This is a genomic window from Methylobacterium sp. GC_Met_3 (genome assembly GCF_026540775.1).
Taxonomy (GTDB): Bacteria; Pseudomonadota; Alphaproteobacteria; order Rhizobiales; family Beijerinckiaceae; genus Methylobacterium.
Genome location: NZ_JALNUL010000002.1, coordinates 337,335 through 393,642, shown reverse-complemented (window position 1 = coordinate 393,642; position 56,308 = coordinate 337,335). Strand labels below are relative to the sequence as shown.

53 protein-coding genes (1 of these 53 running past the window's edge) are annotated in these 56,308 nt (G+C 67.6%); 29 read left to right on the top strand and 24 right to left on the bottom strand.

Features of this window, described 5'->3' with window-relative positions:
• Positions 1 to 394 precede the first annotated feature (394 nt).
• Together OXS27_RS05200 and OXS27_RS05195 are read left to right on the top strand one after the other, a co-directional pair.
• Entirely contained in the window at positions 395 to 4,126 is a 3,732-nt protein-coding gene (locus tag OXS27_RS05200) for a vitamin B12-dependent ribonucleotide reductase (RefSeq protein WP_267354724.1), read from the top strand.
• Positions 4,127 to 4,291: 165 nt separating this feature from the next.
• Positions 4,292 to 5,494, top strand: coding sequence for an L-dopachrome tautomerase-related protein (locus OXS27_RS05195; RefSeq protein WP_267354722.1), 1,203 nt, complete (start codon positions 4,292 to 4,294; stop codon positions 5,492 to 5,494).
• Positions 5,495 to 5,504: 10 nt separating this feature from the next.
• Here the strand turns inward: OXS27_RS05195 and OXS27_RS05190 are convergent, their stop codons facing one another.
• Both OXS27_RS05190 and OXS27_RS05185 read right to left on the bottom strand, forming a co-directional pair.
• The gene (locus OXS27_RS05190; protein WP_267354720.1) at positions 5,505 to 7,073 is read right to left on the bottom strand and encodes an alpha/beta hydrolase domain-containing protein; all 1,569 of its coding nucleotides are present in this window, start codon (positions 7,071 to 7,073) and stop codon (positions 5,505 to 5,507) included.
• Positions 7,074 to 7,243: 170 nt separating this feature from the next.
• On the bottom strand, positions 7,244 to 7,939 hold the full coding sequence (locus tag OXS27_RS05185; protein WP_243921349.1) for a VIT family protein: 696 nt from the start codon (positions 7,937 to 7,939) through the stop codon (positions 7,244 to 7,246).
• A 778-nt stretch (positions 7,940 to 8,717) separates the two neighbouring features.
• Between OXS27_RS05185 and OXS27_RS05180 the strand changes: the two genes are divergently transcribed.
• The 8 genes from OXS27_RS05180 (at position 8,718) to OXS27_RS05145 (ending at position 17,026) form a co-directional block, all read left to right on the top strand.
• Positions 8,718 to 8,900: a hypothetical protein gene (locus OXS27_RS05180; RefSeq protein ID WP_267354718.1), complete on the top strand. Its 183-nt coding sequence runs from the start codon at positions 8,718 to 8,720 to the stop codon at positions 8,898 to 8,900.
• A gap of 11 nt (positions 8,901 to 8,911) precedes the next feature.
• A complete protein-coding gene (locus OXS27_RS05175; protein WP_020091582.1) occupies positions 8,912 to 9,001 on the top strand; it encodes a K(+)-transporting ATPase subunit F in 90 nt (29 codons plus the stop codon).
• Between the two features lie 23 nt (positions 9,002 to 9,024).
• Positions 9,025 to 10,740: a potassium-transporting ATPase subunit KdpA gene (gene kdpA, locus OXS27_RS05170; protein WP_267354708.1), complete on the top strand. Its 1,716-nt coding sequence runs from the start codon at positions 9,025 to 9,027 to the stop codon at positions 10,738 to 10,740.
• Between the two features lies 1 nt (position 10,741).
• Positions 10,742 to 10,933 carry a hypothetical protein gene (locus tag OXS27_RS05165; protein WP_243920978.1) on the top strand — a complete coding sequence of 64 codons (192 nt, stop codon included), beginning with the start codon at positions 10,742 to 10,744 and terminating at the stop codon, positions 10,931 to 10,933.
• Positions 10,934 to 10,990: 57 nt separating this feature from the next.
• Positions 10,991 to 13,096 (top strand): potassium-transporting ATPase subunit KdpB, encoded by a 2,106-nt coding sequence (gene kdpB / locus OXS27_RS05160; protein WP_267354706.1) that lies wholly within the window; start codon positions 10,991 to 10,993, stop codon positions 13,094 to 13,096.
• 22 nt (positions 13,097 to 13,118) lie between these two features.
• A complete protein-coding gene (locus OXS27_RS05155) occupies positions 13,119 to 13,724 on the top strand; it encodes a K(+)-transporting ATPase subunit C (RefSeq protein ID WP_267354704.1) in 606 nt (201 codons plus the stop codon).
• Between the two features lie 19 nt (positions 13,725 to 13,743).
• Positions 13,744 to 16,461: a sensor histidine kinase KdpD gene (locus tag OXS27_RS05150; protein WP_267354702.1), complete on the top strand. Its 2,718-nt coding sequence runs from the start codon at positions 13,744 to 13,746 to the stop codon at positions 16,459 to 16,461.
• A 103-nt stretch (positions 16,462 to 16,564) separates the two neighbouring features.
• Positions 16,565 to 17,026, top strand: coding sequence for a PTS sugar transporter subunit IIA (locus OXS27_RS05145; protein WP_267354701.1), 462 nt, complete (start codon positions 16,565 to 16,567; stop codon positions 17,024 to 17,026).
• A gap of 18 nt (positions 17,027 to 17,044) precedes the next feature.
• Here the strand turns inward: OXS27_RS05145 and OXS27_RS05140 are convergent, their stop codons facing one another.
• Genes OXS27_RS05140 through OXS27_RS05130 form a run of 3 tightly spaced genes read right to left on the bottom strand, consistent with a single transcriptional unit; the run spans position 17,045 to position 21,944 of the window.
• The gene (locus OXS27_RS05140) at positions 17,045 to 18,382 is read right to left on the bottom strand and encodes an NCS2 family permease (RefSeq protein WP_267354699.1); all 1,338 of its coding nucleotides are present in this window, start codon (positions 18,380 to 18,382) and stop codon (positions 17,045 to 17,047) included.
• Positions 18,379 to 21,123: a molybdopterin cofactor-binding domain-containing protein gene (locus tag OXS27_RS05135; protein WP_267354697.1), complete on the bottom strand. Its 2,745-nt coding sequence runs from the start codon at positions 21,121 to 21,123 to the stop codon at positions 18,379 to 18,381. Before OXS27_RS05135 ends, OXS27_RS05140 begins: the two co-directional genes overlap by 4 nt.
• Positions 21,114 to 21,944 (bottom strand): FAD binding domain-containing protein, encoded by an 831-nt coding sequence (locus OXS27_RS05130; protein WP_267354695.1) that lies wholly within the window; start codon positions 21,942 to 21,944, stop codon positions 21,114 to 21,116. Before OXS27_RS05130 ends, OXS27_RS05135 begins: the two co-directional genes overlap by 10 nt.
• A 150-nt stretch (positions 21,945 to 22,094) precedes the next feature.
• Between OXS27_RS05130 and pucL the strand changes: the two genes are divergently transcribed.
• Positions 22,095 to 22,937 carry a factor-independent urate hydroxylase gene (gene pucL, locus OXS27_RS05125; protein ID WP_267354693.1) on the top strand — a complete coding sequence of 281 codons (843 nt, stop codon included), beginning with the start codon at positions 22,095 to 22,097 and terminating at the stop codon, positions 22,935 to 22,937.
• A gap of 150 nt (positions 22,938 to 23,087) precedes the next feature.
• Here the strand turns inward: pucL and OXS27_RS05120 are convergent, their stop codons facing one another.
• Positions 23,088 to 23,807, bottom strand: coding sequence for an HWE histidine kinase domain-containing protein (locus OXS27_RS05120; protein WP_267354691.1), 720 nt, complete (start codon positions 23,805 to 23,807; stop codon positions 23,088 to 23,090).
• A 433-nt stretch (positions 23,808 to 24,240) separates the two neighbouring features.
• Between OXS27_RS05120 and OXS27_RS05115 the strand changes: the two genes are divergently transcribed.
• The 3 genes from OXS27_RS05115 (at position 24,241) to OXS27_RS05105 (ending at position 28,869) form a co-directional block, all read left to right on the top strand.
• On the top strand, positions 24,241 to 25,416 hold the full coding sequence (locus OXS27_RS05115; RefSeq protein ID WP_267354689.1) for a glycosyltransferase: 1,176 nt from the start codon (positions 24,241 to 24,243) through the stop codon (positions 25,414 to 25,416).
• A gap of 721 nt (positions 25,417 to 26,137) precedes the next feature.
• The gene (locus OXS27_RS05110) at positions 26,138 to 27,847 is read left to right on the top strand and encodes a methyl-accepting chemotaxis protein (protein ID WP_267354687.1); all 1,710 of its coding nucleotides are present in this window, start codon (positions 26,138 to 26,140) and stop codon (positions 27,845 to 27,847) included.
• 35 nt (positions 27,848 to 27,882) lie between these two features.
• Positions 27,883 to 28,869, top strand: coding sequence for a substrate-binding domain-containing protein (locus OXS27_RS05105; RefSeq protein WP_267354685.1), 987 nt, complete (start codon positions 27,883 to 27,885; stop codon positions 28,867 to 28,869).
• Between the two features lie 129 nt (positions 28,870 to 28,998).
• Here the strand turns inward: OXS27_RS05105 and gmd are convergent, their stop codons facing one another.
• The 7 genes from gmd to mdcA form a co-directional block, all read right to left on the bottom strand.
• Positions 28,999 to 29,982 carry a GDP-mannose 4,6-dehydratase gene (gene gmd / locus OXS27_RS05100; protein WP_267354683.1) on the bottom strand — a complete coding sequence of 328 codons (984 nt, stop codon included), beginning with the start codon at positions 29,980 to 29,982 and terminating at the stop codon, positions 28,999 to 29,001.
• Positions 29,983 to 30,206: 224 nt separating this feature from the next.
• Positions 30,207 to 31,133, bottom strand: a complete 927-nt coding sequence (locus OXS27_RS05095; RefSeq protein WP_267354681.1) for an acyltransferase domain-containing protein — start codon at positions 31,131 to 31,133, stop codon at positions 30,207 to 30,209.
• A complete protein-coding gene (mdcG, locus tag OXS27_RS05090) occupies positions 31,130 to 31,789 on the bottom strand; it encodes a malonate decarboxylase holo-[acyl-carrier-protein] synthase (RefSeq protein WP_267354679.1) in 660 nt (219 codons plus the stop codon). Before mdcG ends, OXS27_RS05095 begins: the two co-directional genes overlap by 4 nt.
• 8 nt (positions 31,790 to 31,797) lie before the next feature.
• Positions 31,798 to 32,514 (bottom strand): biotin-independent malonate decarboxylase subunit gamma, encoded by a 717-nt coding sequence (mdcE, locus tag OXS27_RS05085; protein ID WP_267354677.1) that lies wholly within the window; start codon positions 32,512 to 32,514, stop codon positions 31,798 to 31,800.
• Entirely contained in the window at positions 32,501 to 33,430 is a 930-nt protein-coding gene (locus tag OXS27_RS05080) for a biotin-independent malonate decarboxylase subunit beta (protein ID WP_267354675.1), read from the bottom strand. The genes mdcE and OXS27_RS05080 overlap by 14 nt, the downstream gene beginning before the upstream one ends.
• 2 nt (positions 33,431 to 33,432) lie before the next feature.
• Positions 33,433 to 33,741, bottom strand: a complete 309-nt coding sequence (gene mdcC, locus OXS27_RS05075) for a malonate decarboxylase acyl carrier protein (protein ID WP_267354673.1) — start codon at positions 33,739 to 33,741, stop codon at positions 33,433 to 33,435.
• Between the two features lie 146 nt (positions 33,742 to 33,887).
• The gene (gene mdcA / locus OXS27_RS05070) at positions 33,888 to 35,534 is read right to left on the bottom strand and encodes a malonate decarboxylase subunit alpha (RefSeq protein WP_243921015.1); all 1,647 of its coding nucleotides are present in this window, start codon (positions 35,532 to 35,534) and stop codon (positions 33,888 to 33,890) included.
• A gap of 227 nt (positions 35,535 to 35,761) precedes the next feature.
• Between mdcA and madL the strand changes: the two genes are divergently transcribed.
• From madL to OXS27_RS05055, 3 genes are all read left to right on the top strand, one after another.
• Positions 35,762 to 36,214 carry a malonate transporter subunit MadL gene (gene madL, locus OXS27_RS05065; protein WP_243921017.1) on the top strand — a complete coding sequence of 151 codons (453 nt, stop codon included), beginning with the start codon at positions 35,762 to 35,764 and terminating at the stop codon, positions 36,212 to 36,214.
• 17 nt (positions 36,215 to 36,231) lie between these two features.
• Entirely contained in the window at positions 36,232 to 36,996 is a 765-nt protein-coding gene (gene madM, locus OXS27_RS05060) for a malonate transporter subunit MadM (protein ID WP_243921351.1), read from the top strand.
• 113 nt (positions 36,997 to 37,109) lie between these two features.
• A complete protein-coding gene (locus OXS27_RS05055) occupies positions 37,110 to 37,778 on the top strand; it encodes a GntR family transcriptional regulator (RefSeq protein ID WP_243921019.1) in 669 nt (222 codons plus the stop codon).
• 96 nt (positions 37,779 to 37,874) lie between these two features.
• Here OXS27_RS05055 and OXS27_RS05050 read toward each other — a convergent pair whose 3' ends face one another.
• Positions 37,875 to 38,261, bottom strand: a complete 387-nt coding sequence (locus OXS27_RS05050) for a cell division protein ZapA (protein WP_243921021.1) — start codon at positions 38,259 to 38,261, stop codon at positions 37,875 to 37,877.
• A 29-nt stretch (positions 38,262 to 38,290) separates the two neighbouring features.
• Complete coding sequence (locus OXS27_RS05045) at positions 38,291 to 38,575, bottom strand: DUF4164 family protein (protein ID WP_243921023.1); 285 nt, start codon at positions 38,573 to 38,575, stop codon at positions 38,291 to 38,293.
• A gap of 456 nt (positions 38,576 to 39,031) precedes the next feature.
• Here OXS27_RS05045 and gap point away from each other — a divergent pair, with 456 nt between their 5' ends.
• The 7 genes from gap (at position 39,032) to OXS27_RS05010 (ending at position 45,039) form a co-directional block, all read left to right on the top strand.
• On the top strand, positions 39,032 to 40,036 hold the full coding sequence (gene gap, locus OXS27_RS05040; RefSeq protein WP_243921025.1) for a type I glyceraldehyde-3-phosphate dehydrogenase: 1,005 nt from the start codon (positions 39,032 to 39,034) through the stop codon (positions 40,034 to 40,036).
• A 90-nt stretch (positions 40,037 to 40,126) separates the two neighbouring features.
• Complete coding sequence (locus OXS27_RS05035) at positions 40,127 to 40,600, top strand: hypothetical protein (RefSeq protein WP_243921027.1); 474 nt, start codon at positions 40,127 to 40,129, stop codon at positions 40,598 to 40,600.
• Positions 40,601 to 40,623: 23 nt separating this feature from the next.
• On the top strand, positions 40,624 to 41,826 hold the full coding sequence (locus OXS27_RS05030; RefSeq protein WP_267354669.1) for a phosphoglycerate kinase: 1,203 nt from the start codon (positions 40,624 to 40,626) through the stop codon (positions 41,824 to 41,826).
• Positions 41,827 to 41,916: 90 nt separating this feature from the next.
• Positions 41,917 to 42,126: a hypothetical protein gene (locus OXS27_RS05025; RefSeq protein WP_267354667.1), complete on the top strand. Its 210-nt coding sequence runs from the start codon at positions 41,917 to 41,919 to the stop codon at positions 42,124 to 42,126.
• A 135-nt stretch (positions 42,127 to 42,261) separates the two neighbouring features.
• Complete coding sequence (gene fba / locus OXS27_RS05020) at positions 42,262 to 43,332, top strand: class II fructose-bisphosphate aldolase (protein ID WP_243921033.1); 1,071 nt, start codon at positions 42,262 to 42,264, stop codon at positions 43,330 to 43,332.
• A 19-nt stretch (positions 43,333 to 43,351) separates the two neighbouring features.
• Complete coding sequence (locus tag OXS27_RS05015) at positions 43,352 to 43,999, top strand: thiamine phosphate synthase (RefSeq protein ID WP_267354664.1); 648 nt, start codon at positions 43,352 to 43,354, stop codon at positions 43,997 to 43,999.
• A complete protein-coding gene (locus tag OXS27_RS05010; RefSeq protein WP_267354662.1) occupies positions 43,996 to 45,039 on the top strand; it encodes a tetratricopeptide repeat protein in 1,044 nt (347 codons plus the stop codon). The genes OXS27_RS05015 and OXS27_RS05010 overlap by 4 nt, the downstream gene beginning before the upstream one ends.
• A 4-nt stretch (positions 45,040 to 45,043) precedes the next feature.
• Here OXS27_RS05010 and OXS27_RS05005 read toward each other — a convergent pair whose 3' ends face one another.
• The 3 genes from OXS27_RS05005 to OXS27_RS04995 are packed head-to-tail and all read right to left on the bottom strand — an operon-like array spanning position 45,044 to position 46,333.
• Entirely contained in the window at positions 45,044 to 45,484 is a 441-nt protein-coding gene (locus tag OXS27_RS05005; protein ID WP_243921039.1) for a cupin domain-containing protein, read from the bottom strand.
• Positions 45,481 to 45,894, bottom strand: coding sequence for a carboxymuconolactone decarboxylase family protein (locus OXS27_RS05000; RefSeq protein WP_267354660.1), 414 nt, complete (start codon positions 45,892 to 45,894; stop codon positions 45,481 to 45,483). Before OXS27_RS05000 ends, OXS27_RS05005 begins: the two co-directional genes overlap by 4 nt.
• A 13-nt stretch (positions 45,895 to 45,907) precedes the next feature.
• Positions 45,908 to 46,333 carry a DUF779 domain-containing protein gene (locus OXS27_RS04995; RefSeq protein ID WP_267354658.1) on the bottom strand — a complete coding sequence of 142 codons (426 nt, stop codon included), beginning with the start codon at positions 46,331 to 46,333 and terminating at the stop codon, positions 45,908 to 45,910.
• 164 nt (positions 46,334 to 46,497) lie between these two features.
• On the opposite strand from OXS27_RS04995, the gene OXS27_RS04990 reads away from it, so the two are divergent.
• Both OXS27_RS04990 and OXS27_RS04985 read left to right on the top strand, forming a co-directional pair.
• Positions 46,498 to 46,794, top strand: a complete 297-nt coding sequence (locus OXS27_RS04990) for a hypothetical protein (protein WP_267354656.1) — start codon at positions 46,498 to 46,500, stop codon at positions 46,792 to 46,794.
• A complete protein-coding gene (locus OXS27_RS04985) occupies positions 46,791 to 47,120 on the top strand; it encodes a hypothetical protein (protein WP_267354654.1) in 330 nt (109 codons plus the stop codon). The genes OXS27_RS04990 and OXS27_RS04985 overlap by 4 nt, the downstream gene beginning before the upstream one ends.
• A gap of 73 nt (positions 47,121 to 47,193) precedes the next feature.
• Here the strand turns inward: OXS27_RS04985 and adh are convergent, their stop codons facing one another.
• The 5 genes from adh to OXS27_RS32555 form a co-directional block, all read right to left on the bottom strand.
• The gene (gene adh, locus OXS27_RS04980) at positions 47,194 to 48,717 is read right to left on the bottom strand and encodes an aldehyde dehydrogenase (protein WP_267354653.1); all 1,524 of its coding nucleotides are present in this window, start codon (positions 48,715 to 48,717) and stop codon (positions 47,194 to 47,196) included.
• A 336-nt stretch (positions 48,718 to 49,053) separates the two neighbouring features.
• Positions 49,054 to 49,401: a DUF3325 domain-containing protein gene (locus OXS27_RS04975; RefSeq protein ID WP_267354652.1), complete on the bottom strand. Its 348-nt coding sequence runs from the start codon at positions 49,399 to 49,401 to the stop codon at positions 49,054 to 49,056.
• Positions 49,398 to 50,918, bottom strand: a complete 1,521-nt coding sequence (locus OXS27_RS04970; RefSeq protein WP_267354650.1) for a PepSY-associated TM helix domain-containing protein — start codon at positions 50,916 to 50,918, stop codon at positions 49,398 to 49,400. The genes OXS27_RS04975 and OXS27_RS04970 overlap by 4 nt, the downstream gene beginning before the upstream one ends.
• The gene (locus OXS27_RS04965; protein WP_267354648.1) at positions 50,915 to 51,241 is read right to left on the bottom strand and encodes an iron transporter; all 327 of its coding nucleotides are present in this window, start codon (positions 51,239 to 51,241) and stop codon (positions 50,915 to 50,917) included. The genes OXS27_RS04970 and OXS27_RS04965 overlap by 4 nt, the downstream gene beginning before the upstream one ends.
• A 559-nt stretch (positions 51,242 to 51,800) precedes the next feature.
• Positions 51,801 to 52,616 (bottom strand): cold shock domain-containing protein, encoded by an 816-nt coding sequence (locus tag OXS27_RS32555; RefSeq protein ID WP_276593385.1) that lies wholly within the window; start codon positions 52,614 to 52,616, stop codon positions 51,801 to 51,803.
• 312 nt (positions 52,617 to 52,928) lie between these two features.
• Between OXS27_RS32555 and OXS27_RS04950 the strand changes: the two genes are divergently transcribed.
• The 3 genes from OXS27_RS04950 to OXS27_RS04940 all read left to right on the top strand — a co-directional run bounded on the left by OXS27_RS04950 (position 52,929) and on the right by OXS27_RS04940 (position 55,346).
• Positions 52,929 to 53,402 (top strand): response regulator, encoded by a 474-nt coding sequence (locus OXS27_RS04950; protein ID WP_243921057.1) that lies wholly within the window; start codon positions 52,929 to 52,931, stop codon positions 53,400 to 53,402.
• Between the two features lie 110 nt (positions 53,403 to 53,512).
• The gene (locus OXS27_RS04945) at positions 53,513 to 54,595 is read left to right on the top strand and encodes a Ppx/GppA phosphatase family protein (RefSeq protein WP_243921059.1); all 1,083 of its coding nucleotides are present in this window, start codon (positions 53,513 to 53,515) and stop codon (positions 54,593 to 54,595) included.
• A gap of 25 nt (positions 54,596 to 54,620) precedes the next feature.
• Entirely contained in the window at positions 54,621 to 55,346 is a 726-nt protein-coding gene (locus OXS27_RS04940) for an RlmE family RNA methyltransferase (protein WP_267354646.1), read from the top strand.
• A 300-nt stretch (positions 55,347 to 55,646) separates the two neighbouring features.
• On the opposite strand, the gene OXS27_RS04935 is transcribed toward OXS27_RS04940, so the two are convergent.
• A protein-coding gene (locus OXS27_RS04935; protein WP_267354644.1) for a DUF4167 domain-containing protein crosses the window boundary here: on the bottom strand, positions 55,647 to 56,308 show its 3' portion. 484 nt of this gene lie beyond the right edge of the window; the window shows 662 of its 1,146 coding nt (coding positions 485-1,146); its start codon lies beyond the right edge, outside the window; its stop codon occupies positions 55,647 to 55,649.

Below are 56,308 nucleotides of genomic sequence, written 5' to 3'. Positions count from 1 at the left end.
GTCAATGGACGGTTTGCGCAGGAGCCCTGAAATCACAGGCCCGTGACGCTGTGAATCCAAAATATTCCCGAACCGAATCTCGGAAGCTGGAACGACACTTACGCAGGCCCCAAACGATATCCACAGGATTCTCCGAGCCGGCACAACATCTAGCGTGGAACTGTGCCGCAGGACACCACTTGTTGACGTGAGAGCCGAGGAAGCGGTATTCTCGCTGTATCGGTCGCGCACCGGTGTAGCGTGTGCAGCAGGGGCGGCCGTTCCAAGATTTCGTATGCGTGGCCGGGGTCCGCTCAACCTATGGGCGTGGCCGGCTGCGCATCCCACTATCGGGAATAGACCCCGCTTCGTGCGGGGCCGGGGCCTTCGTGTCCCGTCGGGAGAGGTGTGTTTCATGCGGTTCGAGCGTCGCTACACAACGGCCGGACAATCGCCCTATGCCAGCATCACGTTTCGCAAGGCGCTGAGCGAGATCCGCAACCCGGACGGCTCGGTGGTCTTCCGCCTCGACGGCATCGACGTGCCGGAGAGCTGGAGCCAGGTGGCGAGCGACGTGCTCGCGCAGAAGTACTTCCGCAAGGCGGGTGTGCCGGCGCGGCTGCGCAAGGTCGAGGAGAATGCGGTCCCGTCGCTCCTGTGGCGTTCGGTGCCGGACGATGCGGCCCTCGCCGAGCTGCCGGAGGACGAGCGCTTCGTATCTGAATCCTCCGCCACGCAGGTGTTCGACCGGCTCGCCGGTTGCTGGACCTACTGGGGCTGGAAGGGCGGCTACTTCTCGTCGGAGGACGATGCCTCCGCGTTCATGGACGAGCTGCGCTTCATGTTCGCCCGCCAGATGGTGGCGCCGAACTCGCCGCAATGGTTCAACACCGGCCTGCACTGGGCCTACGGCATCGATGGCCCGAGCCAGGGCCACTATTACTGCGACCCGCAGACCGGCGTGCTGACCAAGTCGGCCTCGGCCTACGAGCATCCGCAGCCGCATGCCTGCTTCATCCAGTCGGTCCAGGACGACCTCGTCAACGAGGGCGGCATCATGGACCTGTGGGTGCGTGAGGCGCGCCTGTTCAAGTACGGCTCCGGCACCGGCTCCAACTTCTCGATGCTGCGCGGCGAGAACGAGAAACTCGGCGGCGGCGGCAAGTCGTCCGGCCTGATGAGCTTCCTGAAGATCGGCGACCGGGCGGCCGGCGCGATCAAGTCGGGCGGCACCACGCGGCGCGCCGCCAAGATGGTCATCGTCGACATCGATCACCCCGATATCGAGTCCTTCATCGACTGGAAGGTCAAGGAGGAGCAGAAGGTCGCCGCCCTGGTGACCGGCTCGAAGGTGGTCGCCAAGCACCTGAACCTGGTGATGAAGGCTTGCACGCAGTGCGAGGCCGAAGGCGACGCCTGCTTCGATCCGGAGCGCAACCCGGCCCTCAAGCGTGAGATCAAGGCCGCCCGCCGGGCCTCGGTGCCGGATTCCTACATCAAGCGCGTCGTGCAATTCGCCCGGCAGGGCTTCACCAAGATCGACTTCCCCGTCTACGACACCGATTGGGATTCCGAGGCCTACCTCACGGTCGCCGGCCAGAACTCCAACAACTCGGTCTCGCTGACCGACGACTTCCTGCGCGCCGTCGAGGCGGATGCCGACTGGACCCTCCAGGCACGCACCACCGGGAAGGCCACCAAGACGCTGCCGGCGCGTGAGCTGTGGGAGAAGATCGGCGAGGCCGCCTGGGCTTCGGCGGATCCGGGCCTGCACTTCAACACCACGATGAACGACTGGCACACCTGCCCGGCGGGCGGGCGGATCCGGGCCTCGAACCCGTGCTCCGAGTACATGTTCCTCGACGACACCGCCTGCAATCTCGCCTCGGCGAACCTGCTGACGATGTATGATCGCGAGACCAAGCGCTTCGATGTCGATGCGTTCGAGCACCTCAACCGCCTCTGGACGGTGGTGCTCGAGATCTCGGTGATGATGGCGCAGTTCCCGTCGAAGGAGATCGCGGAACTCTCCTATCGGTACCGGACGCTCGGCCTCGGCTACGCGAATATCGGCGGCCTGCTAATGACCATGGGCCTGCCCTACGATTCGGACGCGGGCCGGGCACTGGCCGGCGCGCTCACCGCGATCATGACCGGCGTCGCCTACGCCACCTCGGCCGAGATGGCGGCGGAACTCGGGACCTTCGCGGCCTATGACGAGAATGCCGACGCGATGCTGCGGGTCATCCGCAACCATCGCCGGGCAGCCTACGGCGAAAACGAGGGCTACGAGTTCCTGAACGTCGCCCCGGTCGGGCTCGACCACGCCAACATCCCACAGGCGGATCTCGGCGACCGTGCCCGCGCCGCCTGGGACCGGGCGCTGAAGCTCGGCGAGGAGCACGGCTTCCGCAACGCACAGGCCACCGTGATCGCGCCGACCGGCACGATCGGCCTCGTGATGGATTGCGACACCACCGGCATCGAGCCCGACTTCGCCCTGGTGAAGTTCAAGAAGCTGGCCGGCGGCGGCTACTTCAAGATCATCAACCAGGCCGCGCCGGATGCCCTGCGGGCTTTGGGCTACCGCGAATCCGAGATCGCCGAGATCGAGGCCTACGCGGTCGGTCACGGCTCGATGGGTCAGGCGCCGGGCATCAACCCGACGACTCTGCGCGCCAAGGGTTTTTCGGACGAGAAGATCACGGCTGTTGAGAAGGGCCTGAAGTCGGCCTTCGACATCAAGTTCGTGTTCAACCGCTGGACGCTGGGCGACGATTTCCTCATCCAGACCCTGAAGGTCCACGCGGAAAAGCTGTCGGACCCGACCTTCGAGCTGCTCCCCTTCCTCGGTTTCTCGAAGAAGGAGATCGAGGCCGCCAACACCCATATCTGCGGGGCGATGACGCTGGAGGGCGCGCCCTTCCTCAAGCTCGAGCACTACCCGGTGTTCGACTGCGCCAATCCGTGTGGCCGGATCGGCAAGCGCTACCTTTCGGTGGAGAGCCACATCCGCATGATGGCGGCGGCGCAGCCCTTCATCTCGGGGGCGATCTCCAAGACCATCAACATGCCGAACGATGCCACGGTCGAGGATTGCAAGGCGGCCTATCTGCTGTCCTGGCGCCTCGCGCTCAAGGCGAACGCCCTCTACCGCGACGGCTCCAAGCTGTCGCAGCCGCTGAACTCGGCCCTCATTGCGGATGAGGACGACGAGGCCGATGACGCGCTCGAGGCCCTGATCCAGGCGCCGGCCGCCGCCAAGGCCGCCGCGGTGGCGGAAAAGATCGTCGAGCGGGTGATCGAGCGCGTGGAGCGGATCCGCTCCCGCGAGAAGCTGCCGACCCGCCGGAAAGGCTACACCCAGAAAGCGGTGGTGGGCGGCCACAAGGTCTACCTGCGCACCGGCGAGTACGACGACGGCCGCCTCGGCGAGATCTTCATCGACATGCACAAGGAGGGCGCGACCTTCCGGAGCCTGATGAACAACTTCGCCATCGCGATCTCGCTCGGTCTCCAGTACGGCGTGCCGCTGGAGGAGTACGTGGAGGCCTTCACCTTCACGAGGTTCGAGCCGGCGGGCTTCGTGCAGGGCAACGACGCGATCAAGAACGCGACCTCGCTCCTCGACTACGTGTTCCGCGAGCTGGCGGTCTCGTATCTCGGCCGCGCCGACCTCGCCCATGTCAGCCCCGCCGAGATCGGCGGAACGGTGATCGGCGGCGGCGAGAGCGGCGATACGACCCGCGAGGGTCCCAAGCCCGCCGCAGCCTCCTCGGTCGTCTCCCGCGGCCTGCTCCGCGGCTCGGCCGACCGTCTGACCCTGATCCAGGGCGGCCCGGGCGGTGGAAGCCTGGGTGTCGGTGCCCCGAACGCCGGCCAGACCGCTCCGGCCGGCGGGATCGTCCACGCGATCCGCGGCAGCACGGCGCTGAAGGCCGAGCCGGCTGTCGCCGGTCAGGCCGAGACAATCGCCGACACCCTCCCCTTCGCCAAGTCGGAGCGGACCGTCGCCGATCGCCGCGCCGAGGCGAAGATGAAGGGTTATGTCGGAGAGGCCTGCCCGGAATGCGCGAACTTCACGCTGGTCCGGAACGGCACCTGCCTGAAGTGTGACACCTGCGGCGGCACCACCGGCTGCTCGTAGTCGCCGCGCCTGTCTCGTCAGAACCATCGACGCGGTGTCGCTCCGGCGACGCCGCGTCGAACCGTTTCTGAAGGCGATCGTCAGCGATGGTGTGTCGCCCCGGGATGCGTGGGACCCCGACCTGCCCTGACGCGTTGGCCCGAGGACACCCTCGGAGCGTACGCCATGAAGTTTCCCGCCGGACCTCGACCTGGCTTCGCCCTCGCGTTGCTCTCCAGCGCGGCGCTGATGGCTGCACCCGCCACGGCCCAGGAGCAGCCCACCGGATCAGGGACGCTGACCCAGGTCGCGAGCTTCGACCATCAGGTCACCGGCATCACCGTGAGCAAGGGCGGGCGCATCTTCGTCAATTTCCCCCGGTGGAGCGAGGATGCCCCCGTCTCGGTCGCCGAGCTGAAGGACGGCAAGCCCGTGCCCTTCCCGGACGCGGAATGGAATGGCTGGCGCAACGCGAAGTCCGACACCGTGGACCCCAAGACGCATTTCGTCTGTGTCCAGAGCGTCGTGGCCGACCAGCAGGATCGGCTCTGGGTGGTCGATGCGGCTGCCCCCGCGATGGCGCACGTCATCAAGGACGGCCCCAAGCTCGTCGGGATCGACCTGAAGACCAATCAGGTGGTGAAGACCATCCCGTTCGACGCCAGCACCGTTCTGCAGGCCTCCTACATCAACGATGTGCGCATCGCGCCGGACGGGAAGACCGCCTACCTGACCGATTCGGGCGCGGAGGGCGCGCTGATCGTCGTCGATCTCGACAGCGGCTCGGCCAAGCGCGTGCTGTCCGGCCACGCCTCGACCATGCCGGACAAGAGCGTCACCGTTCAGTACGACGGCAAGCCGCTGCGCCGACCCGACGGACGCGGCGTGAACTTCTCGGCGGACGGCATCGCCCTCTCGCCCGACGGCAAGACGCTGTATTGGCAGGCGATCAAGGGCAAGACGCTCTACAGCCTGCCGACGGATGCGCTCACCGGCTGGGCCACCGCGTCCTTCGTGCCCGAGATGCTGAGCGACCGGACGCTCAGCGGAAAGATCGTCACGGTCGGCGAGAACGGCCCGGCCGACGGCCTGCTGATCGCCCGCAAGGACGGCCGGATGTACGTGACCTCACCGCAGGACAATGCCGTGAAGGTCCGCGACCTCTCGCAGAATGGGTCGAGCCTCACCACCCTGGTCCAGGATTCGCGGCTCCGCTGGCCCGATACGTTCAGCGAGGGGCCGGACGGCACGATCTACGTGACGACCTCGCACATCCAGGATTCGGCCGACTACAAGCCCGGCGCGCCGATCAGCCTGCCGACCGAACTTTGGGCGATCAAGTCCGGCGCGGGTGAAGCGACGGGCTCGACCGGAGGCGCGGCGCGCTGAGGCGCCGCGCTCATCGGGGTGGTGCCGTCTCCGCGGGGCTGCCGAACAGCGGGGTCTCGGCGGCGGCGTTGACGATCACCGCGACATCGCCGGGCAGCAGGAAGCCCTCGGCTTGCGCGGCGCGGGCGGCGACGCCGACGCGGGTCACGTAGTCCTGCTGGGACCTGTACCGCTCGGCCAGTGGCGGCAGGCCGGTATCGTTCGCGTCGCGCGTGGGGGCGAAGGGCTGGTAGGCGCCCACCAGTGAGCACGTGAACGTGGTGAGCGGCGCGTTCTGGCCTCCATAGACACCCAGCGGCACCGCTATGTCCGGCATCCGCACGCCGCCGATCGGGTTTCCGTCGGCATCACGCTGCGGCACCTGCACGACCGCGTCCGGCAACGCCTTCGGGGCTTGAAGGACGGTCGGATCCTCCGGCGCGGGCTGGAGCGGCATCAGCCGGGTCGCAGGCGGCGGTGCGTTCCGCGCCACCCATCCGTCCAGCCGCTGAAGGGTCGCCCGGGCCACGGGGGCCCAGTCGAGCCGGCCGGGCGGACGCGTGCAGCGATCCGCCTTCAGGACGGTGACGTGCGACGCTCCGGCGACATCGTACATCCGCACGTTGGCGGGCAGCGGCAGATCGGCGGTGCCGTGCGCCCCGGTCCGGCCGAGCGACGCGCGCAGCGAGGCGTAATCGACCGTGGAGTTGAGCAGCATCATCTTGGGCGGCACTTCCCCGCGCGCCTCGACGGTTTGGACGATCTCGCCGATCGTGAGCGGCCCGTCGTTGACGCCCGGATAGTCCGGATCGGCGAAGTTCGGGGTCTTGTCGCCGCTCGAATGCGGCCCGGTGCCGGATTGGAGGATCGGCAGCAAGCCCGCGCCGGAGACGAAGACGTGCATCCCGTCGAACACGCGCCGGCCCCGCGCGACGTTGAAGCCGTGCAGCAGGAACGTCTTGAGGAACCGCCCATCCTGCGACTTGCCGGTGCCGATCGTCCGGTTGATCGCGCCGGCGAGGGGGTTGCGCGTTCCCGTCGAATCGGCCGCCGCATGGGCGAGGAAATCCGCGGTGTCGCGCACGATCGCGAAGCCGACGCCCTCCACGAAACGCCGCTTACCCTCCGGATCGGTAAAGACCGGCAGATCCGCGCCTCGGCCGAGTTCCCAGAAGACCTCCGCGACGGCGTAGCCGCGATCCTCCAGGAAGCCGGTGCCGGGTTCGAGGTTGCCGGACTGCATCGGGAGGGTACGCGGGCTGTTGTAGAGCGCGTTGGCGTAGGCGTTCCCGCGGTTCGGCACGTCGACCAGCAGCGCGCCATTGCCGGCGGCGAGATCGGCCGGGATGAACAGGATGACGCGCGCCGCGTAGGCGACTTTGCCCCCCTTGGTGCGCTCCGCCTTGTCAAGGTCGGGAATGCCGTCGGCGTCGGGCACGAGTTCGCCATGCACCGTTCCATCGAGCCGGACGTATTCCCCGGCCGCGAACGCGCCGTAGGCTTGCCGGTCGGTGATTTCCAGCCGCGTCACCTCGGCTTGCGCGGCGCTACCCCATAACGCGACGGCGAGCAGCGCGACGGCACCCAGACAGCGTTCCATGGCGATCCCTGTGCCGGTCCGGCCTCCTCCGAGCCGGATCCGCCCCGGACCATCGCCGTGGCCGGAAGCCGGTGCAAGCGGAGGGTGAAGCCGCACCATCACTTCTGGGTGCACATGCGGTTGCCTGTCTCCCCGGGAGTCGGGGCTACGGGTATGGCCTGCCTGCCGCGTCAGACGGCCTTGCCGACAAGGCTGCCGATCCCGGCCGTCACCGCCATGGCGAGCGCGCCCCAGAAGGTCACGCGCGCCGTGGCCCGGACCAGCGGCGCGCCGCCGGCGCGGGCGCCGAGGGCGCCGAGCACGGCCAGGAACAGCAGCGAGGCCGCCGAGACCGTGAAAACCGCGATCCGGCCGGGCGACACAGCCGCCACGAACAGCGGCATGGCCGCACCCGCCGAGAACGTCGCCGCCGAGGTCAGGGCCGCCTGGACCGGGCGCGCCGCGGTGAGGTCCGAGATGCCGAGTTCATCGCGGGCATGGGCGCCGAGCGCGTCCTTCGCCATCAGTTGATCCGCGACCTGGTGCGCCAGCGTCACGTCGAGGCCCCGGTCGACGTAGATCCGGGCGAGTTCCTCCCGTTCCGCCGCCGGATCGTCCGCGAGCTCGCCGCGCTCCCGGTCGAGGTCGGCCCGCTCGGTATCGGACTGCGAACTCACCGATACGTACTCGCCCGCCGCCATCGACATCGCGCCGGCCACGAGCCCGGCGCAGCCCGCAACCAGCACCTCGCCCGAACCGGCGGCAGAAGCCGCGACGCCGACGATCAGGCTGGCCGTCGAGACGAGTCCGTCATTGGCGCCGAGGACGGCGGCGCGCAGCCAGCCAATCCGGTTGATCAGGTGCCGCTCGGTATGGACGGGGCGCATCATGGTCACGGGGTCGGCGAGAGCGGGACGCGGACCAAATCCGAATCGTCCCGACCCCGCGGCAGGATACGGCTCCCCTTCGCGCTCAGGAACCAGAGGCCAGCGGTTTCGTCGCCCGGTCGCCGGGGTCTCACGAGACCGCGCGCGAGGAGGGACCGGACGGTCCGCATTTCCCAGGGCTTGGGCGACGGCAGGGCACCGTCACGGTCCAACCGGCGCAGCATCAACTGCTGTCCCGGAGTGAGGGCGCGCCAGGCCGGAGACGATTCGAAATCGGACATCGCAGATTGGAACTAATCCAATGTATGATGTCATGGCAAGGTGATCGATGAGGTGGCTCGCTGGGAATTGATATCGTGCTGCCATGGCCGGTGAGAGCGCTCTCCGCCGAAGTGGACACCGATTCGGCGCACGAGGGCGCGTCACAACAAGGACTGAAAGCCACGCGCGATCGCTACGCACACGGCACTCGACAGTGCCCGGTTGCATCCAACCCTCCACCTTATCTGAGGTGCCCGCGTCAGCGGGCCTCGAAGGAGGGCTCAGGGGATCGCAGCGCCTTCTGGAGGGCTCCTTCGAGGCCTCCGCTGCGCTCCGCCACCTCAGGATGAGGGGGAGGGTGGGATGACCGATCGGCCGATTTCGGTCTGTGTCGTGTACCGTGCGCTACGCGGTCGGGCACCGATCTAGATGATCTTCGACGGCACCGCGTGACGCCCATCCCGCGCCAGCCAAAACCGAAAATCCTTATGCGATCCTGAGATGGACGCACCCGGTCGTGGCTCGAACCCTAACGCGGTTTCCGGGCACTCTCCAGGACGGCCAAGGCCGGCCGCGGAGCCTCCGCGGCCGGTCCGCCGGACCGGACCCGACCACCATGCTCGACATCGTCTTCATCGCCGGCGGTCTCGCTTTCTTCGCGGCCTCCGCCGGCTACGCCGCCCTCTGCGACCGGCTCTGAGGGAGGCCGCCATGACCCTCGACCTCGCCCTCGGCGCCTGCGTGACCGCCGGCCTCCTCGTCTACCTCACCTACGCCCTCGTCCGCCCCGAGCGGTTCTGAGCGGCCCCGCAGGACCCTTTCCCATGACTCTCAACGGCTGGATCCAGATCGCGCTGTACTGCGCGGTCGTTCTGGCGCTCGTGAAGCCCCTCGGGTCGTACATGACCCGCGTCTTCACCGGCGAGCGCACCTTCCTTTCGCCCGTGCTCGGCCCTGTCGAGCGCGGGCTCTACCGCGTGTCCGGCATCGATGCCCGCCAAGAGCAGCACTGGCTCGCCTATATGGGCGCGGTCATCCTGTTCCACGTGCTGGGTTTCGCGGTGCTCTACGCGATGCTGCGGCTGCAGGCGGTCCTGCCGCTCAACCCGGCCGATCAGGCCGCGGTCGCACCGGACCTCGCGTTCAACACGTCGACCAGCTTCATCACCAACACCAACTGGCAATCCTACGGCGGCGAGACCACGCTCTCGTACCTGTCGCAGATGCTGGGGCTGACGCACCAGAACTTCCTGTCGGCGGCGACCGGCATGGCGGTGGCGGTGGCGCTGATCCGTGGTTTCGCGCGCGCCTCCACGGGCACGATCGGCTCGTTCTGGGTCGATGTGACCCGCGCGACCCTCTACGTGCTGCTGCCGATCTGCGTCCCCTACACGCTGTTCCTGGTCTGGCAGGGCATGCCGCAGACGCTCTCGCCCTACGTGGACGCGACGACCCTGGAGGGCGCCAAGCAGACGATCGCGCTGGGCCCGGTGGCGAGCCAGGTGGCGATCAAGATGCTCGGCACCAACGGCGGCGGGTTCTTCAACGCCAACGCCGCGCACCCGTTCGAGAATCCGACCGCCCTGTCGAACTTCGTCCAGATGGTCTCGATCTTCGTGATCGGCGCCGCGCTCACCAACGTGTTCGGCCGCATGGTCGGCGACGAGCGCCAGGGCTGGGCGATCCTCGGTGCCATGGGCCTGCTCTTCGTGGCCGGCGTCGCCGTCACCTACTGGGCCGAGGCCAACGGCGGCTCCGTGCTCAACAGCTTCGGGCTGACCGGCGGCAACATGGAGGGCAAGGAGACCCGCTTCGGCATCGCGGCCTCCGCGTTGTTCGCGGTGATTACCACGGCGGCGTCCTGTGGCGCGGTCAACGCCATGCACGACTCGTTCACGGCGCTCGGCGGCCTGGTCCCGCTGCTCAACATGCAGCTCGGCGAGATCATCATCGGTGGCGTCGGTGCCGGCCTCTACGGAATGCTGATCTTCGTCATCGTGGCGATCTTCGTGGCGGGCCTGATGGTCGGCCGCACCCCCGAATACCTCGGCAAGAAGATCGAGGCGAAGGAGGTGAAGATGGCCATGCTCGGCATCCTCTGCCTGCCGCTGATGATGCTGGGCTTCACGGCGCTCGCCACCGTCATCCCGGCGGGTCTCGCCGGTCCGGCCAATGCCGGCCCGCACGGCTTCACCGAGATCCTCTACGCCTACACCTCGGCGGCGGCCAATAACGGCTCGGCCTTCGGCGGGCTGACGGCCAACACGCTGTTCTACAACAGCACGCTGGCCATCGGCATGCTGGTCGGCCGGTTCTTCGTGAAGATCCCGGTGCTGGCCATCGCGGGCTCGCTCGCCGCCAAGAAGCGGGTACCGGCCTCGGCGGGGACGCTCCCGACCCATGGCGGTCAGTTCGTCGGGCTGCTCGTCGGCGTGATCCTGATCATCGGCGGCTTGACCTTCTTCCCGTCCCTGGCGCTCGGCCCCGTGGTCGAGCACCTCGCCGGGTCGGCCGGCCAGACCTTCGCGGCGGGGGGCTGAGATGCCGCGCGCCCTGCCCTCGCGGCGCATGCCGCGCCACCGGCTCATGCTGCATCGGCCACCGCCCCGGCGGAGCCAATCCCAGCCGGTGCGGACCTCGGACCTCGTGCTGGCGCTCCTCGGCGTCGTGCTGCTCGGCGGCTTCGCCCTGCTGGCGGCCTACGCCCTGACCAGCGGCCTGCTGGCCCCCTGACCCCGACAGCGCCCGGCGCTTCGCGCCGGGCCTCCCGCCTCCCTCCGGACACCCCCCATGTCGCGTCAGACATCCTCCCTGTTCAGCGCCGCCCTGATCGGGCCGGCCCTCCTCGGCTCCGTCCGAAAACTCGATCCCCGGGCCATGATCCGAAACCCGGTCATGTTCGTGGTCGAGGTCGTGGCCGCCCTCACCACCGTGCTGTTCGTCTGCGATCTCGCCACCGGCGGCAGCGATCTCTCCTTCTCCGGCCAGATCATCCTGTGGCTGTGGTTCACCCTGATCTTCGCCAACTTCGCCGAGGCGCTGGCCGAGGGCCGCGGCAAGGCCCAGGCCGACAGCCTGCGGCGCACCCGCACCGAGATGACGGCCAAGCGCCTCACCGGCAGCGACCTCAAGACCCTCGGCCGGGCCTACGAGATGGTGCCTGGCACGAGCCTCAAGGTCGGCGACGTGGTGCTGGTCGAGGCCGGCGACCTGATCCCCTCCGATGGCGAGGTCATCCAGGGCGTGGCCTCCGTCAACGAGGCCGCCATCACGGGCGAATCCGCCCCGGTGATCCGCGAATCCGGCGGCGACCGCTCGGCGGTGACCGGTGGCACGCAGGTTCTCTCCGATGAGATCAGGGTCCGCATCACCGCGGCCGCGGGCTCGACCTTCGTCGATCGCATGATCGCGTTGGTCGAGGGCGCCGCACGGCAGAAGACCCCGAACGAGATCGCCCTCAACATCCTGCTCGCCGGGCTGACCCTCGTCTTCGTCTTCGCAGTGGCCTCGATCCCGAGTTTTGCGAGTTACGCCGGTGGTTCGATTCCGGTGATCGTGCTGGTCGCCCTGTTCGTCACGCTGATCCCGACCACGATCGGCGCCCTGCTCTCGGCGATCGGCATCGCCGGCATGGACCGGCTGGTGCGGTTCAACGTGCTCGCCATGTCGGGCCGCGCCGTCGAGGCTGCGGGCGACGTCGACACCCTGCTGCTGGATAAGACCGGCACCATCACGCTGGGCAACCGTCAGGCCACCGAGTTCCGCCCGGTCCGGGGCGTCTCTGAGCAGGACTTGGCCGACGCGGCGCAGCTCGCATCGCTCGCCGACGAGACGCCGGAGGGCCGCTCCATCGTGGTGCTCGCCAAGCAAAAATACGGCCTCCGCGCCCGCGACATGGCCGGGCTCAATGCCACCTTCGTGCCGTTCACCGCGCAGTCGCGCATGTCGGGCGTCGATCTGGACGGCGCCTCCATCCGCAAGGGCGCGGTCGATGCGGTGATCGCCTCGCTCTCCGGCCAGCCGGTTCCGAGCCGCGGCTCCAATGCGGCGCTGGCCTTCCAGAGCGCGGCCGAGAGCCAGGCGGCAATCGAGATCCGGGCCATCGCCGAGACGATCGCCAAGGCCGGTGGCACGCCGCTCGCGGTGGCCCGCGACGGGCAGCTGCTCGGCGTGGTCTACCTGAAGGATATCGTGAAGGGCGGCATCCGCGAGCGCTTCGCGGAGCTGCGCCGCATGGGCATCCGCACGGTGATGATCACCGGCGACAACCCGATGACCGCGGCGGCGATCGCCGCCGAGGCCGGCGTCGACGATTTCCTCGCCCAGGCCACCCCGGAGGACAAGCTCGCGCTGATCCGCAAGGAACAGGCGGACGGCAAGCTCGTCGCCATGTGCGGCGACGGCACCAACGACGCCCCGGCCTTGGCCCAGGCCGATGTCGGCGTCGCCATGAACACCGGCACGGTGGCGGCCCGCGAGGCCGGCAACATGGTCGACCTCGACAGCGACCCGACCAAGCTCATCGAGATCGTCGGCATCGGCAAGCAGCTGCTGATGACCCGCGGTGCGCTGACGACCTTCTCCATCGCCAACGACGTCGCGAAGTACTTCGCGATCATTCCGGCGATGTTCCTCGGGCTCTATCCGCAGCTTCAGGCGCTCAACGTGATGCATCTCGCCTCGCCGCAAAGCGCAATCCTGTCGGCGATCATCTTCAATGCGCTGATCATCGTGGCGCTGATTCCGCTCGCCTTGCGCGGCGTGACCTATCGCGCCGTCGGTGCGGCCGCGCTGCTGCGCCGGAACCTGCTGATTTACGGGCTCGGCGGCGTCCTCGTGCCCTTCGTCGCCATCAAGGTCATCGACCTCGCCGTCTCGGCCCTCCACCTCGCTTGAACCGGTCCCCCGGAGACCCACCATGCTCAGACAGCTTCGCCCCGCCCTGGTCCTGCTCACCGCGCTCACGGTGATCACCGGCCTCGCCTATCCCCTCGCCATGACCGGTCTCGCGGGGGCGATCTTCCCCGCCAAGGCCGCCGGCAGCCTGATCGAGCGCAGCGGCACGACCGTCGGGTCCAGCCTGATCGGGCAGAATTTCACCCGCGGCGGCTACTTCCACGGCCGCCCCTCGGCCACCACCGCAACCGATCCCGCCGACGCCTCCAAGACGGTGCCGGCGCCCTACAACGCCGCCAATTCCTCGGGCTCGAATCTTGGGCCCACCAGCGCGGCTCTGGCCGAGCGGGTGAAGGGCGACCTCGAGACGCTGAAGGCCGAGAACGCCGCCGCGCCGGTGCCGGTCGATCTGGTTACGACCAGCGGCTCTGGCCTCGACCCGGACATCTCGCCGGAGGCCGCCTACTTCCAGGTGCCGCGCGTCGCCAAGGACCGCAAGATCGCCGAGGATAAGCTGCGCGATCTGGTGGCATCCCATGTCGAGGGCCGCACGCTCGGCCTGCTCGGCGAGCCGCGCGTGAATGTCCTCGCCCTGAACCTCGCCCTGGACGGTCTCGCCCACCCGTAAGGCGCACTATAGAGGAATCATGCCCGCGCCCGGCCGCGATCCGAACCGCCCCTCCCCCGACGCGCTCCTCGAAGCGGCGCGCCGGGAAGAGCGGACCTGCGGCCGGCTCAAGGTCTTCCTCGGCGCCGCTCCCGGCGTCGGCAAGACCTACGAGATGCTGACCATCGGGCGCGCCCGCCTGAAATCCGGGACCGATGTGGTGATCGGCGTGGTCGAGACCCACGGCCGCGCCGAGACCGAGGCCCTGGTCGACGGCCTCGAGACGATCCCCCGCCGGCCCGTGCCGTATCACGGCGCGGTCCTGAAAGAGATGGATCTCGACGCGCTGCTCGCCCGCCGGCCGGCGCTCGCGCTGGTGGACGAACTCGCCCACACCAACGCGCCGGGCTCGCGCCACCCGAAGCGCTATCAGGACGTCGAGGAACTGCTCGATGCGGGCATCGACGTCCTGACGACGCTCAACATTCAGCATGTCGAGAGCCTCAACGACGTGGTGGCCTCGATCACCCGCATTCGCGTGCGCGAGACCGTGCCGGACGGCGTCCTCGACCGGGCCGACGACATCGAGGTGGTCGATCTCAACCCCGACGACCTGATCCAGCGCCTGAAGGACGGCAAGGTCTACGTTCCGACCAACGCCGAGCGCGCCCTCAAGCACTACTTCTCTCGCGGCAACCTGACGGCCCTGCGGGAACTGGCACTGCGGCGCACCGCCGACCGGGTCGACGACGAATTGCTGGGCCACATGCGGGCCAACGCCATCGCGGGCCCCTGGGCGGCCGGCGAGCGCGTGCTGGTCTGCGTGAATGAGGATCCCAGTTCATCGGGCCTCGTCCGCTACGCCAAGCGCCTCGCCGACCGACTGCACGCCCCCTGGACGGCACTCGTGATCGAAGGCGCCCGGGCGGCCTCCCTCCGAGAGGCGGAACGTGACCGGATCGCCCAGGCTCTCCGGCTGGCCGACCGGCTCGGGGGCGACGCCGTCACCCTGCCGGGCGGCCGGCGCATCGCCGACGACGTGCTCGACTACGCCCGCTCGGCCAACGTCAACCACATCATCGTCGGCAAGGCGAGCCGATCCTGGCTGTTCGAGCTCATCAACGGCTCGGTGGTCCATGACCTCGTGCGCCTGAGCGGCAACATCAGCGTCCACGTCGTTCGGGGCGAGTCCGTCCCGGACGAGCGGCAGCCCCGCCGGGCGATCACGGTCGCGCCCTCGGGCTCCGGCTTCGACATCAGGCCCTACGGCATCGCCATCGCGGCCATCGCGGCCGGTCTTGGGGCGGCCATCCTGGCGCAGCCCTATGCGGGCATCGAGAACGCCGACCTGTTCCTGCTCACCGCCGTCGTGGCGGTGGCGGTGCGCTGGGGTCTCGGTCCGGCGCTGGCCGCAGTCGTGGCGGCCTCACTATCCTACAACTTCTTCTTCCTGCCGCCGGTCTACACCCTGACGATCGCCGATCCGACCAACGTCGCGGCCTTCCTGCTCTTCACCCTGGTGGCGGTGCTGGTCTCGAAACTCGCGGCCCGCGCCCGGCGGGTCGCGGTGGTAAGCCAGGGCCGCGCGCGGGCGACGGAGCGGCTGTTCGGCTTCTCGCGAAAGCTCGCCGCCTGCGGGACGCTGGACGATGTCCTCTGGGCGACCTGCGCCCAGGTGGCGGCGATGCTGAAGGTCCGCGTCGTGCTGCTCCTGCCCGACGGCAAGGCCGTCACCGTCCGGGCCGGCTACCCGCCGGAGGACATGCTGGAGGCAGCCGACGTGGCGGCGGCCCAATGGGCATTCGACAACGACAGGCCGGCCGGCCGGGGTGCCGACACGCTGCCGGGCGCCAAGCGCCTGTTCCTGCCGATGCGCACGGGACGCGGCACGATCGGTGTGATCGGTCTGGACGCGGACGGGACCGGGCCGATCCTGACGCCGGAGGCCCGCCGCCTCCTCGACGCCCTGGTCGATATGGGGGCGCTCGCCATCGAGCGGGTCCGCCTCGTGGAGGATCTCGACCGGGCCGAGCGCGCCGCCGAGACGGACCGTCTGCGACAGGCGCTGCTTACCTCGATCAGTCACGATCTGCGCACGCCGCTGGCCTCGGTGCTGGGGGCGGCCAGCACGCTGCGCGACCTTGACGCCGCCCTGGCGCCGGACGCGAAGTCGGAGCTGCTCGGCACCATCATTGAGGAAGCGGAACGATTGAACCGCTTCATCGCCAACCTGCTCGACATGACCCGTCTGGAGGCCGGCGCGGTGGCGCCGAATTTTTCGGCGCAGGATGTCGGGGAGACCGTCGATACCGCGCTGCGGCGGACCCAGAAGGTCCTCGCGGAGCACCACGTCGTGGTCGACGTCGCCCCCGATCTGCCGACCCTGGCGCTCGATCCGGTCCTGTTCGAACAGGTTCTCGTCAACCTCCTCGACAACGCCGCCAAATACGCGCCGGAGGGCTCGACCGTGACGGTCCGGGCGGTGCGCGAAGGGACGACGGTGCATCTCACCGTCCTGGACGAGGGGGATGGCCTGCCAGAGGCCGATACCGAGCGGGTGTTCGACAAGTTCTACCGGGCTCGCAAGGGCGACCGGGTCCGGGCCGGAACCGGGCTGGGCCTGGCCATCGCCCGCGGCTTCGTCGAGGCGATGGGCGGCACGGTCACGGCTCTGAATCGCCGCGACCGGAACGGGGCCTGCTTCAGCATCATCCTGCCGATACCGACGCGGGTCGCCTCCAAAGGCATCGCGGCGTAAGCCTGCCGACGGACCTGCGGCTTGGCCGAGAGGGGCCGACCTTGCGGCTACGGGCTGACGAACAGGATTTCACGATGTCCCTCACCATACGAACTGCGCGGCCATGACCGTCGACGAGATCCTGGCACCCGCCGACGCACTGATTGGTCTGCGCAGCGCCGGCAAGATCCCACTCCTCGACGATCTGGCCCGACGGGCAGCCGGCACGCTCGGGATCGATGTGACGGCAATCCTCCCAGCCCTGCTTCGGCGCGAGGATCTCGGGTCCACGGGGATCGGGGATGGCATCGCGCTGCCCCATTCCCGGCTGGACGCCGTCCAGCGCCCCTACGGGATGCTCGCCCAGCTGCGCGAGCCGATCGACTTCGACGCCGTGGATGACCGGCCGGTCGATCTCGTCTTCCTGCTGCTTCTTCCCTCGGGTGCGGAAGGCGAGAACCTGAACGCCCTCGCCTGCGTGGCGCGCCGCTTGCGGGACCCCGAGACCGCCGCTGCGCTGCGTCGCGCCCGGGATGCACGGAGCCTGCATGCCGCAGCGAGCGGCCGGAGCCTTACGGAGGCGTGATGCGACGCCCTGGGCTGATCAGTGCGCCCCGCCCACCGCAACGAACTTGAACAGGAAGATCGCGGCGATCACCCAGACCACCGGCTTCACCTCGCGCGCCCGGCCGGCGAACAGCTTGAGCACCGCGTAGGTGATGAAGCCGCAGGAAACCCCAGTGGCGATCGAATAGGTGAACGGCATGAGCAGCGCCGTCACGCAGGCCGGGATCACCTCGGTACGATCGTCCCAGTCGAGGTCGGCGAGTTCGCGCAGCATCAGGCAGGCGACATAGAACAGCGCCGGCGCGGTCGCGTAGAGCGGCACCGCGGCCGCCAGCGGAGCAAAGAACAGGCAGGCCAGGAACAGGACCGCCACCGTCACGGCCGTCAAGCCTGTGCGGCCGCCCTCCTCCACTCCGGAGGCGCTTTCGAGATAGGCGGTTGTGCTCGACGTGCCGAGCAGCGAGCCCGCGAAGACCGATACGGAATCGGCCATCAGCGCGCGGTCGAGGCGGCGCATCCGGCCCTCGGTCAGCAGTCCGGCCCTGTTGGCGACCCCCATCAGCGTGCCGGTGGCGTCGAACAGTTCGACCAGAAACAGGACCAGGATCACGTTGAGCAGGCCACCCGACAGGGCGCCCGGAACATCGAGGGCGAACAGCGTCGGGGTGATCGACGGTGGCAGGGAGACGATACCCTGGAAGCCGTTCCCGGCAACGGCGAAGCTTAGGGCCGTGACCGTGAGGATGCTGGAGAGCAGAGCCGCCCGCACCTTCCGAGCCGAGAGGACGGCGACCATCAGGAACCCGATCACGGCCAGGACCGTCCCGGGTCGATGCAAATCGCCGAGGGTGACGAAGGTGGCTGGGCTTGCCGCGACGATGCCGGCATTCTTCAAGGCGATGATCGCCAGGAACAGGCCGATCCCCGCCGTGATGGCGATCCGCATCGAGCGCGGGATCCCGTCGACAATGATCGCGCGCAGCCCGGTCAGCGTGACGATCAGGAAGCACAAGCCGGATATGAACCCGGCCCCGAGGGCGGCTGGCCAGGCGAAGCCGAGGCCCTGCACCACCACGTAGGTGAAATAGGCGTTGAGCCCCATCCCGGGCGCGAGGGCGATCGGATAATTGGCGTAGAGCCCCATGATCAGCGAACCGAGCGCTGCCACGAGGCAGGTCGCCACGAACACGGCGCCGCGGGGCATGCCGGCATCCGCCAGGATGCTGGGGTTGACGAACACGATGTAGGCCATCGTCAGGAACGTGGTCAGGCCCGCCAGCAACTCGGTGCGGACACTGGTGCCGTGCTCGGCGAGCTGAAATGTTCGCTCCAGAAAACCGCCCGACGACGCGGGAGAGATGGCATCCCGCTTCATGCCGAGGCGCCATCCGCAGTCAGGCTGGCCGCGACGGCCCGGTAGATCCGGTCGGGCGCGAACGGTGTCGCCGTAAGTCGCGCTCCGGTGGCGTCTCGGATCGCGTTGCCGAGCGCCGCCGCGACAGGGTTGAAAGGCGATTCGCTCATGGATTTCGCGCCAAGCGGGCCGACGCTGTCGTGAGTCTCGGCGAACAGGACTTGCGTATCCGGGACATCGGCGCAGGCGGGGATGTGGTAGTCGCGAAACGCCTGCGTGATCACCCGCCCCCCGCCGTCGATGCGGACATCCTCGTAGAGTGCCGCGCCGATCGCTTGCGCGACGCCGCCTTCCACTTGGCCGCGGCACTGCATCGGATTGATGACGCGCCCTGCATCGGCGGCGTGAATGCTGCGCAGGATGCGCACCTCCCCGGTCTCCGGCCGGACCGCCACCCGGAAGGCCTGGACGTTGAACGACACCGAGCGCGGGCTGCCGTCGGCGTGCCCGTCCGCCTCCAGCGGTCCGAGTGCGGCAAGAGCGAGCGGACCGCCCGGTGTCGCGACCGTATCGCCGGCGAGCCGACAAGCCTCGACGGCCGCGCCGGATATCTCGGCCGCCCGGGCGCGGATCCGCTCCGCCAGGGCCTCGGCGGCGCGCAGGACCGCCAGACCGCCAACGACGGTGCCGGTGCTGCCATAAGCACCGGTGTCGTGGCCAACCGTATCCGTGTCGGCTCCGAGGACCCGGACGCAGCCGGGATCGGCGCACAACGCGGAGGCTGCGATCTGACGGTGCACCGTGCTGGTGCCGTTGCCGAACTCTGCGGTGCCGACCCGGACGGTGTAGGTACCGTCCGCCTCCAGGCTCACCCGTGCGTCGGCGAAGTGGCCTCGGGGCGGGATCGTGTCGATCATCGCCATCGCCATGCCGGTGCCGTTGCGCCAGCCCGGTTCCGGCTCCGGTCCTGGATCGGCTTGCATGGCCGCTTCCACCAGATCCAGGCACTGGTCGAGCCCGTAGCTGCCGAACACCACGTCGTGCGGCTCCAGGCTGTTCGACACCATCGGGTCGCCCGGCCTGATGGCGTTCCGGCGACGCAGCTCGAACGGATCGATGCCGAGGCGCCGGGCGATCTCGTCCAAAGCGGATTCGAGGGCGAAGATCGTCTGGCTCAGGCCGTAACCCCGGAAGGCGCCGGACGGGACCGTGTGGGTGTAGACGGCGCGCCCGGCGACCCGCTTGTTCGGGCAGGCGTAGGCCGCCAGCACCTCGTTGCAGCCGTGGTGGATCACCCCGCCTGCATGGTTGCCGTAAGCGCCGGTATCGGAGAGGACGTCGAGGTCGATGGCCGTGAGCGTCCCGTCCCGCCGGGCGCCGACCGTTACTGTGACCCGCATCGGGTGACGGGTCGTGGTCGCAATGAACTGCTCCTGCCGGGTCAGCTCCCAGCGTACCGGGCGGCCGGTCCGCAGCACCGCGAGGGCGACGAGATCCTCGGTCAGCATCTCCTGCTTGCCGCCGAAGCCGCCGCCGACCCGCCCGCAGACGACGCGCACCGCATCCCGTTCGAGGCCGAACAGGTCGCACAGGGCATCCCGGGTCAGGAACGGCACCTGGCTGCTGGTGCGCAGCGTCAGGCGGCCGTCTGGGTCGTGCCAGCCGACGCAGCCATGGGTCTCCAGCGCCGCGTGCTGGAGCCGCTGGGACAGGAAGGTGTCCGCGTAGATGATATCGGCTTCAGCGAGTCCCGCCGCGACGTCGCCGACCTCGCCGTGGACTTCTGCGGCCAGGTTCGGGTGGGGCCCAAGGGGCGGCGCATCGTTGCCGGGTTCTTCGCCGGGATTGTGGACCCGCGGTGCATCGGATGTGAGCGCCAAGGCTGGATCGAGCAGAGCGGACCGGATCGCGTAGGTGACGCGCAGGGCCCGGCATCCGGCCTCGGCAGCCGCCTCATTCTCCGCGATCACGGCGGCGACGCGTTGGCCGACGAACCGCAGGATCGGATCGAGCACGCGAGTATCGGCGGCGTCGTCCCTGGGGTCCTGGTGGCGGCCGGTTGAGAAGCGGCCGGGCGGTGCGTCCGCATGGGTGAGGATTGCAACGACGCCGGGGATCGCGTGCGCGGCCGCCGCGTCGATCGTCACGACCCGGGCATGGGCATGCGGCGAGCGCAGCACCTTGAGGTGGAGAGCGTCACCGGGCGGCATGTCGAGGGTGAAGCGCTCCCGCCCGCAGACCACCGGCAGCGCGGCCGGGGCCGGGAGGCTCTGCCCGACCGGATCGTCGCCGTTGTATCCTTGAGCCGCATGGCCAATCCCCGCGATGGCGTCGCGGATCGCGCGATAGCCGGTGCAGCGGCACAGATTGCCCTTGAGCGCGGTGTCGAGATCCCACCGCTGGCCCTGGTCGAGGGCGGAAGCGGTCATGATCATGCCGGCGGTGCAGAAGCCGCATTGAAAGCCCTGCGCGAACAGGAAGGCCGCCTGCATCGGGTGGATCGTGTCGGGTAAGCCGTCATCCGCGCGGCAGGAGCCGGCGAGCCCCTCGATGGTGGTCACGGCCCGGCCCTCGGCGCGGAAGGCCGGGATCAGGCAGCTATGGACCGGTTCGCCGTCCAGGTGGACCGTGCAGGCGCCGCAATCGCCCGCGTCGCAGCCATTCTTGACGCCGAACCATCCGGCCTCGCGCAGGTAGGTGCGCAGGCACTGGCCCGGCCGCGGCGCGCCTTCGTACCGGCTCCCGTTGATCGTCAGATGCATCGGCCGCCCTCCTGCAACGCGTCGCGGATTTCCCGGGCGAGGAGACCGGTGACGTGGCGCCGCCAGTCGGGCCGGCCGTGGACGTCGTCGTAGTAGAGCGTGTCGGGGATCGCGGCGGCGAGGGCCCGGGCCAGAGTCACATCGTCGGGCGAAGCGTCGAAGGCGAGGCGGACCGGCCGGCGGATTGCAGCCGTCACGGTGAGCGTCAGGGCGCCGTCCGCGTGTCGTGTGCCGATCAACAGGGCACCCGATCGACCGGCCGGACTGAGGCTGATGCGCCGGAACGCCGTCCGCCGAACCAGCGCCTCCGCCGGGACGTGCAGGCTGCGCAGGATCTCACCGGCTCGCAGGGCGTTCCGCTGGGGACCGAGCACAAAATCCGCTGCGGGCAGGTCTCGCTCGGCGCCATCGGTCGACCAGATCGCGCAGCGCGCCTCCAGCGCCACGGCCAGCGCGATCATCGGCCCGGCCGGAAGAGCGAGACAGAGATTGCCGCCCACGGTCGCGGTGTTCAAGATCTTGAACGAGCCGAGGAGCGCGCGGCAGCACTGGCCGATCAGCGGCGCTGCGCTCCAGTGAGATGGAAGTGCGAGCCGGTCGAGCTGCGCGAAGGTGCAGGTCGCCGCGAGGATCAGGCCGTCCGGTCCGATCGCGTGCGCGGGCCAGCCGAGACCCGCGAGGTCGACAAGGCGCCGCGTTTCCGGCTGCGGTTCGGAGAACAGCCACGTTCCACCCGCCAGACAGGCATCCCCCGCCTGCCACGGCGGCAGTTCGGATCGGCTGCGCGGCCTGAGGACGGTCTCGATGGTGTTGAGATCCATGCAGCACGCCGTCCGGGCAGGAAGAGCATCGGGCCACGCACTATGCGTGCCGGTTCGCCGGCCCGGTCAAGTCACGGCCTAGACCCTGCTTGGATCGCACCGTGTCGCGCCTTAATACTCGACAGCCACCCCGATCGTCTGGAGTCCACGATGCCGCTGATGGCCGCGCGCTACGGAAAGGAACGCGTCCGGGTGATGCGCCTCGCCCGCGACGGCGCGCACCACGTCCCGCGCGAACTGACGCTCTCGGTGATGCTGACCGGGGCCTTCGACGCCGCCTGGACCGACGGGGACAACAGGGCGAGCATCGCCACCGACAGTGTGAAGAACATCGTCAACGTGACGGCGGCCCAGAACCCCACGCTCGACGCGGAGGCGTTCGTTGCCGCATTGGCGCGGGTGTTGATCGAAAGCTATCCACAAGTCGCCTCGGTATCGATCGAGGCCGAGGAGACCCGGTGGCTGCGCCACGCCGTCGATGGCGCGCCGCATGATCACACCTTCACCCGCGACGGCAACGGCTTCGGCTACGTGGGGCTGGTCACCGATCGCACCGGATCGACGCTCCGCTCGGGCCTGCGCGATTTCACCTTCATGAAGACCACGCAATCCGGCTGGACTGGCTTCGTGAACGACCGGTATCGCACCCTGCCCGATACGACCGACCGGATCGCCGCGACGAGCATGGATGCGACGTGGTCTTGGTCGGTGAAACCGGACGATTTCGGGATCGCGAATGCCCGAATCCTCGCCATCCTGCTCCGGGTCTTCGGAACCACGTATAGCCGCGGTGTTCAGGACAGCATGTACCGGATGGGTGAGGCTGCGCTCGCCGAGGTGCCGGAATTGGCCGAGATCGCGTTCGTGATGCCGAACAAGCATTATCTGCCGGTCGATCTCAGGCCGTTCGGGCTGGACAACGCCGGCGCCGTCTTCCAGCCGACCGATGAGCCTTATGGCCGCATCGAGGCGACGATCGGTCGACGAAGCTGATCAGCCGAAGAGCTTGGCAGTTCCGCGATTAATGTTCGGTGCTTTCTGGTGGTTCGGGAAGCATCGCGAGCGATGGGCTGAGACCGCGATTCCCTGCATTTGTCCGGTGTTGCGCTACCCGGACTAGGCCAGTGTCGGCCGCAGGTCGCGTCAGTTCGGCTCGCTGGCGTCGTCGGATCCGGGCTCGTCGACGACGCGGCCAATCCGCGGCACGAGGGGCAGACGCATTGTGCAGCGCAAGCCGTCCGGTTCGAAGGCGAGATCGATACGGGCATTCAATTCGTAGCGCAGCATGTCGTTCAGGACCTGCATGCCGAAGCCCCGCCGCGTCGGCGGGGCGACATCCGTGCCGCCGGTCTCCTTCCAAGTCAGCACCAGATCGCCTGGCCGCATCGTATCGCCGGTGTCTATCGACCAGACAACGTTCACCTTGCCTTCGGACAGTCCGAATACGCCGTGCTCGACGGCGTTGCTGCAGAGCTCATGTACAGCCAGGGCCATCACCTGCCCGGCCTTCGGACGGAGGCGGACAGCCGGGCCCGCCAGGTCCGCCTGATCGCCCTCGCGAATGAGATGGACCATCAACTCGTCCGAGATCAGCGAATGCAGGCTGATCCCGCCGGACATGTCGAGACTTATGCGCGCGCGGGCGATCGCATCGAGCCGGCCTTCGAGATGGGTGGCATAGCCTTCGACGCTCTCCGCGGTATCTGCGGAGAGACGCAGCACCGCACGAAGCATCGCCAGGGTATCGCGCAGACCGTGACGCAACCCGTCGGACGCACCGCTCGCATCGAGGAGACGTCTCAATCGCGCGTTGTCCGCCTCGAGGGCATCAACTCGCGCGTCGCGCACGTGATCCTGTGCCATGCAGGTCCTCTCCGGGCGAAAAGCCACGATGATGCGACTGGCGCCGAACCCGCGCGTGATACCGGGGCGACCATCACGTGTTCAAAAAGTGCGGTCAACCACGTGCGCTCGACCAATCGATTGCGCGCGATGAGTGGGCGGTGCGACCTTTTAGAACTCGCGTGCTCGCGTTCTCCCGTCCGCCTTATCGACGCGATCCCGCAGTGTGTGCCTCGATTTTACATTGGAAGATAGAATCGAAATTCAAGTTTCACAAAATATGTGCGTGATTATCGCGATCTGGATCCGTTCTGAACAATAATTTCTCAAACTTATAATCATCTAGAAATTCGGATGAAGAAAAATTAATCTTTGCCAAATTCGTGACTTCAAGCTAAGAGATCTCTGAAAGGCTGCAGTGCATCTCTATCTTGCAGAATAGAGTTCGAAGATCATGAAATCGCGGAAGCAGACGATCTGTCTTTCTATGATAGTCAAGAATGAGGCGCACGTCATTCGTCGATGCCTCGATTCGGTTAGACCGATCATCGATCACTGGATCATTGTCGACACCGGTTCGACCGATGGCACACAGGATGTAATCCGGACCGCGATGGCGGACATACCGGGGTCCGTGGTGGAGCGGCCATGGGTCGATTTTGCACATAATCGAAGTGAGGCGCTCCGCTTGGCCCGCCCGCATGCGAATTACTCCCTGATCATTGACGCGGACGACGAACTGGTCATTCCGGCGGGATTCATTCTGCCTACACTCGATGCGCCGGCTTACAATTTCACAATTCTCGACAGTTTTACGCGCTACCTTCGCCTCCAACTGGTCAATAACGCGTATCCGTGGCACTATCGAGGCGTCGTGCACGAATTTCTCGATTGCCCGAAATCGACTTGGCATGGGTCCCTGCCGCTTGCGATGAGGCGAGGAGAGGACGGCGCGCGGCATCGCAATAGCGGAGAAACTTATAAGCGCGACGTGATACTCTTGGAAAAGGCGCTAAAGTCCGAAAAAGATCCGTTCCTCGTCGCGCGCTACACGTTTTATCTGGCTCAGAGCTACCGTGATATACATGATTACAACAATTCTCTGAAATTTTACCTGAAACGTGCAGAATTGGGCTTCTGGGACGATGAGGTGTACATAAGCCTTCTTAGTGCCGCCTACATCATGGAATTTCTTGAGGAACCCATCGACGCGGTTATTGCCATGTACGATCGTGCGATCGCCACGCGGCCGAGCCGGGCGGAAGCGCGGCTTGGGGCCAGCCGCTTTTGCCGGAATAACCGAAAATATGTAGATGCATTCCACTACGCTCAAGCTGGAATGCCGCCGCGTATGAACGCATCGGATCTCTTTGTTCAGCCCTGGATATATCAATATGGTCTGAAGGAGGAATATGCAGTGAATGCGTTCAACACCGGACAGACACGCGCCTGCTTATCAACCTGCTTGGATATGCTGACGAACGCCGATCTACCCGCCGATGTGCGGGCTCGTATCGCGCGTTTGGCCGCTGAAGTCTTGGGCAAGATGGTCGATCCGATCTGGGGTTTTGCCAAATCCTCCTATAAGACGCGCTTCATGCCAAATTGGCAATTTCGAACACTGCTTTGATTTTGCTTTAATTGGATTCGGGCGTCAAAGCGACTGAAACCGCAGGGGCGCGCTGGGGCACCACCGGCGCTGAATCCCCTCTCGACCCTTGCCCAAAAGAGGCTACCGGTCCTCCAGCCCGCGTCTACCTGTAGCCACCCGTGATGTGGTGAAGGTGCATTTGTGGTGGATCAAAGCACGCGCTAGCCAAGTCGACTGAAACGGATATGGCCGCCTCGCACCGCGATCGCCGGCACCCGCCAGCCCAGCCCAGCCCAGCCGAACGGCCCCCGGGTATCCACCGCGATCCGCCGACGTTGTCTAAGCGGAGACACGCTTTACCGGGAGTTTGGCTATGGGGCTGCTCGCGTTCATCGTCTTCGTCTGTCCCAGGAGGGGCATCGCCGGCCTGTTGTGGCTGCGGCAACAGCAAGCCCGGCCGCTCTGACCAGCAATCGACGGATTGGCGGGGCTTCAAATGCAACATGTCCGCTCCGCTCCTTCAAAATCTTAGACAGATCGCTCGAATGAGCTGCTTCACTCTAGTCTTTAAAATTATTAAATCAAATGAACGGTAATAGTAGTTTTAGTAAAAACATAATAATATCCCAACAATGTTGCGATCATTAACTGTCGATTGTTGTAACATTCATTTCTTGATGGTGCGACGTGATCCAAGAAATTTGCTTCCGGGTCGGCACCGCGACAAGCCCTGCCAGGACAAGACTTGGATTGGATTTGGATGGCGTCCCCGGAGCGCACTCGCGCGCGACAATCTTCTCTCAATCTGCGGTCGATCATCATCGGCTCTGCTATCGCATTGTTCGTGATCTCCATCGGGATCGGAACGTTCTCCGTGTTCCGCATCGGTCTGGTCAACGAGACCAGTCGGTCGGTTGCCGGAGAAATCCGGGCGGTAACGATCCTCGGCACCATGAAGCAGCTCAGCCAGGAGCTGCGGGCGCTGGACGTCCTAGCCCATCATGCGCCATCCGATGCGGCGCGGCTGGATTACCGAGCGCGGATCGCGAAGGCGCAGGAAGCGTTCTCCGGCGCCTGGAGCGCCTACGCGCCCACCGTCGCGGGGACTGATGAGCAACGCCTCGCCCATACACTGCGCGAGGCTTGGCAACACTTCCTGGCGGTCGAGGCGGAGGCGGAGGCGCTCGACCGTGCCGGCGAGCGCGAGTTGGCCGATGCGGTGTTCGATACCGCCTTGCAGAACGAGGCCGCCGGTTTCACGCAGGCAGTGGACACTGTGCTCGGCTACCGCCAGGCCCGAGCCTTCGACCGGACTGCAATGGCGGATTCAGTCGGCGACGCCTCACGGATTGCGGTGATGGTTGCCGTCGCCATGGCGGCTTTCCTGACGCTCGGAATCGTCTGGATCATCCTGCGCCGGGTCGCAGCGCCGATCGCCCGAATAACCCGCGTCATGGAGCAGCTCGCCGAGAACGACCTCGCCGTTGCCGTGCCATCCGACGCCCGCAGCGACGAACTCGGCGCCATGGCGGGCGCGTTGCGGGTTTTCAAGGACAACATGCTGCGCACCCAGGCCATCGAGGCGGAAGCGGCGCAGCTTCGGGCGCAGGCGGAGGAGCAGCGCCGGACGGTGATGCACACGATGGCGGAGCGCTTCGACGCCTCCGTCGGTGGGATCGTCGGCACGGTGACGGCGGCTGCTGTCGAGCTCCGCGGGTCGGCGGACCAGATGAGCCGGATGGCCGGGGAAACGGCGACCCAATCGACCAGCGTGGCGGGTGCGTCGGAACAGGCGCAATCCAATGTCCGGATGATCGCCGCAGCCGCCGACCAGCTTGGCACGTCGGTCCAAGAGATCGGACGTCAGGCCGAGAAGACCGCCGCGATGGCCAATGGCGCCGCCACCGATGCGGCGCAGACCACGGAGCTGGTCCAGGCGCTTAACGGCGCCGCCGACCAGATTGGCGACGTCGTCCGGATGATCGCCAAGATCGCCGCCCAGACCAACCTCTTGGCGCTCAACGCCGCCATCGAGGCGGCGCGGGCCGGTGAGGCCGGCCGGGGATTCGCAGTGGTGGCTGCCGAGGTGAAAGCCCTCGCCGGACAGACCAAGCAGGCGACCGACGACATCACGCGGCATGTGAGCGTCATCCAGGGTTCCACCGCCACAGCCGTCGCGGCGATCACCGGCATCACCACCCGGATCGAGGACATGAGCCGGGCAGCCGCCTCCATCGCGGTGGCTGTGGAAGAGCAGGGCGCCGCCACGCAGGAAATCGTCCACAACATCGCCCAGGCCGCGCAGGGCACCGGCGAGGTCAGCACGCACATCGCCGACGTGGCCGGCACCGCCGAGAAGGCGGGAGATACGGCCGAGACGGTGCTCACTGCCGCGAGTGCCCTGTCGCGCGACGCCGAGCGCCTCGGTGCCGAGGTCACCCGCTTCCTTCAGTCGATCCGCGCCGCCTGAGGCCGCGTCGGACCCAACACGCCGGACCCGACATCATGAACCGATCAGGCACGGCCCGGACCATCTCGGGGATCCGCGTCGCTCTCGCCGACGCGTGCGGCCGCGCCCGGTCGTGGCACGTCGCGCTCCTCGTCGCCCTCGCATTCGGGCCCATGGCGGCCGCCGCGACGACCCTCGGCGTGACGATGATCCCCCCGGTCGCGTTCACGCAGCTCCTGCACGATCGGATCGCGGAACACGCCAAGTCCAGCAGCGTAGCCGTTCAGTTCGCCTTTTCGCCCGAGGGCGCGGGCGAACAGCAGATCGCACAGGTCCGCTCCTTCATCGCCGCGAAGGTCGATGCGCTTCTGGTCATGCCGGTCGATGCGACAGCGAACGCCACCATCACGCGTCTCGCGCAGGAAGCCGATATTCCGCTGGTGTACTTCAACAACGGACCGCGGGAGGACTGGTTTTCCGGGCGGGTCGCCTTCGTCATGCCCAACGATCTCGTCGCCGGTCGGCTGCAGATGCGCAAGCTCGCCCAGATGCTGGACGGGTCCGGATCGGTCGCGATCCTGGCGGGGCATCCGACCCATTCCGGATCGGTGCTGCGCACGCAGGGCGTCAAGGAGGTGATGCGCGAATTCCCGAGCCTCCGTCTCGTCGCCGAGGCTACAGCGGACTGGGACCGCGCCAAAGCCCGCGCCATCGTCGCCGGATGGCTGGCGCAGGGCCTGTCCATCAACGCGATCGCGGCCAATAATGACGAGATGGCGCTGGGAGCCGCCGAAGCTGTCGAGGCGACGGGCATTCCTGCCGGGCGCATCCTGATCGGTGGCGTCGACGCCATCCCGGCCGCCATCGCGGCGATGCAGAAGAAGCAGTTGGCCGTGACCATCCATCAGGATGCCGCGATCCAGGGCGGCAAGGCGGTGGACGATGCCCTGGCGTTGATTCGGCATGAGCCCGTGCAGCAATACGATTGGGCGCCGTTCGAACTGGTCACAGAGCGGATGTCCACCGCCCACTTCGCCCAATAAGCAGGGGCAGCGCTCATCGTTTCGAAGTGAGCGCCTCCGCCTCGCGCTCCGCGAGGTCGCCGATCTGCCGCAGGATCGTGCTGCCGACCGAGGCCGTCATGGCAGCCCCGGATCCGCCATGACGGTCGCTCACGCGTTGTCGCTGAGGCGCTTGATGTCGGCGTCGACCATCTCGGTGATCAGCGCCTCCAGGCTGGTCTGCGCCTCCCAGCCGAACGTCGCCTTCGCCTTGGTCGGATTGCCAAGCAGAACCTCGACCTCAGCCGGCCGGAACAGGGCCGGATCGATGATGAGGTGATCGTCGATGTTCAAGCCGACATGCCTGAACGCGATCGCGCACATGTCCCGCACCGTCGTGGTCCGCCCCGTTGCGATCACGTAGTCGTCCGGCTTATCCTGCTGCAGCATCAGCCACATGGCCTGCACGTAGTCCCGGGCATGACCCCAGTCGCGCTTGGCGTCGATGTTGCCGAGCCGCAGCTCCTTCTGCTTGCCCAGTTTGATTCGCGCGACCGCATCCGTGACCTTGCGGGTCACGAATTCCACGCCCCGCAGCGGGCTCTCGTGGTTGAACAGGATGCCGTTCGAGGCGTGCAGCCCGAAGCTCTCACGATAGTTGATCGTCATCCAGTGTGCGTAGAGCTTGGCGGCACCGTAGGGCGAGCGCGGGTAGAACGGCGTCGTCTCACTCTGGCGCTCCTCCTGGATTAGCCCGAACATCTCGGAGGTCGAGGCCTGATAGTAGCGCGCCTGCGGGGCGACCGAGCGCAGGCATTCGAGCATGTGGACCGCACCGAGCCCCGTCACCTGCCCGGTCAGCAGCGGCTGCTGCCAGGACGAGGTGACGAAGGACTGGGCGGCGAGGTTGTAGATCTCGTCGGGCTTGGCGGTCTGGACGATCCGCAGCAGGGCGGATTGATCGAGCAGGTTGCCGTCGACCAGTTCGACATCGTCGAGGATGCCCAACCATTTCAGACGGTGATCGAACACGCCGGCATGGCTCGAGCGGCGCACGATGCCTGTGACCGCGTAGCCCTTCTCAAGGAGGAGCTGCGCCAGATAGGCCCCGTCCTGGCCCGTCACCCCTGTGATCAGCGCGCGCTTGCCCGTCATAGCCTGTCCAGTCCCAACGATGCCAGGCTGCTACGACTCGTGCGGCCCGGACGTCAAGGCGAGGGTTTGGCCGCGCAACGGCTTGGCCGGACGGAACGTCGTGCAGGATCCCAGCCGCCGCCGGTCGGGGCCAGCGCCGAACATCTGGTGATGCTGGCGGGTAAAGTACACTTCATCGAAGTGGAGATTGGCACGGCGCAAGAGAGCGGGCCACGACAACGGCTTTAATGCCGGTTCAGCCAGTCACGGACGCCCTCGATCGTCCTGAACTCTTCCAGCGCGTGAACCCGTGCGTCCGGCAATGCGGATCGGGCCATGGTGGCGAGGGCATGCCCTGGACCGAGTTCCAGCACGTGGTCGGCCCCGTACTCGCAGCAGGCCTCCAGGCAGGCGGCCCAGTCGATACTGTGCGAAAGCTGGGTCGCCAGCTTGGCCAACCCGTCCTCGCTGCGGAAGACGACTGTGCCGTCGAGCCCGCTCAGAAGACGCGGCGCGTCCGGTGGCGGGCGGCGCGATGTCGTCAGGCGCAGGGCCTCGCGGAACGTTTCCGTCGCGGCCGCCAGCAGGGGCGTGTGCGACGGCGTGTGAACCGGCAGGACCAGAGCCCGCTGCGCTCCGCGCGCGCGCGCCGCGTCACACAGCAGCTCCAGCGCGTTCCGTGCGCCGCCGACCACGCCGCTATCCGCGGCGTTGCGAATCGCAAGATGGCACCCGTGCTCGGCTGCGAGGTGTTCGAGCGCGGGGAGCCCGAGGCCGCGGATGCCCGCGAGTCCGAATCCAGCGCCCGAGGCCGCGTCCATGGCTTCGGCCCGCCGCGCTGCGAGGGCCAGCACGTCCTGTGGTTCGAACCGACCGGCGATCCCCCAAGCTGCGAGATCGCCGATGCTGTAGCCGGCCACGATCGTGCGGACTGTCCCGGCGGCGCCCAGTGCCCGCCAGGCGGCCAGGGCTGCCACGCAGCACAGGATCTGACCGGTCCGGTTCTCGTGCAGGGCGTCGCTGCCGCTGCGCGCGATATCACGGGGGTCGACATTGCCGAGGAGCAGCTTGGCGGCGGCGAAAATGGCCTGTGCGTCCGGATGATCGGCCGTCAGGTCGAACATGCCCGGGTGCTGGCCGCCCTGGCCGGAGAGGAGAAGCGCCAGCGTCATGCGGTCCCCTGCTCACGCAAGCCGGCAACGGATCTGAGCGTCACGCCCGCGACGCCCTTTGCTAGAACCAACCCATCCTCGGGCGCGTCATGCAGCTCACGCCAATGCAGGCCGGTGCCGTCCGGGAGAAGGATTTCTCCGTCGATGCGCATCGGGGCTTTCGCCGCGATCGCTTCGAGCCCGGTCAGCAGGCCGATTGGAACCGGATCCGGACAGGGCCACAGCAGATCGAGATCCGAGATCGCGCTGAGATAGGTGAAGCCGGTGACGGCCTGCCAGAGCAGGCTGCCGAATGGCCGCGGCGCGATGCCGTACTCGCGCCCGAGCGCGAGAAGCGCCGCAATGGTCGGCCGCCAGGCCGTCGGGGCGTAATCGCTGGCCTCTGCGAGGTTTGGAGCGGTCTCCGGCGACAACGCGGCCGCCGACAGGGCGAGGCCGATCCGTCGCTTTCCGTCAGCGGGCGGCATCGGCAAGCCAAGGGGAACAGTCTCTGCCGTTTCCCCTGGCATGCGACGCCGCACGATCAGCGGACGGCCGTCTCGGGCCCACCGGTCGAGGTGCCGAACACCGTCGAGATCGGGCCGGGTGCTGAGCCATGCGCCCCAGGCCGAGACATCGACCTGAACGAGATCGTGGCGTCGATACGTGTCAGCCACAGTGATTCTCAGCGTCGGCCGGCCTGATCGATGACCGCGCGGGCGACATCGTGCGCGGCGGGGCGGCCGCCGCGCTCCGCGCCAAGGCGATCACGCACATCGCCCGGCTCCAGGTCGGCGATGAGATCGCGAATCTGACTGGGGAGTGGTTTTTCCGAATCGAGGACGACGTGCACGGCGCCGGTCGCCACCATGTTGTCGAGGCCCGGCGCGAAGACCGGCGTAGTCTTCGCCATGTCGTTGAGCTTGTCGAGGGGCAGCTTGGTCACCCGTGCGACCGAGGGCAGATCCATCACGCTCGGATTGGCGCCCGGCAGAGCTGCCAGGACCCGTGTGGCGAGCGCCGTCGCGATGAAGGCGCCGGCTGCCGAGTGACCGTAGATGAGCCCGATCGTCGGGTGGCCCGAGCGGTCCGCCAGCAGCAGCGCCTTGGCGAGGTGGGCGAGGCACTCGTTGAGGCCGAGAAGTTCGTCCCGCCGGCTCATGCGCTGGCTGTCGGAATCGACCGCCACGAGGATCGGCGCCCGGTCGCCCGCCCGGATCGCATCGAGCACCGACCGTGACAAGCGCAGCGCCCCATCGACCCCAAGCGGGGTATCGCCGTCGATGCCGACAAGGGTGATGCGCCCGTCGGCGAACGGTCCGGTGCCGCTCACCAGCCCGTCTTGGACCGTGACGTCGTGCCCGTCCGGGAACATGGAAGTCAGGATCTCAGCGAGCGTCATGGTCCATCTCCCCGACCCGGGCCACGATCGCGTCGAACGCATCCGTATCCATCGCCGGCACCGCCTCCGGGTCGTTGACGCCGAGCCGCCGCCAGACATCCGTGGCGTCGCGGCAATCGCCGAAGCGCGCGATCCGGTCTTCGAGCCGCGCCTGCTCGGCCTCCAGGGTGTCGAGATCGAAGGCCGGGGCCCGGCCGATCAGATCCAGAGCTGCCCGCCGGAAGGCCGAGACGGTGTCGGCGCAGAACGCGTCCGCGCCGCCGGTCAGCCGGCGATGCTTGCCGCCCATTGTCCGCCAGACGAGTGCCCGATCGCGGGAATCGAATTCCTCGGCGCCCTTGTTGGTCTCGATCACCTCCGGCCCGGAGACCGAGATGCGGCCGCCCTCGGAGACGGCCAGCCGCGAGCAGGTGCCGGCGATGAGCCCGCCGCCGCCGTAGCATCCAGCCCGCCCGCCGATCAGGCCGATCACCGGGATGCCGGCCGCGCGGACATCCACGATCGCCCGCATCGTCTCGGCGATGGCGGTCTCGCCGGCATTGGCCTCCTGAAGGCGAACGCCACCGGTATCGAACAGGATCAGCACCGCTTTCGGCTTCAGTTCCAGAGCCACCCGGAGCAGGCCGACCAGCTTGGCCCCGTGGATCTCGCCGAAGGCGCCGCCCATGAACCGGCCTTCCTGCGCGGCAATCAGAACGGGTGCGCCGTCGAGAGTCGCTTCGCCGACCACGATGCCGTCGTCGAAGGCGCGGGGCAGGTCGAACAGCGGCAGGTGCGGGCTCATCCGCCGCTCGGTGGGCGGCAGGAACTCGCGGACGCTGCTCGGATCGGCGAGCGCTGTCACGCGCTGGCGGGCGGTCGCCTCGTACCAGCTCAGGGTGTCCGGATCGGTACGCGCGGAGCGATCGCCAGCCATGATCAGGCCTCCATCAGCCGGGCACCCTGAAGCAGGCGCAGCGACACGGTATCGGGGCGGGCGCCGCCGTCGTTGATGCTGATCCGGAGGCCGCCGGGCTGCGCCCGGGTGACGAAATCCGCCACCACGGCCTCCCAGACGTCGCCGTAGCCGGCAATCGGCGTCTCGATCGCAACCTCGCAGGCGTCCGGCGGCAGGACCCGCTCCAGCAGAACCTCCAGATTGCCGGAGGCGACCACGCCGGTGATCGCGTTCGGCACCGAGCCGGGCAGCGGCTTCTTAGTGGTGTGGCGGAAGGTCAGCGATTCCATCCGACTGTTCCTTGAAGGGCGCCTCTCCTCCCCCGTGCGGGGAGGCGATGGTGGTGGGGATGGTTCAGGCGGCACCGGAACGCGCGATCCTGAGCCACCCCGCTAACCCCTCCCCACAAGGAGGCGGGGCATTATTGCGGTCGTTTCTACCAGTTTCGGAACTTCGCCGGCGGCTCGTAGAGTCCTCCGGACCAATGCACCAAGTCCTTGATCGATTTTGCCGCCAGCAACGCCCGGTCGGCGTCGAGGGGCTCGATACCGAGATCCTCCGGTCGGCGGATGACGCCGCGGGCGCGCAGCTCTTCGACCTTCGCCCGATCGCGGCCGCGCCCCACTTCCGTGTAGCCGGCGACCCCTCGGATCGCCTGCTCGCGCTCGTCGGCATCCCGGCAGAGCAGAAGGTTGGCGATGCCCTCCTCGGTGACGATGTGGGTGACGTCATCGGCGTAGATCATGACCGGCGCCAGTTCGAGGCCGATCTTCCGGGCCAGTTCCAGAGCGTCGAGCTGCTCCACGAAGGTTGGGACCAGCTTGTCGCCGAAGGTCTCGACCAGCTGCACCACGAGCTTGCGCCCGCGCATCAGGGCCGGGTCGCCGACGATCTGCCCCTCGCGCCCCGCCTTCATCCACGCATCCGACGGGTGACGGCGGCCGTGCGGGTCCGAGCCCATGTTGGGGGCGCCGCCAAACCCGGCCACGCGCGACTGCGTGATCGTCGAGGAATGGCCCGACAGGTCGATCTGGAGCGTCGCGCCGATGAACATGTCGCAGGCGTACAGACCGGCCGTCTGGCAGAAGGCGCGGTTCGAGCGCAAGCTTCCATCCGCGCCGGTGAAGAAGATGTCAGGTCGCTCCCGGATGTAGCGGTCCATCCCGACCTCCGAGCCGAAACAATGGACCTGCTTGACCCAGCCGGATTCGATCGCTGGGATCAGGGTCGGGTGCGGGTTGAGCGCCCAGTGGGTGGCAATCTTGCCCTTCAGGCCGAGCTTTTCTCCGTAGGTCGGCAGCAACAGCTCGATCGCAGCTGTTCCAAAACCGATCCCGTGGTTGAGGCGGCGGATGCCATACTCAGCATAGATCCCTTTGATCGCCATCATGGCGATCAGGATCTGGGTCTCGGTCATCGCCGCCGGATCGCGGGTGAACAGCGGCTCGACATAGAACGGCCTGTCGGCCTCGACCACGAAATCCACGCGGTCGCCCGGAATGTCGACCCGCGGGACCTTGTCGACGATCTCGTTGACCTGCGCGACCACGACGCCGTTCTTGAAGGCGGTGGCCTCCACGACGGTCGGCGTGTCCTCGGTGTTGGGCCCCGTGTAGAGGTTGCCCTCCCGGTCGGCCGAGACGCCCGCGATCAGCGCGACGTTGGGCGTGAGGTCGACGAAGTAGCGGGCGAACAGTTCGAGGTAGGTATGCACCGCCCCGAGTTCGATCTGGCCGCCGTACAGCATCTTGGCGATGCGGGCGCCCTGCGGGCCGGAATAGGAATAGTCGAGGCGCTTTGCGATGCCGGTCTCGAACACATCGAGGTGCTCCGGCAGCACGATCCCCGACTGCACCATGTGCAAATTGTGGATCTTGCCGGGATCGCAGGCGCTGAGGCCCCGGGCCAGGCAATCGGCCTGCTTCTGGTTGTCGCCTTCAAGGCAGACACGATCCCCGGGCCGCAGGATCGCTTCGAGCAGATCGACCACGGCTGCTGCCGGCACGACCTTGCCCGTGGCATGGGTGCGCCCTGCCGCGATGCGGGCGTCGCGCGCCAACCTCTCACCGCGCCATTCAGTCATTCGCGCCTTCCCACTCGGTATGCCAAACCAACGATAGTGCAGCAATAGGTATTTTCAAACCCGCTTTCATCACGGTTTCGTATACGGGATTGCCAGTCTGTCAATATTTTGCATACTCCTGGGAACGGCCGGTTAGCCGAGACGGGAAGGAGAAGGTCCATGCCGAGCGCGTCGAGACACGTGCCGCGACTCGCCCGCAGAGCGGCTGAGCCGAAGGACCAACGCCGATGATCGTGCTCGGTGTCGCCCTGCTTGCCGGCTGTACGCTGATCGGCGTGTATCTCGGCGATCTTCTGGGACTTGCGCTCGGCGTGAAGGCCAATGTCGGCGGTGTCGGCATCGCGATGATTCTGCTCATCGCGGCGCGCTTCTGGTTGTCGCGGCGGGGCCGCCTGACCAAGGGCGTTCAGTTCGGCGTCGAGTTCTGGGCCGGCATGTACATCCCGATCGTGGTCGCCATGGCGGCCCAGCAGAATGTGGTCGCCGCGATGAGCGGCGGCCCGATCGTGCTGATCGCCGCGACAGGATCGCTGGTCCTGTGCTTCGGCGCGGTGGCGCTGCTCAGTCGGATCGGCCGCCGAGACCCGGGCAGCCCCGCGGTCGAGCGGGGCGGATCGGTGATCGAAGGTGACGCGGAGCCGGTCGGCCGTACCGCCGGCTCCCAGGTCGGCAAGGAGTGAGCACAATGGATCACACGATCTGGCACGGCATCGAGCATGTCTTCGTGGAGCAGAGCCTGGTCGCCGCCTTCGCGGTGGTCGGGGCGCTGATCCTCGTCTCCAACGTCGCCGCCAAGTATCTCACCAACGGGCGGGTCCACGGTTCGGCCATCGCCATCGTGCTGGGCCTGGTGCTGGCCTATGTCGGCGGACTCTATACCGGCGGGAAGAAGGGGCTCGCCGACATCCCGGCGCTCGCCGGCATCGGCCTCATGGGCGGGGCGATGCTGCGGGACTTCGCGATCGTGGCGACAGCCTTCGAAGTCGATGTCGTCGAGGCGCGCCGCGCCGGTCTGCTCGGCGTGCTCGCCTTGGCCCTCGGAACGATCCTGCCGTTCATCGTCGGCACCCTGACCGCCGTGGCGTTCGGGTATCATGATGCGGTCTCGATCACGACGATCGGCGCGGGTGCGATCACTTACATCGTCGGACCCGTCACCGGCGCGGCCATCGGCGCGGACTCCACCGTCATGGCCCTTTCGATAGCCACTGGAGTGACCAAGGCCGTCATGGTGATGGTCGGCACGCCCCTCGTGGCGCGGCTGATCGGCCTCGACAACCCGCGCTCGGCGATGGCCTACGGCGGCTTGATGGGGACCGTGAGCGGCGTGGCGGGAGGCCTCGCGGCGACCGATCCCAAGCTGGTGCCGTACGGGGCGCTGACCGCCACCTTCCACACCGGCATCGGCTGTCTGGTCGGGCCCTCGATCCTGTTCCTGGCCGTGCGTGCCCTGGTGGGGTGACATACTTCACCGGAGCGTCGCCTTGGCAAGATCCGGTGGATGATGACAAAGGACTGTGCCGTTTGCTCCGTGGACTTGAAGCCGCGTCGAGCGGATTGGTCTAGGGTTGGCGAATGCACGGCGATTTTCAGAAGATCGATACGGGACTGCTCTCGGACCGGATCCGTGACGCGCTCACCGATGCCATCGCGTCGGGCGAGATTGCGGCCGGCACGGCCCTCGACGAACAGAACCTCGCGCAGCGTTACGGCGCGTCGCGCACGCCAGTGCGGGAAGCCCTGCGGCAGCTCGCGGCCTCGGGGCTCGTGGAGATCCGGCCGCGGAGGGGCGTCGTCGTCGCGCGGCTGACGCCCCAGCGCATCGCCGACATGTTCGAGACCACCGCCGAGATCGAGGCGATGTGTGCCCGGCTCGCCACCTACCGGATGACCCCGCTCGAACGGGGCCAACTGATGGAGCTTCACGCGGATTCGGCGATCGCGGTCCGGGATGGGGACATCGACGCCTACGACCGCTTCAACCGCGCCTTCCACGAGGCGCTCTACACCGCGACCCACAACGGCTACATGGCCGAACAGGCGCTGGCGATCCGCGAGCGCCTCGCCGCCTTCCGCCGGACACAGCTCCGCCACGCCGACCGGATCGGCCGCTCCTATGAGGAGCACGGCGAGATCCTGACGGCGATCGCGGAGGGCGACGGCGAGACGGCGGCCCGGCGGATGCGCGCGCACATGCTGCGAGCAGCCGTGGCGCTCGGGCGGTACATCGCGGAACACGGCTGACGCCCGAGAACGACACGTCGCGCCGGTACCATTGCCGCGCGTATTCGGACCGCCCGGATCGACAGCCTTAGAGTTCGAAGGGCGGTTCGCCCGCGCTCACGTCACGACCTCCGAGCCTCGTTGCGGGGGCGTCCCGAGTGCATCCGCCATCCGGCCCACGCGTTCGGCCGCCCGGCCGATCCCCGCCGCGGCCCGCTCTGCATCCTCCGCGCGGCCGTGCTCCGCAGCTTCGGTCGCAGCGCGCAAGTCCGCGACCTCCGCTTCGAGGCCGGCAAGCCGCCCGCGCAGTTCCGCCAGCTCATCGGCGATCGTCAGCGCCGCCATCACCTGCAGGCGCATGTCGCCGATCTCACCGAAGCTCTTGCGCATCTCGCCGATGCGCCCGTCAAGGCTCTCGGCGAGTGCGGTGAGGTGCGCCTCCTCGCCTTCCCCACAGGCCATGCGGTAGCTGCGGCCGTCGATGGTCACGTTGATCTGCGGCAAGAGCGGCTCCAGGGGGCGCGATATCCGGGTCAGGCGCGTCCGAGGACATCCTGGACGGTCTCGATTGCCCGGTCGAGGCGCTGCCCGACCTCGCCGGTCGTGGCGGTGACCTCCGCGAGCCGGGCGCTGGCCGCGTCGAGGGCGGCGGCGAGCCGAGCGCGATCCTCGTCCATCAGCGCCAGCTCGGCGTCGCGGTCGTCCGGCTGAGCGGCCTTCTCCAGGCGGTACTGGACGACGGCATCCATACGGTTCACCGCCGCCTCGAGGCGGGCAAGCGCCTCGTCGATCATGCTGGGTTCGGACTCGTCGGCCATGGTCTTCCGTTCGTCGGACGCGGAAGTTTTCGATCGAATGCCGTCGGAATTCCAGCGCAAAATTGCGGATCTCACCCGGAAGGCACCACCCGGTAGATCAAGCGTCGAAATCCCTGTTTATTGATTGGAGAATCGAAGGTCTTTGTCACCGCCACGCGTTTGACAGGTCGAAGCGCCATGCTAGACAGCCGCGCGCTCCCGAAAGGGACCGCGCACGACGCCGGGAATGCCGGCCCGTGACAGTCCCGAGGCCGTGGCCGCAACCGAGCGCTTCGCTGGTTGCCGGCTGTGGAGCCCGGACTCTCCCGGTCCGGTTCATCGCCGGTTCAAGCCCGCCCGTCCAGATCCGCGCGACCAAGCTCTGCGCGGCGTCGGGGCGGAACCTCGGGATCCGCCGCAAAACCCGCCTCGTGCGGTGCCGCGCGGTCGAGGGCCGTATCAGGAAGGAATGACGCCGTGACGAAGGTTGCCATCAACGGGTTCGGACGCATCGGCCGCAACGTCCTGCGCGCGATCGCGGAAGCCGGCCGCAGCGACATCGAGGTCGTGGCGATCAACGATCTCGGCCCGGTGGAGACCAACGCCCACCTGCTCCGTTTCGACTCCGTGCATGGCCGCTTCCCCGGCGAAGTCGCGGTCGATGGCGAATTCCTGGTGGTGAACGGCAAGCGGATCAAGGTCACGGCCGTGCGCAACCCGGCCGAGCTGCCCCACCGTGACCTCGGTGTCGACATCGCGCTCGAATGCACCGGCATCTTCACCTCGAAGGACAAGGCCAAGGCCCATCTCGACGCCGGCGCCAAGCGCGTCCTGGTCTCGGCGCCTGCCGACGGCGCCGACCTGACGGTGGTCTACGGCGTCAACCACGACAAGCTCACGCGCGAACACCTCGTCGTTTCGAACGCCTCCTGCACCACCAACTGCCTGGCGCCGGTCGCCCAGGTGCTGGACGCGGCAGTCGGCATCGAGCGCGGCTTCATGACCACGATCCACTCCTACACCAACGACCAGCCGTCGCTGGACCAGATGCACAAGGATCTCTATCGGGGCCGCGCCGCGGCGCTCTCGATGATCCCGACCTCGACCGGCGCCGCCAAGGCCGTGGGCCTGGTGCTGCCGGAGCTGAAGGGCAAGCTCGACGGAACCGCGATCCGCGTGCCGACTCCGAACGTCTCGGCGGTCGACCTCGTGTTCACGGCAAAGCGCGCCACGTCGGTCGAAGAGATCAACGAGGCCATCAAGGCTGCGGCCGCGGGCCCGCTCAAGGGCGTGCTCGGCGTGACCGACCGGCCGAACGTGTCGATCGACTTCAACCATGATCCGCACTCGTCGACCTTCCACCTTGACCAGACCAAGGTCATGGACGGCACGTTCGTGCGCATCCTGTCCTGGTACGATAACGAGTGGGGTTTCTCGAACCGCATGGCCGACACCGCCGTGGCGATGGCCAAACTGATCTGAGTCGGGTTGCGAATGGCCGCCGTCCCGTGACAGGACGGCGGCCATTCGCCCGATTGGGCGGTCTCACCACGAACCGGGAACTCGCCAGGGATGACCGACGCTCCGCAGGCCAAGTCGACCGCAGCGACCGCGACCACACCGATCACGACCGCGCCGAATACGGTGCCGACCGCTCCACTTCCGGCCCCGCCGGCCGTCGGGGCACCATCCCACGCACTTCCGACCAATCAGCTCTTCGATCAGCTCGCGCGGATCGAGGACAAATGTTCTCGGATCGAAGACAAGTACGCCCGGTCTGAAGCGCTGCTGTCGCGCGTCGAGGACAAGGTCGAGAATGCCACCAGTCGGATGAATGAATCCGCGCGGCAGACCGACCTCGCGGCCCTGCGCGCGGAAATGCGCGGGATCGCGGAGCGGACACGCCGTCTGCCCGGGACCGGCGCCCTCGTCCTCACGGCTGTGATCACCGCCATCCTGACCGTCGTTCTGATGATCGCGGTGCAGCGGCTGAACCTCGACCGGCTGCTGCCGCAGCGGGCGACGATCGGGACGACCGTCCAGTAACCCACCGACCGATACAGGACCGCATGAGCGCCTTCCGTACCCTCGACGATGCCGGCTCCCTTAAGGGCAAGCGGGTTCTGATGCGCGTCGATCTCAACGTTCCCATGGAGAACGGGCGCGTCACCGACGCGACCCGCATCGCGCGCGTGGCGCCGACGATCCGGGAAGTCGCCGAGCAGGGCGCGAAGGTGATCCTGCTGGCGCATTTCGGCCGGCCGAAGGGCAAGCGCGAGCCCAAGGACTCCCTGGAGCCGGTGGTGCCGGCGTTGGGTGAAGCCCTCGGGCGTCCGGTGGCCTTCGCACCCGACTGCGTCGGCGCGGAGGCTGCGAAGGCGGTGACGGCGCTCAAAGACGGCGACGTGCTGCTCCTCGAGAACACCCGCTTTCACGCCGGTGAGGAGAAGAATGAGGCGGCCTTCGCGGATGCGTTGGCGGCCAACGGCGATGTCTACGTCAACGAAGCGTTTTCGGCGGCTCACAGGGCCCACGCCTCAACGGAGGGGCTTGCGCACCGCCTGCCAGCCTATGCCGGCCGCGAGATGCAGGCCGAACTTGAAGCTTTGACCAAGGGTTTGGAGGCGCCGCAGCGCCCGGTGATCGCGCTAGTCGGCGGCGCCAAGGTGTCGTCCAAGATCGATCTTCTCGAGAATCTCGTCGCCAAGGTCGACATGCTGGTGATCGGCGGCGGCATGGCCAACACCTTCCTGCACGCACAGGGCAAGGCGGTCGGCAAGTCGCTCTGCGAGAAGGATCTCGCCGGGACCGCCACCCGCATCCTGGCGGCTGCCGAAAAGGCCGGCTGCCGGATCATCCTGCCGGTGGACGCGGTGGCGGCCACGGAGTTCAAGGCACAGGCACCGCACGAGACGGTGCCGGTAGATGGCGTGCCGGACACCAGCATGATCCTTGATGCCGGGCCCCGTTCGGTCGCCGAGATCAACGCCGCCATCGATGGCGCGAAGACGCTGGTCTGGAACGGTCCGCTGGGCGCCTTCGAGTTGGCCCCCTTCGACGCTGCCACGGTGGCCGCCGCCAAGCATGCGGCGTCGCGCACGAAGGCCGGGCAGCTGGTCTCGGTAGCGGGCGGCGGCGACACGGTCGCGGCCCTCAACCACGCTGGCGTGGCTCAGGATTTCACCTACGTATCCACCGCCGGCGGGGCTTTCCTCGAATGGCTCGAAGGCAAGGCCTTGCCGGGCGTCGAGGCCCTTCGCGGGAAGGGGTGAGCGCAGCGCTCCGCTCTCCTACCCTGGAGCCACGACCCCATTTATACTCCCGGCGGCCAACAGCCGGGGGCCGAGTCGACGGGTGTCATCATGGAGAACCCGAACTTCGCGATCCTGACGCGCATTCAGGCGGGTCACGCAAGCCTGCCGGATGAGGCGGTGCTGCGCTTCGGCCTGCGTGGTCGGCTCGATCTTGAGATGCGTGAGGATTGGGAAGGCATTTCCGCGCGCCGGTCGGCGAGATCGAAGACCTTTTTGCGGCCTCGGAAAGCTGGGCCAGCCGAAATTTATCCGGTGTGAAATGCTCAGTTCTGCTTCGGAGATTGACCGAAAGCGACGCTCTCGGCAGACCGGCACGATAAGGCCCCGCTGAGCGCGCGCGACGCGACCGGCGATCGGCCAGACGAACACACGGCAAACAGGAAGACAGTCACGATGGCACGCATCACCCTCCGACAGCTCCTGGATCACGCCGCCGAACACGAATACGGCGTGCCCGCCTTCAACCTGAACAACATGGAACAGGGGCTGGCCATCATGGCGGCCGCCGACGCCACGGATTCCCCGGTGATCCTCCAGGCGAGCCGCGGCGCCCGCGCCTACGCAAACGATGTCGTGCTGGCCAAGCTGATCGACGGGCTCGTCGAGATCTATCCGCACATCCCGGTCTGCATGCATCTCGACCACGGCAACAACGAAGCGACCTGCGCCACCGCGATCCAGTACGGCTTCACCTCGGTGATGATGGACGGCTCGCTGAAGGCCGATGGCAAGACGCCCGCCGACTACAATTACAACGTCGAGATCACCCGCAACGTCACCAAGATGGCCCATTGGGCCGGCGTCTCGGTCGAGGGCGAGCTCGGCGTGCTGGGCTCGCTGGAGAGCGGCCAGGGCGAGGCCGAGGACGGCCACGGCGCCGAGGGCACCCTGAGCCACGATCAGCTCCTGACCGACCCGGACGAGGCGGTGAAGTTCGTCGAGGCCACCAAAGTCGATGCGCTGGCGGTGGCGATGGGCACCAGCCACGGCGCCTACAAGTTCACGCGTCAGCCCGATGGCGATGTGCTGGCGATGAACGTGATCGAGGAGATCCATCGGCGCTTGCCGACCACGCACCTCGTCATGCACGGTTCCTCATCGGTGCCGCAGGACCTGCAGGACATCATCAACCAGTATGGCGGCCAGATGAAGCCGACCTGGGGGGTCCCGGTGGAGGAGATCCAGCGCGGCATCAAGCACGGCGTGCGTAAGATCAACATCGACACCGATAACCGGATGGCGATGACCGGTCAGATCCGGAAGATTCTCACCGAGAACCCCTCGGAGTTCGACCCGCGCAAGTACCTGAAGCCGGCCATGGAAGCGATGACGAAGCTGTGCAAGCAGCGCTTCGAGGAGTTCGGCACGGCTGGCAAGGGCTCGAAGCTCCGGCCGATCTCGGTCGCCGAGATGGCCAAACGCTACGCCAGTGGCGCGCTCGACCCGAAGATCGGCGCACGCTGAGCGGGATTTGGCCGTCGCGATGAGCAACAGCACCCGTCTCGCCCTACTCGGGCCTCACGGCTTGGACGCGGCCGGCACGGAGGCTTTCGTGTCGGCTCTCCGGGACGCCTGCGCCGCCGGTGAAGTCGCGGCCGTGATCCTGCGGCTCGCCGCCACCGACGAGCGCGGGCTTACTGCGCAGGTCAAACAGGTGGCGCCGGTGGCGCAGGAGCACGGAGCGGCCCTAGTCGTGGCCTGCCCGGGCTTCACCGGCGATCTCGCTACGGTGGCGATCCGCGGCGGGGCCGACGGTATCCACGTCGACAAGCCTCGCGACCTGAAGGATCTTCGCGGCCGCCTGCGGGACGGTCGCATCCTGGGTGTCGGTGGAACGGAGACCAAGCATACCGCCATGGAGGCCGGTGAGGCGGGGGTCGACTACGTGATGTTCGGGGGGCTGTACCCGGATGGTGCGGCGCCCGATGCCGAGACCGTGCTGGCGCGTGTCTCCTGGTGGGCGGAGATCTTCGAGACGCCCTGCATCGCCGTCGCCACGAGCACCGATGCGATCGGCCCACTCTCCGCAACGGGCGCGGAGTTCATCGGGCTCGAGAGCGATCTGTGGCTGGCCGATCCGGCCGCCGTCGGGAAGGCGCAGCAGGTGCTCGCGCAAGTGCCGGCACGATGAGGCGGGATCTCCGTCCCGCGCTGGCGCTCGTCGGCACGCTGCTGGCGTTGCCGGCCTGGGCCGCGGGTCCGAGCGATCCGTCCATGAGCACGGCCTCCCCCCCGCGATCGGCGAGCGCGGTGCCCGGCCAGAAGCCGATGCCGGAGCTGCCGACCCCCTACACCCCGAACTACACCCGTGGCGCCGTCCCCCCGGCCAGCGGCCAGCCGGCGGATCTCGCCTATGGGGCTTACCAGCGCGGGCAGTACGTCACGGCCTTCCGGGAGGCGACCAAGCGCATCGCCGCAAACTCCAAAGACGCCGCCGCGATGACGCTCCTGGGCGAGTTGTACAATCAGGGCCTCGGGGTGAAGCAGGATCCGGTCAAGGCTGCCGACTGGTACCGCCTCGCCGCGGCCCAGAACGATGCCGCCGCGATGTCGTCCCTCGGCCTGATGGCCCTCGACGGCCGCGGCATGGCGAAGGATCCGAAGGTCGGCCGCCGCTGGCTGGAACAGGCCACCGCGAATGGCTCACCCACCGCGGCCTACAATCTCGGATTGATCTTGATCGGCACGGGCAGCCCGTCGGACGAGGCGGCGGCCGCCGCGCAATTCCGCAAGGCGGCGGATGCCGAGATCGGCCCGGCTCAGCACGATCTGGGTGTACTCTACCTCCAGGGCCGTGGCGTGCCGAAGGATGCCGGCAAGGCGGCGTCCCTGTTCCGCCGCGGCGCCGACAACGGCGATCTGGCCAGCGAAATCGAGTACGCCATCCTGCTGTTCAACGGCAACGGCGTGACCAAAGACGAGCGTTCGGCCGCCCGCTACTTCCTGCACGCCGCCTCACGGGGGAACGCGATCGCGCAGAACCGTTTGGCGCGACTCTACGCCGTCGGGCGCGGTGTGACGAAGAACCCGGTCGAAGCGGCAGCCTGGAACCTCGCCGCAGCCGGCCAGGGCCTGTCCGATGCGTGGCTCGACCAGACCCTGTCGGGCCTCTCGACGGACGAGCGGGCGCGCGCCGAGCGGCTCGCCAACGAGCGGATTGAGCAGCGCTGAGGCGCTATTCGTCGGCCTTCGACCAATCGACGCCGTCTTCCAGATCCGGCAGCAGCACGACGCTCTCCTGCTCATTCGGATCGGTCCGGGCGATCACGGCCGTGACCGGCTCGGTCCGGCTGCGGTTGTAGGGCAGGTGCGGCACGTCCGCAGCGATGTAGACGAACTCGCCCGCGCCCGCGATCGCGTGATGCTCCAGGCGCTCACCCCAGAAGCAACCTGATACGCCCGACAGGACGTAGATGGCGGTCTCATGCGATTCGTGCTTGTGCGCATGGGCCCGTTCGCCGGGTGGGATCTCCAGAAGCTGCATGTGCAAAGCGGCGGAGCCCACCGCTTCGGCGGAGATGGCGGGGCGGTAGAGATGCCCCTGCTTACCGCGGAACGGCGCGCTCTCACGCACCACGCGCAAGCCCGCTTTCAGCGTTTCGGAACCGGAGCTCATGAACCTTCTCCGACCTTGAAGGCGGCATCGACCGGGATCTGCATGCCGTTGACCAGCGCGTTGGTCTGGTTCGCCATGCCGACCACAGCCAGAAACTCGCCATGTTGCCCCGAGGTCAAGCCTTTCGCGCGGGCAGCGGCCGTGTGCGAGTGGATGCAGTAGGGGCAGCCATTGGCGATCGAGACCGCGATATAGATCAATTCCTTGGTCAGGGGATCGAGCGTTCCTGGGCCCATGACGGCCTTGAGACCGGTCCAGGTCCGCTCCAGCAGGGCGGGATCGTGCGCGAGCCCGCGCCAGAAATTATTGATGAAATCCGAGCCACGGGTCGTCCGGATATCCGAGAAAACCGCCTGGACCCGTGGGTCCGCCTCGGCTTCGGCATCGCTCTTGAGCGTCACAGTCGCCATGCCGGAATGTCTTTCAGAGCTTGCAGGCGCCGTCCAAGGCGCGATTCTCAGCATCTGAGAATAACCGCGAGCGGATGTGGAAGCGCTTCTCGCGGCCGTTCTCCAGTGAGAACATGCCGCCACGCCCGGGTACCACGTCCAGAATCAGATGCGTGTGCTTCCAGACACCGAACTGCGAGCGGCTGATGAAGAAATCGGCGCCCCCAACCTGGCCGAGATGCACATCCCCGTCGCCGACGATGAAATCGCCCACCGGGTAGCACATCGGCGAAGAGCCATCGCAGCAGCCGCCGGACTGGTGGAACATGACCGGGCCGTATTCGGAGCGAAGCTCTTCGATCAGTTGCAATGCCTTCGGCGTCGCGGTGACCCGCAGCGGCGTACCATCGGCGCCGACCTGCTCGGCGGTCGTGGCCTCAATGTGCGCATTCAGGCTCATACTGTCCTCCCCGGTGTGATTGTTGATATGCGGGTGCGGCGCGCGATTTCCACATTTGCGTCATCAGAACAGCCAAGCTGGTGCCGGACCGGCCGTATCGGCGTTTCTCATCGGGAACGCGCCCCGATCGGGCGACACGGAGAGCCCTACGGGCTGATCGCACCATGACCCCTCGAATCGCCGCCCCCTGTCTGGCCCTCATCTTCGCCACGCTGACGGCCGGATCGGCCTGTGCCGATCCGCTCGTGCTCCGTGTTGAGCCACGCGCGCAGCCACTCTTCCTCCAGCATGCCTGGCGCGTGGCCGGAAATCCGAACGTTACGCCCGACAATCCGATGGGTGTCGTCGGCTGGGACGGGCCTCCCGACGACATACCCAGCGTGAGCGCCGATGCCGGCCCGATGCCGCCCGGCTCCATCGCCAACGCGCCCTTCGAGGGTCTCGGATACGGCGTCTATTGAACCGCCCGTTCGTCGCCCTGCTGCTCGCCGCGCTGGCGGGCGCCCCCGCCTTTGCGCGCGAGGACGTCAACGCGCCGGCACGGGAAGCCGAGCTGCGCACCTGCCTGAACCATCCCGACTGGATCGCCCCGCCCGATACCGGGATCGCCGACAAGGCGGCGTTCTGTGCCTGCTACGCCGATGCGGCGGTGAAGGATCGGCTGTGTGAACTCGAAAAGGCCGAAGCCAACCAGGGCGAGGCGGTTCGCCGTCCGGTGGCCGATCGCACGATCAGCCTGCACGATCGGACATCGGCCGCCATCGCGGCGTCCTGCCTGAAGCGCTGAATCCAGATTTGAAAAAGCCCCGGCCGCGAGGCCGGGGCGGAAGTCGTCGCGGGGGGTCAACCCGGGCAGAAGCTCAGAAGAAGCCGAGCTTCTTGGCCGAGTAGCTGACCAGCATGTTCTTCGTCTGCTGGTAGTGATCGAGCATCATCTTGTGCGTCTCGCGGCCGATGCCGGACTGCTTGTAGCCGCCGAAGGCCGCGTGGGCCGGGTAGGCGTGGTAGCAGTTCGTCCAGACGCGGCCGGCCTGGATCGCCCGGCCGAAGCGGTAGGCGCGGGTTGCGTCGCGGGTCCAGACGCCGGCGCCAAGGCCGTAGAGGGTGTCGTTGGCGATGGAGAGCGCCTCGGCATCGTCCTTGAAGGTCGTGACCGACAGGACCGGGCCGAAGATCTCTTCCTGGAAGATGCGCATCTTGTTGTGACCGCGGAACACCGTGGGCTGCACATAGAAGCCCTCGGCGAACTCGCCGTCCTTGACGTTGCGCTCGCCGCCGGTGAGCAGCTGCGCGCCCTCCTGCCGGCCGATATCGATGTAGGAGAGGATCTTCTCCATCTGCTCACCCGAGGCCTGAGCGCCGATCATCGTGGCCGGATCCAGCGGCGAGCCCTGGGTGATCGCCTCGACGCGCTTCACCGCCCGCTCCATGAAGCGGTCGTAGATCGATTCGTGCACGAGCGCGCGGCTCGGGCAGGTGCAGACCTCGCCCTGGTTGAGGGCGAACATCGTGAAGCCTTCGAGCGCCTTGTCGAAGAAATCGTCATCCTCGTTGGCGACATCGGCGAAGAAGATGTTCGGCGATTTGCCACCGAGCTCCAGCGTCACTGGGATCAGGTTCTGCGAGGCGTACTGCATGATGAGGCGGCCGGTGGTCGTCTCACCCGTGAAGGCGATCTTGGCGATGCGGGGCGAGGAGGCCAATGGCTTGCCGGCCTCGAGGCCGAAGCCGTTGATCACGTTGAGGACGCCCGGCGGCAGCAGGTCGCCGACGATTTCCATCAGCACCAGCACGGAGGCCGGGGTCTGCTCGGCGGGCTTCAGGACCACGCAATTGCCGGCGGCGAGCGCGGGCGCCAGCTTCCACACGGCCATCAAGATCGGGAAGTTCCACGGGATGATCTGCCCGACAACGCCGAGCGGCTCGTGGAAGTGATAGGCCACCGTGTCGTGGTCGATCTCGGAAAGCGAACCCTCCTGCGCCCGCACGCAGCCGGCGAAGTAGCGGAAATGATCGATCGCCAACGGGATGTCGGCGTTCATCGTCTCGCGGATCGGCTTGCCATTGTCCCAGGTCTCAGCGAGGGCGATGAGATCGAGGTTTTCCTCCATCCGGTCGGCCATCTTGAGCAGGATGCGGGCGCGCTCGGCCGGGGCGGTGCGGCCCCAGGCCTCCTTGGCCGCGTGGGCGGCGTCGAGCGCTTTCTCGACGTCCTGCGCGTCCGAGCGGGCGACCTCGCAGATCACCTTCCCGGTGATCGGTGAGGTGTTCTCGAAATAGCGGCCGGCCGCGGGGGCGACCCACTGGCCACCGATGAAGTTCTCGTAGCGGGCCGAGAACGGCGACTTCACCTTGGAGTCACCAAGAAATTCCGGCTTGTTCATCGCTCTGTTTCCTCCATTGGCCCCGGCCTCGCGAACCGCGGCTCTTGGGCGTTCGCAGTGCGCCGGGCGGCCGCTTGGTTGGGCCGCGTCCGATTCCGCGATGGTCACAGCCAATGTCTTTTGGCGTGTCGAATCAAGGTGGACTTTTGGCCAGTGCGCGAGTGTGAGGATCCTACGCCCTTCCGGACGCGATCGCGAGAGCGCAATGTTCTTCGGGATCAGCGTCGCTGAAATCCGGAAATCCTTAGTGCTGCACCAGCGTTTACCGTGCGAATATCTCAGCATCCGTACGCCTGCGGACCGATCGACGGGTCAGCGCGCGTGTCGTGCCACTGATCAACGCATCAGAGCGAATGGAAGCATCAGGGTCGCGAGCGGAAGAGCTGCCAGCGCGGCGGCTCGCAGCGCTATCGGCCGATAGGCGATCAGGGCGACCACGGCGAGCGCCGAGCCGGTGAGCGAGCCGATCCACTGGATCGGGCCGAAGCTCCAACCGGCCGATGCGATCGCGGCTGCGCAGGATAGACCGAGGCCCGACCAGCCCGCCGCGCGTAGTCCGCTGAGTCGGCGTCGGGACACCGGTGTGCGGAAGACCGCGCGGTGGTGCCGATCCAGACTCAATGCCAGGGCGGACATGCCCGAGAACGACAGCAGAAGGCTCAGGACCAGGGCCGATACGGTCACGCTTCGGCTGCCCTGTGCAGGTTCGCCCGGGACGGTTGTCGCATTGCTGCTCGCCGGCCCGCGAGTCGCGCCGCGAGAAGGAGCAGCAACCCGAGGACCGCCATTGCGAGATCGAAGCCGAGGAACCGAAGCTCGCCCACCGTCAATGCATCGCTGATCGGAATCGCCAGAAAGGCCAAAGCCGGCACGGTCAGGGCGACCGACCATGCTTTTGGCCGTGGATAGAGTGCGGACGCTGCAGCCGCCAGCACCCAGATCCCGAAGAACGCGCCGACCTCCCGCTCCGCCCGTGCGTCCAGCGCGACGGGGAGCAATCGATTGGCGAGGAAATAGGCCGCGAGGCCCGCCGGCAGCCCCGCGATGGTGCCAAGGTTGAGGATGCGGACCAAGCGAAGGCCAAGACCCTCTGGAGCGGCATTCTTCGGCGCGCGGGCGACGGTCCAAAGCACGAGCCCCGTCGCCACCGTGGCAGCCCCCATGAGGCCGCAGAGGAAGAACACGAGGCGCAGGGGCGCGGCCGCGAAATGCGCCTCGTGCAGCCCGACCATCACGGCGCCGGTCCGCGTGGCGGCGCCAGCTTCGCCGACCCGCCCGAGTTCCACGCCGGTGGTCGCATCGTAGGCGATCTGGGGGTGGAGATGGGCGAGGCCGGGCGGCTCCTCGAAGTAAGCGGTGACCGTCGCGGCTGCATCGCCCGGATGCGTGATCATCACGAGCTCTGGCGACTCGCCGGCCGCCGCCATGGCCCGCGACACGATTTCGCCGAGGGGCAGCGCTACGCCGGGACGCCCGGCCGGCGGGCGACCGGCGATCATGATGCCGGCATCGGCGTAGTAGCGCAGGATATCGCCGCGATAGGCCGTCTGCACCGCCCAGGGCATCAGCATCGCCGACAGTGTGACGAGGCCCGTGTAGACGATCATCAGGTGGAACGGCAGCGCCAGGACACCCATCACGTTGTGGGCGTCGAGCCAGCCGCGCTGCGCCGAGCGGTCCCGTCGGAAGGTGAAGAAATCGGCGAAGATCCGCCGATGGGTCACGATCCCCGAGATGAGCGCGATCAGCAGGATCATGGCGCAGGCCGAGACGATCCAGCGCCCCAGGAGCGGCGGGAGGCTCAGCTCGTAGTGAAAACGATAGAAGAAGTCGCCGCCCTGCGTATCCCGGACCGCTGCGCGTTCGCCGGATGCGGGATCGAGCAGCGCGTAATAAAACGGGCCGCTGAAACTCCGCCACCAGTAGACCTCGACGGCCGGGTTCTCGGCGTTCGGCAGCTTGATCGACCATCCCGCGGCATCCGGCATCGTCCTCTGGAGGAACGCACCGGCGCGGGTCGCCGCGGCTGCGGGATCAGGTTTCGCCGCCGACAGTTCCGGCCGCATCCAGTGCGAGATCTCGGGCCGGTAATAGCTGGCGGTACCGGTGACGAAGATCGCGAACAGCACCCATCCGACCACGAGCCCGGACCACGTGTGCAGCCACGCCATCGACTGGCGGACACTCCTGGGCCGGCTCATGCGGCGCCTCCGGTCTGGAAAGCACCGGCGAGCCACAGGGCGACGGTCAGCAGCGCGGCCACGATCCCCAGAACCAGCGCGGCGCGTCCGACCGTCCCCGCAGCAAAAACCCAGATCACCACGGCTGCCATGATGGCGAAGCTTGCGATCAACGCGGTCGACACGGCCTCGGCCCGGGTGCCGGACGAGATCAGCGCGAGCAATGCGCTCGCCAGAGCGGTAATCCCGTAACCGCCTACGCTTGCCAGGAGAACCCGCGCCGCCACCGCCAATCGATACGCGCGTGCCCACCCCGAATGGGCGCCCACCGGACTGGTGTTCATGGCGCCATCTCGCGATTCCGTGATCCCATGGTCTGACCTAACCGCGGCCGGCGGAGGGACGCAACGCTTATGTTCCGGAACGATTCCAGTGAGGGTTGAACGACTTGGAGCGATTCTGACTAGGTCGTCGATCGTTGCGCGCACACTCAAATCGATCCGCTGGGCGTCCGACGGACATCGGACTACCCCGATCTGCCGATCCGTTCAGCGCCCCGACGGCGGAGCAGTGCGAGTCGATCCGGAGGGGCGCAGTGCCGGCGCGGCGTCCCGCGCACGCGGCGGCAGATCCGCGCCCGGCCTTGCCAGCGGCGACGGCGATTCGCCCCCGGCCCTGTCGCGCTCATGACCCCGGGCGTATCCGGCGTTGATCCCGGCGTAGAAGCCAGTGAAATCCTCAGCGCGCGCGCCGCTGGCAGCGACGAGCAGAAGAGCCGGGAGCAGGCTGCGATGCATGGCAAACTCGCTGGCGAACCCAGAAACGAAGCGGGCGGCGGCTCCTTTCGGAACCACCGCCCAATAATCTTCGTGCGGTTTGCGGCGGCGATGCGACCGCGAAACCTTAATCTTCGACGTTGATGCTCTGGGCCTCGCGGCCCTTCTGCCCATCGACCACAGCCAGGGTAACCTGCTGCCCTTCGGCCAGAGACTCGAGTCCAGCGCGGGACAGAGCCGAACGGTGAACGAACACGTCCTTGCCGCCGTCATTGACCGAAACGAAGCCGAAGCCCTTGGCCGGATCGTACCATTTCACCGTGCCGTTCATTTCGACGGACGGGCCGCTGGAGACACGGCCACCGCCGCCGCCACCACCGCCGTAGCCGCCACCGCCACCGCCGTATCCGCCGCCGGCGCCACCGTAGCCGCCGCCACTGGGGGCACCATAGCCGCCGCCGGCACCACCGAAGCCACCGGTCCGCGGACGCAGTTCGCGCCGGGGGGCGGGTGCTGCTTCAGCTGTGGACGTGTCGACGCTGGTGACACTGGTCACCTGCGGGCCCTTCTGACCCTGCGCCGTGGTCACCGTCAGACGGGTGCCCGGCATGAGATCGGCGTGGCCAGCCGCTTCGACGGCGCGGATGTGGAGGAAGGCATCGCCCGAGCCGTCGCCCAGCTCGACGAAGCCGAAGCCCTTCTCCTTGTTAAACCATTTTACCGTCGCATCACGCTCCGGGCCGGACGCAACCGGCGCCGCGCCACGGGCCGGACCACGGTCGAAGCCACCGCCGCCGCCACCGAAGCCGCCACCACCGCCGCCGCCGCCACCGTAGCCGCCGCCGTATCCGCCGCTGGGGGGAGCCTGGTCAGGCCATCTCGGCTCGCCACTCTCGTCGAAGCCACGCTTCTGCGGCCCCCTGAAATCACGACCACGTCCCATCGAAAGCTCGCAAAAACCGTCCGCCGCCCTTGTCTCGAATACCGCGTGCGCGCCATCCCAGACAGCCCACGCCCCGCACTATCATTACCCCAGGTCGCGGTAACCAAGAATAACGCCCCAGTCCTGACGCAATCGGGCCTTGACCGCAAGGACCTTCTTGTCTCAAACGCGCCCGTTCCGTTACTTTCTTGCGGTAAACAACGCAGATGCCGCGAGCGGCCGGCATGACCTTTCACATGTGACAGAATGCGTTAGCGAAACGCAAACGGTGTCCGGTTAGCGTCGATATCCTGTTCCGCACTGCGACAGGCCATGATCGCGACCCCGACCTTCCCCGATCTCTCGGCCCTCGTCGTCGACGAGAGCCTCTACATCCGTCGAATCGTGCGCGACATGCTGATGCGCGTCGGCATCAAGCGCGTTCTGGAGGCGCCGGACGGCGCGGAAGCGCTCGGCGTCCTCGCGGAGAGCAAGCCCGATCTCAGCATCATCGACTGGGACCTGTCGATTCTGTCCGGCGAGGAATTCATCCGGCTGGCCCGCACACCCACGACCTCGCCCTGCCCCACCATCCCGATCATCCTGATGCTGGCGCAGCCCCGCCGGAACGTCGTGGACCGCGCGGTGGCACTCGGGGTGAACGAGATCATCGCCAAGCCTTTCTCACCCAAGACCCTCTGGTCGCGTCTCGACGAGGTGATCAACCGACCCCGCCCCTACTCGCAGGTGAAGAGCCTATTGCGGCCGATCCCGCGCCGGGTCGGCATGATGAAGGCGGTCGCTTGATCACGGCCACGATCGGACGTTGCAGTTCCCCGCCGAGCCTGTAGGGTCGTAGATCAGCTCAGGCCGAGCACAGCGCTCCTGGCCGACCCGAAGGATCGACGGCCGCGCCGATGAGGGACGAGACCGCCGCGGCCGCGCCGTCCCGAATGCAGATCGGCGCAGGGCCGCATCAGACCTCCACCCCTCTCCCGGGCCGCGAGCGCCGTCGCCCGGCCTACGCGGCGCTGGACCTCGGGACCAACAATTGCCGTCTGCTGGTCGCGGAGCCGACCTTCAGCGGCTTCCGCGTGATCGACGCGTTCTCGCGGATCGTCCGGCTCGGCGAGGGTCTCGGGACGTCGGATCGGCTGAACGAAGCGGCGATCGAGCGTACTGTGGAAGCCTTGCGCATCTGCCGGACCAAGATGCAGGCCCGCGGCGTGCAGCGCGCCAAGATAATCGCCACGGAAGCGTGCCGGCTCGCGGTCAACGGTGCGGCCTTCGTCGAGCGTGTCCGGCGCGGCGTGGGCCTCGACCTCGAGATCGTCGACCGCCAGACCGAGGCCTATCTCGCTGTGACCGGCTGCGCGGCGCTGGCCGATCCGCTCGCCGAATCGGTCGTGATCTTCGACATCGGCGGCGGCTCCACCGAGATCGCGTGGCTCGACGGCGCGGCCGCCAACCCATCCACCGACCCGACGTTGCGGATCCGGGCCTGGGATTCGTTGCCCGTCGGCGTCGTGACCCTGGCCGAACGCCACGGCGGCGCCGAGGTCACGCGGCGCATGTTCGAGGGTATGGTCGAGGAAGTGGCCGAGAAGCTCTCGCCCTTCGCGATCCGTGCGGCCGCCGCCGCGACGGCGCCGCATTTCCACCTGCTCGGCACGTCCGGCACGGTGACGACGATCGCCGCCATGCATCTGCGGCTGGTGCGCTACGAGCGGCGGCGCGTCGATGGCCTGTGGATGGACGACGCCGACGTCACCACCGCGATTGACGATCTGCTCGACACGCGGCTGGAGCAGCGGGCCGACAATCCCTGCATCGGCCGCGACCGGGCTGACCTCGTGCTGGCCGGCTGCGCGATCCTGGAGGCGATTCGCCGGGCCTTCCCGTCCGAGCGCCTGCGCATCGCCGATCGGGGCCTGCGCGAGGGCCTGCTGATGAACATGATGCGGGAGGACGGGGTCTGGAACCGGAAGGCTGTAAGATGAAGGCATCGCCGAAGAAGGGATCACGATGAGCGACCGGCGCGGCGGCGCGAGTTCTGGCGGCGGCGTGCGCGGGGAGCTGAAGCAGCGGGTCAAGACCGGCCGCGGACGAACCCTGTCGCAGAAGCGCTGGCTGGAGCGGCAGCTCAACGATCCCTACGTGGCCCGGGCCAAACGCGAGGGCTATCGGTCCCGGGCGGCCTACAAGCTCTTGGAGATCGACGAGCGCTACAAGTTGCTGCGGCCCGGCCAGAGGATCGTCGACCTCGGTGCCGCCCCGGGCGGCTGGTCGCAGGTTGCTGCCCGTATCGTGGGCGCTTCCGGCAAGATCGTCGGCATCGATCTCCTCGAGATCGAGCCGATGGCCGGCGTCGAATTCATCACCCTCGACTTTCTCGATCCCGAAGCCCCGGCCACGCTGACCGCGCTGCTCGGCGGCCCGGCCGACCTCGTGATGTCCGACATGGCGGCCAACGCCACCGGCCACAAGAAGACCGATCACCTGCGCATCATCGGCCTCGCCGAGACCGCGGCTGAATTTGCCCGCGAGGTGCTGGGGCCGGGCGGCGCCTATCTCGCGAAGGTGCTGCAGGGCGGCACCGAAAGCGCGCTGCTCAGCGACCTGAAGCGTGACTTTGCCACCGTCCGCCACGTGAAGCCGGCGGCGAGTCGGGCCGATTCGAGCGAGCTCTACGTCCTTGCGACCGGCTATCGCGGCACGTCGGACGGCACCCGGGCGTCCGACGAGGACTGAGGCGAGCCGGCTGGGTCAGCCTGTTCACCGACACAGTCCAGCACGTGGAGGATCGGGCCGGTCGGATCACCGAAAGCCTCGACCTGGTGTACGGGCTCGCCGTGCCATCCGCCGGACGTGGCGTGGGACTGGGAGATACGCTCCCTTCGGACGAGATCGGTCGGCGACATCGGCTAACCGATCGGATCCGCGCCTATCCAGACTGCGCGCTTCCCGGGGTGTGACGACCGGATACGAAAAAAGCCGCCCCGATTGTTCGGGACGGCTCTTCCAGATCACCGATCGCAGTCAGCTATTCTTCTACTCGGTGGTGGTGTCGTCGGACGACGTCCGCGGCACGCCCTCCTCCGCCACGCCCTCGAAGCGCGGACGGCGGCGGCGACGCGGCTTGGCGGCCGGAGCCTCCTCGGCGGAAACCTCCGGCTCCGGCGCGGTCGGCGGCTCGGCCGCAGCGACGGGGCGGGCGGGAGCCATCAGGAATGCCGGCAGGCCTGCGGGATCCTCGGCAACGACAGGCGCAGCCTCGCGCCGGCGCTCGCGCCGCGGAGCGGCCTCGCCACGCGGAGCGGCCTCGCCACGCGGAGCGGCCTCGCCACGCGGAGCACGCTCCGGACGTGCGTCCGAGCGGGGCTCCTGACGCGTCTCTGTGCGCTGCTCGATACGCACCGCCTCGCTGCGTCCGTTGTCGTAGCGCCCCTGATCGACGCGTGCATCCTGCTGGCGGTTGTCTGGACGGTTCTCTTGGAACCCCTCTTGCCGGCTGTCGGCTTGCCGATTGTCCGGGCGGTCCTGCCGGTAGTCCGGCCGGCTATACTCTTGGCGGTCCTGCCGATTGTTCTGTCGATCCTGTCGGTAGTCAGGGCGCTGATAATCCTGCCGCTGGTAGTCCTGACGTTGCTGGTCCTGACGCGGCTGATCGTGACGTTGCTGATCGTTGCGTTGCTGGTCCTGGCGCGGCTGAT

Bases quoted from the DNA above. Each gene is read 5' to 3' on its own strand.
- OXS27_RS05200 (WP_267354724.1), top strand. From the start codon at position 395: ATGCGGTTCGAGCGTCGCTACACAACGGCCGGACAATCGCCCTATGCC.
- OXS27_RS05195 (WP_267354722.1), top strand. From the start codon at position 4,292: ATGAAGTTTCCCGCCGGACCTCGACCTGGCTTCGCCCTCGCGTTGCTC.
- OXS27_RS05190 (WP_267354720.1), bottom strand. From the start codon at position 7,073: ATGGAACGCTGTCTGGGTGCCGTCGCGCTGCTCGCCGTCGCGTTATGG.
- OXS27_RS05185 (WP_243921349.1), bottom strand. From the start codon at position 7,939: ATGCGCCCCGTCCATACCGAGCGGCACCTGATCAACCGGATTGGCTGG.
- OXS27_RS05175 (WP_020091582.1), top strand. From the start codon at position 8,912: ATGACCCTCGACCTCGCCCTCGGCGCCTGCGTGACCGCCGGCCTCCTC.
- kdpA (WP_267354708.1), top strand. From the start codon at position 9,025: ATGACTCTCAACGGCTGGATCCAGATCGCGCTGTACTGCGCGGTCGTT.
- OXS27_RS05165 (WP_243920978.1), top strand. From the start codon at position 10,742: ATGCCGCGCGCCCTGCCCTCGCGGCGCATGCCGCGCCACCGGCTCATG.
- kdpB (WP_267354706.1), top strand. From the start codon at position 10,991: ATGTCGCGTCAGACATCCTCCCTGTTCAGCGCCGCCCTGATCGGGCCG.
- OXS27_RS05155 (WP_267354704.1), top strand. From the start codon at position 13,119: ATGCTCAGACAGCTTCGCCCCGCCCTGGTCCTGCTCACCGCGCTCACG.
- OXS27_RS05150 (WP_267354702.1), top strand. From the start codon at position 13,744: ATGCCCGCGCCCGGCCGCGATCCGAACCGCCCCTCCCCCGACGCGCTC.
- OXS27_RS05145 (WP_267354701.1), top strand. From the start codon at position 16,565: ATGACCGTCGACGAGATCCTGGCACCCGCCGACGCACTGATTGGTCTG.
- OXS27_RS05140 (WP_267354699.1), bottom strand. From the start codon at position 18,382: ATGAAGCGGGATGCCATCTCTCCCGCGTCGTCGGGCGGTTTTCTGGAG.
- OXS27_RS05135 (WP_267354697.1), bottom strand. From the start codon at position 21,123: ATGCATCTGACGATCAACGGGAGCCGGTACGAAGGCGCGCCGCGGCCG.
- OXS27_RS05130 (WP_267354695.1), bottom strand. From the start codon at position 21,944: ATGGATCTCAACACCATCGAGACCGTCCTCAGGCCGCGCAGCCGATCC.
- pucL (WP_267354693.1), top strand. From the start codon at position 22,095: ATGCCGCTGATGGCCGCGCGCTACGGAAAGGAACGCGTCCGGGTGATG.
- OXS27_RS05120 (WP_267354691.1), bottom strand. From the start codon at position 23,807: ATGGCACAGGATCACGTGCGCGACGCGCGAGTTGATGCCCTCGAGGCG.
- OXS27_RS05115 (WP_267354689.1), top strand. From the start codon at position 24,241: ATGAAATCGCGGAAGCAGACGATCTGTCTTTCTATGATAGTCAAGAAT.
- OXS27_RS05110 (WP_267354687.1), top strand. From the start codon at position 26,138: ATGGCGTCCCCGGAGCGCACTCGCGCGCGACAATCTTCTCTCAATCTG.
- OXS27_RS05105 (WP_267354685.1), top strand. From the start codon at position 27,883: ATGAACCGATCAGGCACGGCCCGGACCATCTCGGGGATCCGCGTCGCT.
- gmd (WP_267354683.1), bottom strand. From the start codon at position 29,982: ATGACGGGCAAGCGCGCGCTGATCACAGGGGTGACGGGCCAGGACGGG.
- OXS27_RS05095 (WP_267354681.1), bottom strand. From the start codon at position 31,133: ATGACGCTGGCGCTTCTCCTCTCCGGCCAGGGCGGCCAGCACCCGGGC.
- mdcE (WP_267354677.1), bottom strand. From the start codon at position 32,514: ATGACGCTCGCTGAGATCCTGACTTCCATGTTCCCGGACGGGCACGAC.
- OXS27_RS05080 (WP_267354675.1), bottom strand. From the start codon at position 33,430: ATGGCTGGCGATCGCTCCGCGCGTACCGATCCGGACACCCTGAGCTGG.
- mdcC (WP_267354673.1), bottom strand. From the start codon at position 33,741: ATGGAATCGCTGACCTTCCGCCACACCACTAAGAAGCCGCTGCCCGGC.
- mdcA (WP_243921015.1), bottom strand. From the start codon at position 35,534: ATGACTGAATGGCGCGGTGAGAGGTTGGCGCGCGACGCCCGCATCGCG.
- madL (WP_243921017.1), top strand. From the start codon at position 35,762: ATGATCGTGCTCGGTGTCGCCCTGCTTGCCGGCTGTACGCTGATCGGC.
- OXS27_RS05055 (WP_243921019.1), top strand. From the start codon at position 37,110: ATGCACGGCGATTTTCAGAAGATCGATACGGGACTGCTCTCGGACCGG.
- OXS27_RS05045 (WP_243921023.1), bottom strand. From the start codon at position 38,575: ATGGCCGACGAGTCCGAACCCAGCATGATCGACGAGGCGCTTGCCCGC.
- OXS27_RS05035 (WP_243921027.1), top strand. From the start codon at position 40,127: ATGACCGACGCTCCGCAGGCCAAGTCGACCGCAGCGACCGCGACCACA.
- OXS27_RS05030 (WP_267354669.1), top strand. From the start codon at position 40,624: ATGAGCGCCTTCCGTACCCTCGACGATGCCGGCTCCCTTAAGGGCAAG.
- OXS27_RS05025 (WP_267354667.1), top strand. From the start codon at position 41,917: ATGGAGAACCCGAACTTCGCGATCCTGACGCGCATTCAGGCGGGTCAC.
- fba (WP_243921033.1), top strand. From the start codon at position 42,262: ATGGCACGCATCACCCTCCGACAGCTCCTGGATCACGCCGCCGAACAC.
- OXS27_RS05015 (WP_267354664.1), top strand. From the start codon at position 43,352: ATGAGCAACAGCACCCGTCTCGCCCTACTCGGGCCTCACGGCTTGGAC.
- OXS27_RS05010 (WP_267354662.1), top strand. From the start codon at position 43,996: ATGAGGCGGGATCTCCGTCCCGCGCTGGCGCTCGTCGGCACGCTGCTG.
- OXS27_RS05005 (WP_243921039.1), bottom strand. From the start codon at position 45,484: ATGAGCTCCGGTTCCGAAACGCTGAAAGCGGGCTTGCGCGTGGTGCGT.
- OXS27_RS05000 (WP_267354660.1), bottom strand. From the start codon at position 45,894: ATGGCGACTGTGACGCTCAAGAGCGATGCCGAAGCCGAGGCGGACCCA.
- OXS27_RS04995 (WP_267354658.1), bottom strand. From the start codon at position 46,333: ATGAGCCTGAATGCGCACATTGAGGCCACGACCGCCGAGCAGGTCGGC.
- OXS27_RS04990 (WP_267354656.1), top strand. From the start codon at position 46,498: ATGACCCCTCGAATCGCCGCCCCCTGTCTGGCCCTCATCTTCGCCACG.
- adh (WP_267354653.1), bottom strand. From the start codon at position 48,717: ATGAACAAGCCGGAATTTCTTGGTGACTCCAAGGTGAAGTCGCCGTTC.
- OXS27_RS04970 (WP_267354650.1), bottom strand. From the start codon at position 50,918: ATGAGCCGGCCCAGGAGTGTCCGCCAGTCGATGGCGTGGCTGCACACG.
- OXS27_RS04965 (WP_267354648.1), bottom strand. From the start codon at position 51,241: ATGAACACCAGTCCGGTGGGCGCCCATTCGGGGTGGGCACGCGCGTAT.
- OXS27_RS32555 (WP_276593385.1), bottom strand. From the start codon at position 52,616: ATGGGACGTGGTCGTGATTTCAGGGGGCCGCAGAAGCGTGGCTTCGAC.
- OXS27_RS04950 (WP_243921057.1), top strand. From the start codon at position 52,929: ATGATCGCGACCCCGACCTTCCCCGATCTCTCGGCCCTCGTCGTCGAC.
- OXS27_RS04945 (WP_243921059.1), top strand. From the start codon at position 53,513: ATGAGGGACGAGACCGCCGCGGCCGCGCCGTCCCGAATGCAGATCGGC.
- OXS27_RS04940 (WP_267354646.1), top strand. From the start codon at position 54,621: ATGAGCGACCGGCGCGGCGGCGCGAGTTCTGGCGGCGGCGTGCGCGGG.